The organism is Bartonella vinsonii subsp. arupensis OK-94-513 (genome assembly GCF_000278235.1).
Classification (GTDB): Bacteria; Pseudomonadota; Alphaproteobacteria; order Rhizobiales; family Rhizobiaceae; genus Bartonella; species Bartonella arupensis.
In genome coordinates this window covers 844302-901972 of sequence record NZ_JH725037.1, presented here as the reverse complement: position 1 = coordinate 901972, position 57671 = coordinate 844302, and the positions used below count along the sequence as shown (strand labels likewise).

The following is a 57671-nucleotide window of genomic DNA, read 5'->3' as shown; positions in this document are numbered from 1 at the left end:
ACAGACATGAGATGCAATAGAACAAAAACGCCCAATATCGCTATAAATAGCTTCACTGTTACGCTCAAAATAAGAAAAATCTCCAACTTTTACATCTCGCAAAACGACCCTCTCATTGATTTCCACATAGCGTCCCAATTTACAACCATGCAGCCGTGCTGTCGTGTGAATACGAGGCTCGCTCTTATGGAATCGAAGATCTTTTTCAATATCCATTTATCTTTCACCAATTGTATGTCCGTAAATAACATGAAAAACATTACCGACAAGCAAAACAAAATCAACCATGAAACAGAGATTGCAAAGTCAAACAGCCAATGTTACAATTTTTCGACCAATTTAAGAGAGTCAGACTATGAAAAATATAATACGCATTTTCGGGCTAACAATCATATTTCTTGCAGGCATTTTCATTTATGATGCGTTGAGAAATAAACCCTTGGGGGATGATTTTATACTCACTGATTCCAATGGAAAAACGATCACCGAAGTTGATATTCGAAGCCAGCCTTCAATTATCTTCTTTGGCTTCACCATGTGCCCTGAAAGCTGCCCTACTACACTGATCAATCTTGACCGATGGTTGACAGCTCTTGGACCAAAGGCTGATAAATTAGGAATATGGTTTGTTACAGTTGATCCTGAACGTGACACACCAGAAGTGCTTCATAATTACCTCAGTAATTTTAACAATAAAATCATTGGTATCAGTGGAGATCCTGAAAAAGTTCATAAAATGGTAGATTCCTTTAATATTGTTGCTGAAAAAGTACCTGGAACAGATGGAAATTACACTTATAACCATACAGCAGCAATTTTTTTACTAAAAAAAGGCGGAAAGCTCGCTGGTGTTATTCCTTATGACACGAAAGAGAGCGATACTGAAATAAAAGACAATATCGCTATTGAACAGCTGAAAAAACTCGTCTCAAACTAAATAAAAGCCGATTAAAAGAAAGAACAAAATGTCACAGCAAATTCGTCTGTATTATACTGCTTCTAAAAATGAAGCAGAGCAGTACTACGCACTTATGGAAAGAGCCTTTGAAGAAGAAGGATATCCTCTTGCTCTTACAGAGATAGATGAAAAAAATGCTGTGTATGAACTCTCTCTTTATGTGGATAAAGAAAGCTTAGAGAATGTTTCCAAACAATTTGCAAACATCCTTTCTATAGATGCTGGTAAAATTAACCGTGAAATTTTGCCTAATATTGACTGGGTTAAACAAAGCCTTGAAGGACTAACACCTGTGCGTGCTGGTCCTTTTTTTGTACACGGAAGCCATAACCGAAATGATATTCCAGCCAATGTTTTGCCGATTGAAATTGAAGCTAATCAAGCTTTTGGTACCGGACATCATGGAACAACAGCGGGTTGTTTGGAAATGATTGCCAAAGTGATGAAACATGAAAATCCAAAAAATGTTCTTGATCTTGGTACTGGTAGCGGTGTCCTTGCCATCGGCATCGCAATGCTCAAACCTGTTTGCGTACTTGCATCCGATATTGATCCCATTGCTATTCAAGTTGCACAACACAATATCGAACTCAATGGCGTAAAGGAATATATTACAGCTGTTACAGCAACGGGTTTTTCCCATAATAAAATTGCATCACGGGCACCCTTTGATCTTATCGTTGCCAATATCCTTGCTAATCCGCTCATTGAAATTGCGCAAGAAATGGTACAAGCACTCCAAAAAGGTGGATCATTGATACTTTCTGGAATTCTTGAAGAACAACACCCCCATGTGTTGGAAGTTTATATAAAGCAGGGTTTAAAACATATCGAAACATACCACCGTCAAGGATGGGTTACTATACATCTGAAATAAATGAAAAGGACGTTGTTATGTATCAATCTTTTGAAGCAACAACAAATCCAGCCCACGCTGCAGAACGCATTTCCTCTCTTCGCAAAGAACTCGATCGCTTTGGACTAGATGGCTTTCTTGTTCCGCGTAGCGATGAACATCAAGGAGAATATGTCCCCCCACATGCGCAGCGTCTTAGCTGGCTCACTGGCTTTACTGGATCATCGGGTACTGCGCTCATTTTAAAAAACAAAGCCATTATATTCACAGATGGGCGCTACAAACTTCAAGTTCGTCAACAAACTGACCCACACATTTTTGAATATGAAGACCTCATAACTTGTTCTCCCTCACAATGGCTTGAAAAAAACGGGCAAAGCCTTTCTATTGGCTTTGATCCATGGCTCCATACTATCTCCGCTATAGATACATTTAAAAAAACATTAGAAATGAAGGCAGGTGGGAAACTTGTAGCAGTTCAACAAAATCTCGTTGATCTTATCTGGCATGATCAACCACAATTACCCCAATCTGCCCTATCAATTCATCCTCTCGAATATGCAGGATGCGATACGAATGAAAAACTGACCTTAATTCACCAAAATATCAAGCAAGCCAATGCAGATGCTTTTATCTTCACAGATCCCTCCTCTATTGCATGGACATTCAATATACGTGGTAATGATGTATCCAATACACCTTTTGTCCTTTGCTTTGCTCTCATTCCCATAAAAGAAACACCTATTTTGTTTCTTAACAGCAAAAAATTGGGAATAGAACAGAAACAATATCTAGAGCGTTATGCAAAATTATATGAACCAGAACAACTTATTGCAAAGATCAAAGATTATGTTCAAAAAGGAACAGTTTTTGCTTTAGATCCACGGCTAACATGCGAAAAATTACGCACTGTTATTGAAGAACAAAGGGGTTCTTTCCTTACACTTACTGATCCTGCGGCTCTACCACGTGCTATTAAAAATAGCACAGAATTAAATGGTGCGCGTAAAGCACACCTGCGCGATGGTGTAGCCCTTACCCGTTTTTTTTCTTGGTTAGATAAACAAATACCAAGCACAATGAGTGAAATTTCTACTGCTCAAAAATTAGAAGAATTTCGCATAACAACAGCGAAAGAAATGGGAGAAAAACTTGAAGATCTTTCTTTCGATACAATCTCAGCAGCAGGTGCAAATGGTGCTATTGTCCATTATCGTGTAACAACCCAAACAAATAAAAAACTCAATGCTGGTGAACTTTATCTTATTGATTCAGGTGGTCAATACCGTGATGGCACAACAGATGTCACACGCACAATAGCAATTGGAAATATTGGAGAAGAAGAAAAGCGCTGTTTCACTCTTGTCCTCAAGGGCATGATTGCACTTTCAACTGCACATTTCCCAAAAGGAACACGCGGACAAGATCTTGATAGTCTCGCACGTATCGCCTTATGGAAAGCAGGTTTTGATTACGCCCATGGCACTGGTCATGGAGTTGGATCTTATCTTTCTGTCCATGAAGGACCACAAAATCTTTCACGCAATGGGTGCCAAGAATTAATCCCTGGAATGATTATTTCTAATGAACCTGGATATTATCGTGAAGGTGCTTTTGGTATTCGTATTGAAAATTTACTCATTGTAAAACCAGCACAAAAAATTAACGGTGGAGATATAGAAATGCTCTCGTTTGAAACACTTACAAATTGTCCCATTGATCGACGCTTAATTCTCCCAGAGCTTTTGACATTACAAGAACGGCAATGGCTTAATGATTATCATGCACATGTTTATCAAGTTAATGCGCCTTATTTAAACGAAGAAGATAAAAAATGGGCAAAAGAAGCAACAATGCCTCTTTAAGTGAAGAAGCACAAACATCTTCTCACTCTTCTTACAGAATACTGTACCTTTTCTTCGTAAAAGAAAAACCTGTATGTTGCCAGGAAATATAAAATTTTTATAAGGTACTTCAAGTTTTTTTGCTGGGACCACTAACCTCCGCGGAATAGGACGGGATAAACTTGCAAGGGGGAATGCCTTTTCCCCCTATCCCATCAACTACAGGCAGTTACATATCCCCTTTTCTTTATAGAAACTTTTATTACATGACCATCCTGAAGGACAATATTTTACAGTACTAAAGAGAACGAGTGAATTCTCATCATACTTGAAGCATCCCCTTCCTAAACATAATGTCCTTCAATCAACCGCAACCAACTCTCTTCATCTATAGCTTCAACCCCTAACTCTTGCGCTTTAGCTAACTTCGATCCTGCTCCAACTCCAACAACAAGAAGATCGGTTTTTTTAGAAAGTGAACCAGAGGTCTTTGCACCTAATCGTTCTGCTAATGCTTTTGCTTCATCGCGTGACATGCGTGCCAAAGTTCCTGTAAAAACAATAACCTTTCCGGCTATTGGAGAAGAATCTGTCATAATAGGTTCCTCATCCAGAAGCGTTACTTCTTCAAGCAAGACAGACAAAACCTCACGGTTATGCGCTTCTTGATAAAAATCAATAATTGCACTTCCTACCTGTGGCCCAATTCCTTCGATATTGGTAAGCTCCACCCAAGCCTCATTACCTTTTTTATTGTTCTCATCACATGGTATAGTAGCTGCCATCACCGCCGCTTCAAAAGCTGTATAATTTTGATAAGCACGCGCAAGACGCCGTGCATTAACCTCTCCAACATGGCGAATTCCTAGTGCAAACAAAAAACGACTTAAAGGAATTTCACGGCGTGCATTAATGGCATCATACAGTTTACGAACTGAAACAGCACCAAAACCTTCCATATTTTCTAAACGAGTCAAAGATTTTTCTTGCCGTCGCTGTAAAGTGAAAATATCAGCAGGCGTATGAATAAAAAACGTCTCGTCTTGAACATGGAAAAAGAATTCCACCTGCTTTTTCCCAAGTCCCTCAATATCAAAAGCATTACGCGAAACAAAATGACGAATACGCTCAATTGCTTGTGCTGGGCAAATAAGCCCACCTGTGCATCGACGCACAGCCTCACCCTCTTCACGAACAGCATGACTTCCACAAGCTGGACATAAGTGAGGAAAAATAAAAGCAGAAGCGTCTTTGGGACGCTTTTCAGCGATAATATCAACAATCTGAGGAATCACATCACCAGCGCGTTGCACAACCACTGTATCGCCTACACGGATATCACGGCCTTCACGAATGGGCTCTCCCTTATGGCCAATTCCCTTAATGTAATCCTCATTATGCAAACTTGCATTAGTCACCACCACCCCACCAACAGTAATAGGTGCAAGACGCGCAACAGGCGTTAATGCTCCAGTTCGACCAACTTGAATATCAATGCCTTCTAAAAGCGTCATAGCCTTTTCTGCTGGAAATTTATGCGCAATTGCCCAACGTGGTGAACGAGAAACAAACCCCAAACGCATCTGAAGCATTAAATCATTAACCTTATAAACAATCCCATCTATATCATAACTTAAGGAATGACGGCATTCCTCAATATCATGATAATATGAAATTATCTCTTCTACTGTCTTAAAAACTTTTGTTAATGGGTTGATGACAAAGCCATATTCTTTTAACTTTTTCATCATCTCCATTTGGCTTTTTGCAAACATTTCACTCACTTCACCACAAGCATAAGCAAAAAATTGCAGCTTTCTGCTAGCAGTTATCCGTGAATCGAGCTGGCGGAGCGAACCTGCTGCCGCATTCCTAGGATTAGCAAAAATTAACTTGCCTTTCTCCTGTTGGCTCCTATTAAGTGCTTGAAAATCCTCCTGCCCCATATAAACTTCACCGCGAACCTCAATAATATCAGGAAATTTACCCTGCAAAACCTGGGGAATATCAGAAATGGTCCGTGCATTTACTGTAACATTCTCACCCACAGTTCCATCACCTCGCGTTGCAGCACGCACAAGTTTTCCTTTTTCATAACGTAAAGACAAAGATAAACCATCAATCTTTGGCTCAGCAGTTATTTCTAACGCTTGTGTTGCTGGAAGCCGTAAAAAACGACGAACACGCTCAACAAATTCACTCACATCTTCAGAACTAAATGCATTATCAAGTGAAAGCATTGCCTGTGTATGAACAGATTTTTCAAACTTCTCCGAAACGGGTGCTCCAATTTTATATGAAGGAGAATCCGAACGAATAAGCTCCGGAAAAAGGGATTCAATTTCTGCATTACGGCGACGAAGAGCATCATATTCTGCATCAGAAATTTCAGGCTGGTCCTCACTATTATAAAGCACATCATGACGTGCAATCTCTTTTGCCAACCACTCTAATTCACTTGCTGCTTCAAGAGCAGTTAAGTTTTTAATTGCGTCCTTGTTCATAAAATCTATTCCAAATTATGGGCCATGGCCATAAGGTTCTCAACTCTTCTGCATAAATAGAACCTCAATGAACGCATGCGCGTCAATTATATCTATGTGAGAAGCTTTTGAGCAGCTGCACGCGCCTCTTGCGTAATCTGTTCTCCTGCTAACATGCGGGCAATTTCTTCTGCACGCTCATGCTCCTCCATTTTATGCACAGCCGTCATAAAACGCCCTTTATCATCACTTTCAGCCTTTGAAATAAGAAAGTGGCTATGTGCTTTGGAGGCTACCTGCGGTGCATGTGTAATAGCAAAAACCTGAATAGTTTTTGATAAACGCTGCAATCGTTGTCCAATAGCAGCGGCAACAGCTCCCCCAACCCCCGTATCAATTTCATCAAAGATCAATGTTGGAGCTGATCCACGATCAGACAGAACAACTTTTAACGCTAATAAAAAACGAGACAGTTCACCACCTGAAGCCACACTAAGCATTGGTCCCGCGCGTGTTCCAGGATTTGTCCGAACCCAATATTCAATACGATCTATCCCTTCTTCCCCCCGTTTTTCAATATCGCTTTGTATTTCAACAATAAATTCTGCTTTTTCCAATTTTAATGCCGGTAATTCAGCCATAACACTTTCAGACAAGTGCTTTGCTACTTCTCGACGCTTTATTGATAATGCTTGCGCTAATACATCATATTTTTTTTGTGCTTCCTGTGCCTCATGTTCGAAACGCGTTAATGTAGCTTGCGCATCCTCGAAATCAGCAAGCTCAGCGTCCATTTTATCACGCAACAAAACCAATTCATCTGCAGCAACATGATATTTACGAGCAAAACCACGAAGAGCAAAAAGACGCTCTTCTATCCGTTCCAATTCACCAGTATCAAAATCCAATGCCCGCACTGCCTCTTCAATACCCTCTTGTGCTGCTGCAAGTGCATGCAATGCCTCATCAATAGATTTCACGACAGGTGTAATGAGCTCTTGCGCTTCAGAGATTTTTCTCTCCAAACGCCTTACCAAATTAGAAAGAACAGGAATTGGTGATTTTGGTCCACTTAAGAGATCATCAGCCTCTTTAATATCCGTCGCTATTTTTTCTAATTTCAGCATATCCGCACGACGAAGAGACAGTTTCTCTTCTTCACCAACTTGAAAATCAAGCTTTTCAAGCTCTTCCACACATGCACGAAGATAATCAGCCTCACGCACAGCATCTTCTACTTTACTACGCTGATTTTGCAAGCGTTCTTCAAATTCACGCCATATCCGATAGCACTGCCGCAAATTTTCCGTTTCATCCTCAAGCCCCCCAAAGGCATCTAATAACTGGCGATGTGTTGCAACATCAACAAGTGCACGATCATCATGCTGTCCGTGAATTTCCACCAACTGCCGTCCAACATTACGCATCAATGCAACACTGGCAACCTGATCATTGATAAAAACACGGCTACGACCATCACTTGACTGCACACGTCGTAAAATGATATCGCCTTCATCATCAAAACCATTTTCACGGATGATCTGGCGCGCAGGATGCGAAACAGGCACATCAAAGACAGCTGTCACCTGCCCGCGGTCAGCACCATGACGCACAAGCGAAGCATCCCCACGCCCACCAAGAGCTAGCGACAAAGCATCAAGAAGAATAGACTTTCCAGCACCTGTTTCTCCAGTTAAAACCGATAAACCCGCTGTGAAATGAATATCAAGCGTTTCGATCAAAACAATATTATGAATCGAAAGCTGTACCAGCATATAAAATCAACGTGCCTTATTCTTATCACCACTTAAAGCATGTGAGATCCAAGAAGATTTATGCTCCTGTGGAGATATGCTATTCTTTTGCAATAAATTATAAGAAAACTTATACCACTCACTTTTAGGATAATTACGTCCTAAAATAGCTGCTGCTGTCTGTGCTTCCGCAGTTAAGCCAAGAGCAAGATTAACTTCTGTCAAGCGAAAAAGTGCTTCTTCAATTTGATTTGTATCGGAATACTCTTCAACCACCGTACGAAATCTTCTACTTGCAGCAAGATAGCGTCGGCCTTCTTCATAATAACGGCCAACCTGCATTTCTTTACCAGCCAACTGCTCTCGACCAAAACGTATCTTTGCTTTAGCATCCTCCACATACTCAGAATGCGGATAGCGCTCTATGAGAAGTTGCATAGCAGCAATAGCACGCTTTGTATCGCGTTGATCTCGTGTAACATCAGGAATCCGTCGGAAAGAAGAAAGACCAATAATATAATAAGCATAAGCAGAATCATCTGATCCTGGATAAAGAGTAATATAGCGCTGAGCCATACTAATTGAATCATCATACTTGCCAAGTCGATAATTTGTAAAAGCGCCCATCACTAGGGATTTACGCCCCCAGTCCGTATAAGCATACTGTTTTTCAATCGTAAGGAACTTTTTCGATGCATCCCCAAGTCGTCCACTATTAAGGCTAGCAAGTGCCTGATTATATAAAACATCTGGTGGATCCATTTTTAAAACATATGCAGAAGGATCAAGGGTATTTTTCTCTTTAAATAAACAACCTGCTAACACGCAAGTGCTCCCCAAAAGCATAACCCCCAACACCTTGCGTACAATATTAGATTTCCTATATGCCAAATTTTCAATACATCCATAAGATTTTATCATAGTTTTCCCGGCCTCCAGAGAATATCACCTTGTAGCAAAAGTTATTTATTAAAAATTTTTATACCATATCACTTTAAAATCCACTAACCAATTTAGTGGCTTAGGTCAATCATCCCCTTAAAAATCAAACCAGCCATAAGAAAATCTTTTCAATCTTTCTCTCACATCACCTATAAATAACTTTTTTCGTAACACGATTCGTCTGCCAAAACAGCTTTCACCAATTGTGCATTAATTCGATGCCCACCACAATAGGAGCGGAATAATCCAATAAAAGGTGCTCCAAGTAAAGCAGTATCACCAATCGCATCAAGCATTTTGTGTCGCACACATTCATTCTTCCAATAAGGACCATCTGGATTCATGATTTTATCATCAAGACCGATAACAAGAGAATTTTCTAAAGAAGCACCTCTCGCCTTTCCAGAAGCCCGTAATTTTTCCACGTCTTTAACAAAACCAAAAGTGCGCGCACGTGATAAATCATCTCGAAATCCCTTTGTGGTAAGATCAAAAATGAAGTGTTGCTTACCAATAGCAGAAGAAGGGAAAGAAATCATTATATCAAAACGACGCCCATTAAACGGCAAAAACTCTGCAAAACCACTATCAACTTCAACCCGCAGTGGCTTTTTTATAATGAAATAGGAACGCAACGCATTCTGCTGTACAATGCCAACTTCTTCAAAAACTTGACAATACTGCCATGCAGAACCATCCAAAATAGGTAGCTCATGACTTGAGACTTCAATAACGAGATTATCCAAATTATAAGCAACGATAGCAGACATCAAATGTTCAATTGTTTCAATTTTGTACTCTCCATGCCCAAGCACCGTTGATAATTGAGCCGCTCCCGTTTGCGATGCATGTGCTTGAAATATATGATCTGTTCCGTCTAATCCACAACGCTTGAAAACAATCCCACACCCTACATCCGCTGGATGAACCTTCAGCACAGATACCCCCCCACTGTGGACACCATAACCCTTAAATGTCACAGCTTGTTTAAGAGTGGATTGATATTTTTGCACCAGATTCACCACATCACTACATTGAATTGCTTTTACGCTTATTAAAAACAGTTATAAAACCATAAAAATGATATGCATAGCAAATAATAAACCCGCTTATTATAAGCGGGTTTATAAAAAACAAAATATTTCGCTCAATCCCTCAAAAAACGCAGTATATCTGACACCACAAAGCTTTTTCTCGCCATAGAAAAAGGAGTAAAATTCCTCCCTTTCCTCACTTTTTACCAATTAATTGGCCTGACGACGCAAAAACGCTGGTATTTCTAACTGGTCTTCTTCACTTATAAAATTACGCTGATCTTGCGGCACAGGAGGGTGTAAGGCACCAGAACGACGTGGAACATAAACAGACGCATCCTGAGACAATGCCTGAGAACTTTTATTATAAACACGCGCTTCTTGCTGCTGAGAAGATCTCACAGCAGGCTCTAGCCGAGCTTCTGGCTCTACTTCCTCACGATGTGTTAAACTCTGTTTCAAACGCTGCCAAAGATTACGAGGACCTTGGCTAGCTGCAGATGACCTCACACGTTGGTCATGAACAACAGGGGGAAAATCCTTTAACTCAGGCATACGCATAGGTGAACGTACTTGCATCTGTTGTACCTGCTTGTCTTTCTGTTTCACAACTTCTGTCATCTCATCAAGAACATGCGCCGTTGCCTCCATGCTTACTGGTGCAATCATAGATTGCGGAGAACCACGGCCAACTTGCATCCGTGGCGCATTTGACGTCTGCCCATGAACAGCACTTGCTCCATAAGGAGTAGCATTCGCATTTCGTGCAACAACAGCATCTGCAGGCTGTGCAAAAATTTGACTTTTAGGACGGAACTGTTCTCCAGCTGATTTGCCGTTTTCTATTTCAAGTGCTTCTATCACTTCTACCATTGACTCAGAACGTAAGGGAGGTGACTGAACATGCAAAGAAGTCTGCGGCATAGCAGGATCGCTCTTGCGCATGGAAGGTGCAGGTTTTTGAAATTGAGTATGAGAGGGTTGAACAATCTCACTGACCTCACGATCAATACCCGTCGCCACCACAGATACACGAATAACACCCTCTAATGACTCATCATCAATAGCCCCAAAGATAACATTCGCATCCGCATCTACTTCTTCACGAATACGATTAGCAGCTTCATCTACTTCAAAGAGAGTCATATCACGACCACCAGTAATGGAAATGAGTAAACCACGCGCACCACGCATAGAAGTATCATCCAACAATGGATTTGCAATAGCGGCTTCAGCAGCAGCCAAAGCACGCCCATCACCAGATGCCTCACCAGTTCCCATCATCGCACGCCCCATTTCATGCATAACAGAACGAACATCTGCAAAATCAAGATTAATGAGCCCTTCTTTAATCATCAAATCCGTAATGGAAGCAACACCAGAATAAAGCACTTGGTCAGCCATAGCAAAAGCATCAGCAAATGTTGTTTTTTCATCTGCAATACGAAAAAGATTCTGATTAGGAATAACAATCAATGTATCGACAGACTTTTGTAATTCTTCAATACCAGCCTCTGCCGTTTTCATACGGCGTGCACCTTCAAACTGAAATGGCTTTGTCACAACACCAACGGTCAAAATACCTTTTTCACGTGCCGCACGAGCCACAACAGGAGCCGCCCCAGTTCCGGTACCTCCCCCCATACCAGCAGTAATAAAGACCATATGGGAATCTGCTAGATGGTCGATAATTTCATCAATACATTCATCTGCAGCCGCTTGTCCCACTTCTGGCAAAGCACCAGCACCTAAACCTTCTGTAACTGCTGCACCAAGCTGGATAACACGTTCAGCCTTTGACATAGCCAAAGCCTGTGCATCTGTATTTGCCACAACAAAATCAACTCCCTGAAGACCAGCATTAATCATATTATTCACGGCATTCCCGCCACCACCGCCAACACCAAAAACGGTAATGCGTGGCTTCAATTCCGCGATATCTGGCCGATGCAGATTAATCGTCATTTTCTTTTCCTTCTCATAAGACACCGCAAGCTAAAGCGATGAAATTCAATTTTACCTCTATAGACTTAACTAAAAACTCTCACGCAACCACTGACCAACACGCTGAAAATACCCACGCGTGCCCATCGATAAATGATTCACTGCACCCTGCATTGTTTTTTCTTCAAACCCCACCAATTGCGGATAAATCAACAATCCAACAGCAGATGTAAACGCCGCCCCTTTTGCAAGAGAAGGAAGCCTCGAGATACCTAAAGGCCGCCCTATACGAACATTTCTTCCTAAGATACGCCGTGCCATCTCTGGCAATCCTGTTAACTGGCTTGCCCCCCCAGTCAAAATAACACGCTTACCAATAATGTGACAAAAACCAGAACGATTTAAACAATCACGTACCATCTCTAAGATTTCTTCAACACGTGCACGAATGATACGACCAAGAACAGCACGAGGATATTGCGTTTCACGATGGCCATTCCCAATCTCTGCTACATTAATCATATGCCGCTCATCAGCACTTGTCTGAAGTGCTGAACCGTAGACCACCTTTAAACGTTCTGCCTCTGTAAGTGACATAGAAAATCCACGCGCAATATCAAGCGTTACATGATGCCCACCAACTGCAAGTGCATCGGCATGAACAAATTTTCCTTCAAAAAACACCGAAAATGTTGTTGTCCCACCACCAAAATCAATACATGCCGCCCCTAAATGCGCCTCATCATTCATCAAAACAGCAAGACCACTTGCAAAGGGGGTTGCAACCATTGCTTCAACACTCAAATGTGCACGATTAATGCAAGTTTCTAAATTACGCAAAGACGCTGTTTCTGCTGTCAACACATGCACATCCACCCCAAACGACTCCCCTGCCATTCCAATAGGATCAGAAATTCCTTTATCTCCATCCAATACATAAGAGACTGGAATGGAATGCATGACATGACGTTCTGCATCAAAAGCTTTGCGAGAAACATCTGAAAATGCCATACGCACATCACGGCGTGTTATTTCACGGCCATTCAAACGCACCATGCCATTAATAAGAGTGCTTTGTAATCGGCTTGAGGAAAAGTTTACAATCACCGAATCCACCACTAAACCAGCCATTTTTTCTGCCGCGTCAACAGCCAAGCGTATTGATTGCTCTGCTTCAAGCATATCCATCACAACACCGGATTTGATGCCGCGTGAGCGCTGCACCCCAAAGCCTAAAATCTCGATAGAATGTGTACGACCATGTAAATAATGCGTATGTTTCAAAGGACGCAAACAAGCAATAAAACAAACAATCTTACTTGAGCCGACATCGAGAACCGTTAAAAAACGTGGTTTACGTCCCCCCATATGATGTGATCCAAGTAGCATCATAGGCTTCCTGCCTTTCGTGCTTTTAAAATGCGTTCTTCTTCTGCCACAACAGCCGCACGACGCTCTAACGCCTCATCCGACAAAGAAACTGTAATACGATCAGAAAGACGCAAATCAAGACTTAGAATATCGCGAGAAAAAAGATCTTGTGCTATCTCTGTCTTAAGAAGAGAAGAAAGCCTTTCAAGTGCACCCTTTTCAGGTAACATAATGCGCACGCCATTATCCAAGACCAGATCCCAACGCCGTTCACCTACACGCACAAAAGCACGAGCACGACTGTACAACTGCGGATATACCGAAAGCTCTTGAAGGAACATTTTGGCAGCATTTTGCGCACCCTGCCCAACTACAAGAGGCAAACCCTGAACAATCCCTCCTTTAAAGGGTAAAATAACACGACCTGTATCATCAATAATATCCATCACACCATCATGTTGCCAAATGGCATAGGGTTCACGCTCCACAACCGAAATACGCACTCTGTTGGGATAAATTTTTTGAATATTAGCTGATTGAACCCAAGCTTGCTGCTCTAAAAGAAAACGTGCTCTATCAACATCAAAAGTGAATATAGACGCAGCAGTATCAAGTCCTAAAATTTTTAAAACTTCCTGTTTTACTAAGCGCTTATTACCATTTATATCGACATCAGCAATCACAAAACCAGTATCAGCTACTACAGCCTTCACAATCATTCCCATATGACCACTTGATGAAAGTCCATAAAGCACTGTAAAAAAGAAAAACAATAAAACTGCAAAAGAACCAAAATGGCGAGGGACATGAATACCGGCTATAAACTCAAACATCAACCGGAGCACACGACGATAAAGACGTGGCAAAACTGACACGAACAGCACCTCCATCGAAACATCTGTTTTATTAACATTCAACGCATACACGACGCGTCCTCCACCATCCACTGAACAATATCGCCATAAGTACGACCACTCGCTTTTGCAATATCAGGGAAAAGAGACGTTGATGTCATACCGGGCTGGGTATTAATTTCAAGCCAAACCAATTCTCCCGTTTCCTCATTAAAACGAAAATCAGAACGGCTAACACCTCGACAACCGATCGCCTGATGCGCAGCTAATGACATTCTTTGCACCTTTTGGTAAATATTTGATGAAAGTGGTGCAGGACAAATGTGAAGAGAGCCACCAGTTTTATATTTCGAGTCATAATTATAGAATTGAAAGTGCTGATCAGGGAGAATTTCACAAACATCCAGCGCCTCATTTCCTAAAACAGCACAAGTAAGCTCACGACCAGGAATGTATTTTTCAACGATCACCTCATCCGTATAAACCCATTCAGTTCCCACAATATTATGAGGCGGGGCAGATTCATTTTCTTTGACAATCACAACACCAAAACTAGAGCCTTCACACACAGGCTTAATCACATAAGGAGGCTCCATGGGATGCGTTCGCCCAACAGCAAAGCGGTTCATAACACAAGAAGGCGCAACAGAAACTCCAACGCTTGCAACAATAATTTTTGCACGCCCCTTATCCATCGCCAATGCTGATGCCATCACTCCAGAATGGGTATAAGGAATTTTCAAATATTCAAGAATACCCTGAATACGACCATCTTCACCAAAGGGACCATGCAATGCATTGAAGGCAATATCGGGCTGCAACTGCTCAAGAACAGAAGCAATATGTCCATCGACATCCACGCGACTTACACGATATCCCTGAGCTTCAAGAATATCAGCACAAGCAGTACCTGAAGACAAACTTACAGACCGTTCAGAGGAGAATCCCCCCATTAATACAGCTATATGTTCATCTTTCATAACAACTCACCCTCCTCTGCCTACTATATATAGACTACATAAAAACCACTCACACCACATACAGAAAATACTAAGATTTATCCTTGCGAATCAATAACCTAGCATTTTTCATAATGAATCAGACTCAGGCGCAAGACGCAAGAGCTTCTCTGTTAATTTATTGATTCTTAATGGAATTTTTTTATTATCTCTTTGAAATGACTCAATTTTTTATTGTAGTTTTTTTACTGCACCCAATAACTCAATGGGACTGCTCAAAAGAGAGAACATGACGACCTTGTTCAAATTGACCAACACGCCATATTTCCCACTGCAATAGGTGAGACGAGTGAGCAAAAACACGAGCACGCACTTTTTCACCCAATGCTTCAAGATCATAGCCTGTTGCCTGTCCCGTATTAATCATAAAATTACAGTGCATTTCGCTCATTTGAGCACCACCAACCCGTAAACCACGGCATCCCGCTTCATCAATAACGCGCCACGCAGACGTACCTTCAGGATTTCGGAAAGTTGAACCACCTGTTTTTTCACGAACAGGCTGTACTGTTTCTCGATGAAGTACAACCTCATCCATAGCGGCACGAATATCGTCTTTATTTCCTCGCTGACCTTCCAATAAAGCGGCAGTAAAAATAAAGTCTTCAGGAACATTACAATGGCGATAGGAATACTGCATATCCTCCAAACTCAAGATATGACGCCGTCCTTTACGATCAAAGGCATAAACCTCAACAACACGTGCTGCTGTCTCAATACCATTAGCCCCTGCATTCATTTTGAGTGCTCCTCCAAGACCTCCAGGAATACCATGATAAAAATGAAAACCTGCAATCTCAGCTTCTAAAGCCGCTGCTGCTAAATGTTTATCTGCCGTAGCAGCGCCAACAAAAAAACGCGTTGGAGAAACTTGCTGCACTTGGCCAAAACCTTTAGCCGAAAGACGAATAACAACACCGGGAATTCCCCCATCACGCACCAAAAGATTAGAACCAATACCCACAATCGTTACAGGAACAGATTCAGGAAGATTTTGAAGGAAAAGAGCTAAATCTGCTTCATCAGCAGGCTGATAAAAAAGTTCTGCTCGTCCACCAGTGCGAAACCACGTCACTTTACGCATCTCGACATTAGGCGTAAGTTTGCCTTTTATTCCACCCAACATCGGTTGTAATCGCGCCAACAGCGCTTCTCCATCAATGAGCTGAAAATTTATCATTGTTATCAAGTACCGCCAATTGATGAGGCAACGCATAAGCCCACTGTGTGATATTGCCTGCACCAAGAAAAACAACATAATCCCCCGAGCGAGCAAATGTAGAAACAATCGAAATGGCATCCTCTAAACCATGAATCAAGCGCACATCGCGATGACCCGCCATTTGAATATGTTCAACCAATTCTCTAGCACCAAAACCAGCGATAGGCTCCTCACCGGCCGCATAAACAGGTGCAATCAACACTGTATCTGCATCATTAAAACAAGCAGCAAAATCATCAAATAAATGATACAATCGTGAATAACGATGTGGTTGCGCAATCGCAATCACACGCCCTTTTGTACTCTCACGCGCTGCACATAAAACAGCCTTTATTTCAACAGGATGGTGCCCATAATCATCAAATATTTCAATACCACGCCAACTTCCTGTTTGCGTAAAACGCCGTTTTACTCCACCAAATTCTGCTAAGCCTTTTTTTATAGTTTCATTTGAAATGCCAAGTTCATGAGCAATAGCAATCGCTGCTGTTGCATTAGAAACATTGTGCTGCCCAGACATTGGCAAAATCAAATTTTTCAACTCAGTCTTTCTACCTGTTTTGCGCGAACGAATAAGAACATCAAAATGCGTTTTTTGACCATCCATTGAAAGATTAAGAAAACGAACATCTGCCTGTGGATTTGCACCATATGTAATCACCCAACGATCATCAATACGACTAGCCAACGACTGAACCTCTGGATGGTCAAGACACAAAACAGCAAAACCATAAAAAGGAACATTCTCTACAAATTGCCAAAAAGCCTGACGCACCGCATCAAAATTCCCGTAATGATCCAAATGCTCCGCATCAATATTCGTAACAACAGCAATATCAGCAGGCAACTTTAAAAATGTACCATCACTTTCATCGGCCTCAACGACCATCCAATCCCCTTCTCCCATACGTGTATTCGTACCATAAGCATTGATAATACCGCCATTAATTACAACTGGATCCAAATGACCAGCGACAAGAAGTGCGGCTACCATTGATGTGGTAGTTGTTTTACCATGCGTACCACCAACAGCAATAGCCCGACGAAATCGCATGAGCTCGGCTAGCATTTCCGCACGTCTTACAAGTGGCAAATGTCTTTCTTTCGCCGCAATATATTCAAGATTTGTTTTTTTTACAGCAGTAGAAAAAACAACAACCTCTGCCTCTCCTAAATTTTCAGCACGATGACCTATATGAACGGGAATTCCTTTTCCCCGTAAACGTTCAACATTTGCACTCTCAACTTGATCTGATCCTTGAACTTTATAGCCAAAATTATGAAAAACCTCAGCAATTCCGCTCATGCCAATACCACCAATTCCGATAAAATGGATAACGCCTATATTAAGTGGCATTTTCATCAAAAAACTCCTTTTTTATATCTGACAATGATTGCCCCGCAATCAACGCTTCAGCCATATTAGCAAGGCGAGTGGTTGCATAAGGTTGTCCAACTTTTTTTGCAGCAAGCGCTTGTTTTTCCAATACATGCGGTGCACAACAGGCTTCTGTTAAGAGAGAGGCCAGTTGTTGCGCAGTTAAATCTTTTTCCGATACAATTTGAGCAGCTCCCACATGTGCAAGCAGTGCTGCATTTTCTGCCTGATCATGATCTAAAGCATGAGGATATGGGATAAGCAAAGCGGGCCGACCAATCACAGCTATTTCACAAACGGATGACGCACCAGCACGTGACAAAATAAAATGAGACTGTGCCATACGTTCAGCCATATCATCAAAAAAAGAGGCAATCTCTGCTTGCACACCCATCGCCTGATAGATTTTTATTAATTCTCCAACCTCACCCCGAACTTGTTGGACAATCCGTAAGCGTTTACGGTTTTTATCATCCAACAAAGCAATTGCTTCTGGAACAATTCGTGAAAAAAAAGAAGCCCCTTGGCTACCACCAAAAATTAAGAAATGAAATGGCTTTTCACCAGTTGAAGAATGATAAGGAATTTCTGCTGCTTTAAGAACAGCCTCACGCACAGGATTGCCCGTAAGAAGTATTTTATGCGCATAAGTATGATTTGGTGACAACAAACCACCCGCTATGGCGCGCACAAAAGCAGCCAACATGCGATTGGCACGTCCCATAACGGCATTTTGCTCATGAATAAATGTTACACGCCTCATTAAGACAGCCACAACAAGAGGAGGAAAGGTAGGATATCCTCCAAACCCACCAACAAGAACAGGCCGCAATTTATAAAACAATGCCAATGATTGCCCCATTCCTTTTAACAAAGCCCAACATGTTTTTATGAGTGCGAAAGGATGACGCCGCGTAAATGTTGCTGATGATAGTATATGCGTATGCTCCTCATCAAAACAGCGAACAAAACATCGAGCTCGTTCATCTGTTGCCAAATGGACATCATATCCACGTTGTCTTAATTCCACAGCAAGTGCTTCAGCAGGAAAAAGATGCCCACCTGTACCACCAGCCACCAAAACAATAACTTTTTTACGAGTCATAAGTGCCATCCAAAACAGAAGAAGAGGAAAAAGCTGATAGGCGTGCTTCTGGCCAACGGCGTGTTAAACTCAGCAAAATGCCCATTGAAAATGCAATCGCCAACATAGATGAACCACCATAAGAAATAAACGGCAATGTCATACCTTTTGGAGGGATTAAATGAAGATTAACTGCCATATTAATGGCCGATTGAAAACCAATCATCATCGCTATGCCAGTAATACCAAGACGTATAAATGAGTCACGCGTATTTAATGCTATATACAATGAACGCATAACAATAAAGCCAAAAAGCATCATGATGAAAAGACAAAGAATAATACCATATTCTTCAGCAGCAACGGAAAACACAAAATCTGTATGGCTATCAGGAATGATACGTTTCACGGTTCCTTCTCCTGGTCCTTTCCCAAACCAACCACCATTCAAAATAGCATCACGTCCTACATCCACTTGAAAAGTATCGCCTTCGCCTGTCAAAAAGCTGTTGATACGTTCGCGAACATGGTGAAGAAAAAGATATGCGAAAACAATTCCCACAATGCCTAAAACAATAAACAAGAAAATAATGGTGAGAGGCACACCAGCAACAAAAAACAAACCGCCCCATGTTGCGCTTATTAAAAGTGTTTGACCAATATCAGGCTGTAGAACAAGAAGCACACAGCAAAAAGCATAAAGTGCAGTAGCTAATGTGTAGCCGGGAATACCTCTCCCCCGTATCTGTTCCGAAAAAAGCCAAGCAGACATCACCACAAAAGCTGGCTTCATGAATTCTGAAGCTTGTACAGAAAAACCAAAGAGAGGAATCCACCGCCGCGCTCCCTTTAATTCTGGACCAACAAACAAGGTCGCAACCATAAGAACAAGCGTTACAATGAGCAAAAGAGCACATAAACGGCGAATATTACGAAGCGAAAAAAAAGAAATAGTAACCATCGTAAAAAACGCTGGAATACTAAAAATGATATGCCACCTAACGAAATAAAAACTATCAGTAATTCCGATTTTTTTTGCAATAGTGGGGCTTGCTGCAAAAGACAACATAATGCCAATCCCCATTAAAATCAAACAAGCCGCAAAGATAGAGCGATCAATCGTCCACCACCAATTAGCAATTGGGTCTCTATCTGCACGCGTAACCATTATATCCACCTTATTTTTTTCATAATTCGACTCAAAGTGATATGGTTCCTGTCTTTTTTAGCAAAACACTTTAAAAACTGAATTACACAAAAAAAGATTCCGGAGTCTTAACGTAAAAATATTTTTTTAATTTATGTGTCCTTTAACTGCATAACAAAAGAAACAAACGCTTCTCCACGCATTTCATAATTTTTAAATTGATCATAACTTGCACAAGCGGGTGAAAAGAGAACCGCAACCTCTTTCGCCTTGCAACACATGGCATCAGCAGCAGCTTCGCGCACCGCATTTTCCAAAGTTAAGCTCATCGAAAAAGGAAAAGCAGATCCAATAACGCTGGCAAATTCTTCTGCCGCCGTCCCAATCAAATAAGCTTTTCGAATTTTATGAAAAAAGCCTCTCAAAGAATGAATTCCACCTTCCTTTGCCTGTCCTCCAACAATCCAAAAAATATCATGAAAAGCAGAAAGTGCAGGAGCTGATGCATCTGCATTTGTAGCCTTGCTATCATTGATAAACAAAACCGCTCCCATTTTACGCACTTGTTGCATACGATGAGCCAATCCTTTATAATTTGCTAAATATTTTTCTATCTGTGGATCCGTTATTCCTAAAGTCTGCAATGCTGCTAACGCCATAAGAGCATTTTGTACGTTGTGACGACCGCGCAATGCAGTCATATGAGCAAGATCTGCAAGCATATGACGCTGTCCATGACGAACAGCAAAGAGTTTCGTCCCATCTGCATAAAAACCATTTTCAACAAAGTGTTCTTTGGAAATTGCTTCAACTTTATGATTTTCATGAAGCAATTGATGATACAAAGCTTTGCAAGCGACATCATCAACTGAAATCAAAGCATGAGAAGCCTTAGCAACTAAATGCCGTTTGGCTTGTATATAAAGATCAAAACTACCATGGCGATCAATATGATCCGGAGTCACATTCAATAAAAGTCCAACAGTTGGCTGTAAAGAGGGGGTGAGATCAATTTGAAATGATGAACATTCAATCACATAAATACGTTTTTTAACAAATGGTTTAAGCGTTAATATTGCAGTCCCAATATTTCCGCCCATCTGCACATCATAGCCCATTTGTTCTAACAAATGAGTAAGCAAAGCTGTCGTTGTTGATTTCCCATTCGTGCCGGTAATAGCAATGAACGGGACATTATGATCGCAAAAACCATAATGCTGTAAAAAATGATTACGTGCACGAACAAATAATTCAATGTCACCGATAATTTCTATATCTTTTTGACGTGCTTTCTCAACAACCCAATGAGGCTTAGGATAAGTTAAAGGAACTCCAGGAGCTAAAATCAATGCAACAAATTCTGACCAATCCGCATAACGAAGATCTCTCGTTGGAATATTTTGCCGAAAAGCAGCTTGTATACCTGAAGGATTATCATCCCACGCAACCACTTCTGCACCGCCCTTGATCAGAGCTTGCGCAGCAGCTAATCCTGATTGCCCTAAACCAAATAAAGCAACTTTTTGACCCTTATAACACGCAACTGAAATCAAAGTTTTACCGCAACTTAAGTGTTGAAAGACCGATGAGAGCGAGAACAATTGAAATAATCCAAAAGCGTATTACAATTTGACTTTCAGTCCACCCTTTTTTCTCAAAATGATGATGTATTGGCGCCATAAGAAATACACGCTTTTTGGTTAATTTGAAATAACCAACTTGAATAACAACTGAAAACCCTTCTAGGACAAAAAGCCCACCAATAAGAGCCAAAACAATTTCATGCTTGGTTGCGACAGCAACAATACCCAAAAGCCCACCAAGAGCCAACGAACCAGTATCCCCCATAAAAATAGCTGCAGGTGGCGCATTAAACCATAAAAAACCAAGCCCCGCACCAACAACAGCACCCAATAAAACAGCCAACTCACCCGTTCCTGACACATACCGAATTTGGAGATAATCCGCAAAATTGATATTACCAGAAAGGTAAGAAATCAGAGCAAAAGACAAAGCTGCAACCATCACAGGAACAATAGCAAGCCCATCAAGACCATCCGTTAAATTCACCGCATTACCAGTTGCGACTACGACAAAAGCAGAAAAAGGAATGAAAAACCAGCTCAAATTAATAAAATACTCTTTCACAAAGGGCAAAGCCAATCCAGAAGAGCCAACTTGTAAGAGAATAAAAGCAGCAATCGCTGCAACAAAAAACTCTAAGCTCAACCGTGCTTTCCCAGAAAATCCTTTGTGTGTTTGTTTTGTCACCTTAAGATAATCATCATAAAAACCAACTGCCCCAAAGGAAAGCATAACGAAGAGAGATACCCAAAAATAAAGATTTGATAAATTACACCACAAAAGTGCAGATACCACAGTGCCCGTTAAAATCATCAATCCGCCCATGGTAGGTGTTCCGGCCTTCTTAAAATGTGTTTGAGGGCCATCAGCGCGAATGGGCTGCCCTTTTCCCTGCCTCAATTTAAGAGAAGCAATAATGCTAGGACCAAATAAAAACACAATGAGCCCTGATGTAAGCATAGCGGCGACAGTGCGAAAAGTAATATAACGAAAAACATTGACACCTGGAAGCCAATCACTAAACAAAGAAAGAAACAGCATCATAGTACAAAAAAACCTCTTAAAATTAGAGAGAAACCATTTTATAGCGATCAAGCAGTGCAGTCACAATATCTGATGAATAAAGACTATGGGATGATTTAATCATAAGCAGATCTCCATTAGAAATTTCTGCTAAAATAAGTGGTAAAATCTTTTCAATATTTTCAGCATAATGAACTTTAACGTACGCGGACAGATCAGTGGCTAAAAACTTCATTGCCTCACCAAATAAAAAAACCAGATCAGCACCAGAACGATACACGGGCTTTACTAAATCACGATGGAGTTTTTCACTATAAGCTCCTAACTCCAACATATCTCCTAAAATAGCAATTCGCCTTCCCCCTTCCCCTACTGGTCCTGTAGCAAGCAAATCAAGAGCAGCACGCATAGAAGCGGGATTAGCATTATAGCTTTCATCAATTAAATGAAATTCGCCCCCACTTGGCAAAGATAATCGATAACGAACACCACGCCCCTTTTGAAGAGAAAAACGTCCCAAGGAAAGAAAAATATGCTCTAAATCAACGCCTATAGCATCACAAACGGCAAGAACACCTAAACTATTTTGGAGAATATGGCGTCCGGGAGCACCAATCTTAATCACCCTATCTTGTCCAGAAATATGGACACGCATAGAAGAATAATCTGTTAAAAGACGTATATCCCTCGCTTGATAATCAGCATTTTCAGTCTCACCAAAGCTTAAGATCTTTTTCACACCACATTGCTTTGCCTTTTGAACTAAATAAGAAAAAAAATCATGATCCGCATTTAAAACAGCAATGCCTTCCTCATCTAGCCCTTCAAAAATTTCAGCTTTTGCATCTGCAATTTCCTCAAGATTTTTGAAGAAACCCATATGCCCTGCAGAAATATGCGTAATAAGAACAACATGCGGATGAACCAACTTAACAAGAGGACGAATTTCATCTTTATGATTCATACCAATTTCAAAGATACCATAATCACTCTCCATAGGCATTCGTGCCAAAGTAAGCGGCACTCCCCAGTGATTATTCAAAGAAGCAAGATTCGCATGAACCTTTCCAACAGTTGCAAGCACTTGCTTGAGAGCTTCTTTTGTCGTTGTTTTTCCAACAGAACCTGTTATCGCTATAATCTTAGCTCTTGAACGCTTGCGTGCAGCTTGCGCAAGTTGTTCTAAGGCTTGTAAAACATCAGGGACAACAAGCAGTGGAGCGGATATTTTTTCCATATCAGACAAACGACTTTCTGCAACAACAAGAACGCCTGCACCTCGTGCATAAGCTTGCGCAGCAAAATCATGACCATCAAGATGATGCCCTTTAATACAGAAAAAAATATCACCTTTTGTAAGAGTACGACTATCAATAGAAACCCCAGAAAAACTTTCTGGTATGTTTCCAACCACAAAGCCATCAATTGCAGAAACAAGCGCTTGTTTATCCCATAAAGCTGTCATCTATTGCGCTCCTGCAAAGCTTCAATTGCTTTCACACGATCTGAAAAAGGTGTTGTTTTTTGCCCTATAATCTGACCATTCTCATGTCCTTTTCCAGCAATAATTAACGTATCCCCTGCTTTTAGAAGCCCAACCGCATAACGAATAGCTTCACCACGATCTGCTATTTCTATTGCTCTTGGGACTGCTTGTAAAATATCCTTGCGGATTTTTTCTGGTATTTCCGTGCGCGGATTATCATCAGTTACAATAACAATATCAGCCTTCTGTTCTGCAATTTTTCCCATCAAAGGTCTTTTTCCTTGATCACGATCACCCCCGCAACCAAAAACAAGGATTAAACGCCCTTGCGTAAAGGGGCGAACAGAAAGCAATACCTGCTCTAAAGCTTCTGGTTTATGCGCATAATCTATATAAACAGGCGCATTATTTTCTGTCTTTCCAACCAATTCTAATCGCCCAGGAGCTCCCTGCAAAATTTCCAGTGAACGAAAAACCTTCTCAGGAGAAGCACCTGTTACAATTGCTAATCCCGCTGCCATAAGCGCATTGGCTACCTGAAAATCTCCAGCTAAAGGCAAATCAAATGTATAAATATTATTTTCCATACGACATTCAACACGCTGCTTCGAACGCTGATGCTCAACACGATTAATAGTAATAAATTGCCCTTTCCGTCCAATTGTTAAAACACGACGGCCTGCTTTTGTAACTTGATCAATAACCTTTTGTGAATAAACATCATCTGCAAAAATCAGAGCCGGCGCATCTTGTGGCAAAACTGTATCAAACAACCGCATCTTAGCACGTAAATAATCCTCTACGCTTGTGTGATAATCCATATGATCACGCCCTAAATTGGTAAAGGCTGCCGCTGCTAAATGGACCCCATCCAATCGACTTTGATCAAGACCATGCGAAGATGCTTCAAGAGCTACATGTGTAATACCTTCATTGGAAACTTCATAAAGAAGGCGCTGCAAGACGACTGGATCAGGTGTTGTCAAAGAGCCAGAATCATTCCTGTGAGGAGAAATAACGCCTACTGTCCCTATGCTGGCGGCACAAAATCCAACATGAGTCCAAATTTGCCGAGTAAAAGAGACAACAGAGGTTTTTCCACTTGTTCCTGTCACAGCAACTACAGTTTCAGGTTGAGAACCATAAAAACGTGCAGCTGCCATCGCTAAACTATGACGAACATCACCAACACGTAAAATTGGAACAGATAAATTCTCAAAAACAACAGGGCAATCCGTAACGATTGCTCGTGCACCACGCTTTAGTGCATCATCTATATAGTGTTTGCCATCACCTTGGTTTCCTTGCACAGCTACAAAAACATATCCTGGCAAAACTTGCCGAGAATCTGCACTTATTCCTGTTATTTCCATTGAAGAAAGATTTTCATCTTCAATACATTCTGGAAAAACTGTTCCAAACAACATGATAACACACCTTTATATTAATTTGACTGTTGTTTCACAAATCTCGAACTGTTCTCTGTGCTCAAAAGAGGTTCGTATTCTTTTTCAAAATCTGGTTTTATTCCCAAAAAACTAGCTGAACGGCGAATAATATTAGCAAGCATCGGCCCTGCATTCATTGCTGCTGTTGCTGAGCGCTGTCCATCTTCAGGCTGAGGTTCATCGATAATTGTTAAAACAACATAAGCAGGATTTTCAATAGGAAAAGCAGCAAGAAAACTATTGAAATTTTTTGTTTTAGAATATTTCCCATTTTCAACTTTTTCAGCTGTCCCCGTCTTACCACCAACTCGATACCCCTCCACTTTTGCATTACGCCCAGAGCCAATATCGCTATTTAACTTATAAAGATAACGCATATTTTGACTTGTTTTGGGTTTTAAAACCTGTTTTGCATATTTTAAAGCTTCTACCCGTGTACGTTTCAAAAAGGTGGGTTCAATCAACCACCCATCATTCATTAAAGCAGCAGCTCCTACTGCCGTTTGCAAAGGTGTTGTTGCCATCCCATGTCCAAAAGCAATCGTCATAGAATGAATATCTTTCCAATGACGAGGCACAACAGGGTGAGCAACTTCAGGCAATTCTGTTTTCAATCGATCAAGTAAACCAAGTCGTCTCAAAAAATCACGATGTCCATCAATCCCTACAGCCAACGCCTCCTTAGCAGAACCAATGTTAGAGGAATAAATAAAAACTTCCCAAAGTGCTAAAGGACGATTTTTTCCATGAAAATCACGGATAAAATAATTCTGTCCTGCTTGAAGAGGCTGTGAAGCATCAATGACACTCTTTAAATGAAAAAGTCCTGAATCAAGCGCCATCGCAGTTGTAAAACTTTTAATGATAGAACCCATTTCAAAAGTTCCAGCGGTCATCCGATTGAGGCGATCACTTTTCAAAGCTTCAACAGGATTTCCAGGATCAAAATCTGGTAGTGATGCCAAAGCCAAAACCTCACCAGTGTGGATATTTAAAATAACAGCTCCCGCAGCAAGCGCTTTATAACGTTTCATTGCCTTCGTAAGTTCATCATGCACAATAGTCTGAATACGCACATCAATCGAAAGCTGAACTGGCTTTAATGCTTCTTCAGTTGCAAGACCAGCAGCACGCAAAGCACTCAAGCCAGCATCATCAATATATTTTTCCATCCCCGCTATACCCTGATTATCAACATTAACCATGCCGAGAATATGCGAAAACACCGATCCACTTGGATAAAAACGACGAATTTCAGTACGAAAACCAATCCCTGGAATACCAAGAGCCATAATTTGCGCCTTTTGCGTTGGTGTTAAGCCACGTTGAATCCAAGAAAAACTAGATTTTTTTTTGAGACGTTTATAAGTTTCCTGCCAATTAAGATCGGGTAAAACTGTTGAGAGCAATTCAATTGTTTCATCTACATCAAGAATGCGTCGTGGTTCCGCAAAAAGCGAATAAGTTTGAATATCCGTTGCCAATAAACGTTTATTACGATCAATAATATCGGGGCGCGCAGTTAACTGAAGAACATTTGGCCCTTTTGCTTCTTCAATCTGCCCACCTTCCAGCCCATAAGAAATAAGACAAGCCCCCATAACACCATATAAAATAAGGAAACAGAGCAAAGAAAAAAGCAAGCGCGCACGACTAGAATAAGAACGACGAACAGGAAAGTTATGTGCATCCAACGGAGTCTTTAAGCGTTTTTTCTTCTGGAAAAATGGAAAGTACGATTTCATTACCGCACGCCTTTTTGAACAACGCCGTTTACCTGAGAAGCACGATTATTTGCTAAAATATCCTTACTTTCCTCCAAGATATTTTGTTTAATGACTTCTTCAATTTGATCATGGTCACGTACCGGAATATCCTTCAACTCTACGATTTGTCGCGGCTGTATGGTCTCTAAACCAAGCTCTTTTTGATAACGTTTTGCAAGTTTTTGCATGCGTGAAGGTTCTATCATCACAGCCCATTCAGCATGAAGCAAATTCACCGTATTTTTTTCTGCAGCAATTTCATGTTCAAGACGACGAATTTCGCTCATCCGTTTTTGAACATCATATTTTACCTTATAAGTGAGACCTGCCATACAAATCATAATCATCACTAAAATCATATCAAATGTACGAAAAACTGTCATTTCTTGCTACCTTCAAAACGAGCAATCTCTGCCATGCCAAATAATTTCATATCTGTGCTGAGACACTCTGCCTTTGTGCGTACACCAATACGCAACCGTGCAGAACGTGAACGAGGATTTTGCTGCAACTCCTCTTCATTTGCAGTTATACCACCTTTAAATAAAGGAAAAAATGTTGCTGGAGCCGTCTCTATTTCAGGAAGATAACGCGATCTCACACGCTCCCCCGAACGAGCAGAAAAAAATCTTTTGACCATACGATCTTCAAGAGAATGAAAACTTACAACACCTAAACGCCCTCCTGCTTTTAAAACACGTTCAGCAGCAAATAAGCCACGCGCAAGTTCACCAATTTCATCATTAACATAAATGCGAAGAGCCTGAAAAACACGTGTTGCAGGGTGAATGCGATCTCCGCTTTTACGACCCACCAACGCTTCAATAGCGTGAGCAAGATCACCTGTACGTAAAAAAGGCTGAACGCAGCGACGCTTTTCAATCATCCGTGCAATTCGACCCGCATGGCGTTCTTCTCCTAATATTTTAAAGATTCGAGCTAAATCATTCACTTTTAAACGATTAACAACATCTCCGGCAGTAAAACCAGTCTGCGCCATTCGCATATCTAATGGACCATCTTTTTGAAAAGAAAAGCCCCTCTCAGCTTCATCAAGTTGCATTGAAGAGACACCTATATCCAAAATAACAGCATCTACCTTTTCTTCAATAACGCGATCCAACTGTGAAAATTCCATTTGCACCAAACGAAGTCGTGGAAAATATTCATCAACAAGCGATTGCCCTTCGCTAATAGCATGAGGATCACGATCAAGAGCAATAACCTCTGCTCCTGCATCTAACAGAGCACGTGTATAACCACCAGCACCAAAGGTGCCATCAATCACTCTTGCTCCAACCAATGGCATAAGCCCAGCTAAAACGGGCTGTAACAACACTGGAATATGGCGTTCAGCTTTATGAATCTGTTTTGTCAAAATAATCCGTCTTGATTTATGCTTTTTCAAATCAACAGCCATCAAAGGCAATTGATGTCAGAATAACCAAAACTTTAACTCTCATATCTATCACAATGAAAGCGAAAGTTAACTTGATGCACATCCTAATACATTATACTTAAAGAAATGTTATAGTTGTAAAAAATACCCTTCATTTGAGTGTACTTCGAAAATACACTCTCCATAGAAAAACCATAACAATATGAATAAAGAGAATTTTCATAAAATATCAGTCGGCCTATAAGCCGGGTTCTGTATGGTAAAGCTTACACTCTCCATGGCAACCATTCATCTGGGACGGATGTTACCATCCGCCTCGTGCAACCTACCCGAATGACTCGCCCGGAAACCGGCTGCAAGTTAAATCTTGCGCGTCATTTCTATTTGGTCTTGCTCCCGGTGGGGTTTACCTTGCCACATTCATTACTGAATGCGCGGTGGGCTCTTACCCCACCCTTTCACCCTTACCTATAAAAATAGGCGGTTTGCTTTCTGTGGCACTTTCCCTAGGGTCGCCCCCGCCGGGTGTTACCCGGCACCGTTTTTCCGTGGAGCCCGGACTTTCCTCACTTGCTACCTTTAAATATGAAACAAGCGCGGCTGCCCAGCCGACTGACACATCCTTTATAAAACATTTTTTCTCAAGTGAAAATAGCACCTTCAAGATATTTTAAAACAAACTCATCCTCTTTAAGGCACTTTTTATTTTAATGAAGCCAAATAAGTTTTTACCTTTGAGCAATATTTTGCTGAAATGGAATTCATTTTTTTTGCCCCATGACCTGCATTATATTTAAGGATCGTACCACACGTATTCCCACCACTTAGTGTATATGCCCGCGCCAAATAACGCATACCATATTCAAGATTGGTTGCAGGATCATAAAGATCTTGAACAGAACCATTAAAACCCAATCCTCGCGCAGTAGATGGTTTAATTTGCATCAAGCCTATTTCGCCAGCTGCCCCCTTTATGCGAGCCTTATAATTACTCTCAATTCTTACAACAGCATGCGCTAAATTAACAGGAACATTATACTTATTTGCAAATTTCTGAATAAGAAATTCATAAGGACGAGCAGGAGTCTTAGAAGCAGGATTCACTGAGCTTTTATTTGAACCAGCGACATTTAAGCCCGTATGAGTCCAACTTGTGTCAAACACAAAAAATACAGCAAATGCTGTATTTAAAAGGATTTTCAAAAATTGCATTCTCTTTCTCTTCATTCAGACATTTTCAAATCCTAGCCGCAACAAAACCTTGCGGACGCATTCTACAGAAAAAGAAAGCTAAAGAGCGGCTTGAAAATGAAAATATTAAGACAATTTCAAGATGTTTTTTTTGTAACAGAAGAAAGTTACTCAACTTACTTATTATATTTTTCTATATCTCATAAAATATCGAAAAATAAAGAAACTATAATGAAAGCTTTAACATGCTAAAAAAGATAATATACTCTGAAAATTACTGATATAACTACAACACACTCAACTTTTAGCAACCAAAAACAGTATTTAAAATACCTCTACTATTTTTTTACATACGATTATTAAAATCTCTTGTGAGATCAATTCCATAACTGCAAAAGGCAACATAAACTAGAATGTCTTCACCAAGGTCTCTCGATACCAGAAAAGTACTACCAAGAATAAAAACCGCTATCAATACTTCCCATTGGCTGATAAATACTGGCTAAAAAAGCCCTCTGCTAAACAAGCTATCCACTAAAATCCACATTATGTACGGAAAGCTCAAAAATACGCATAAAAAATTAATTTTTGGCCTTATAACAAAACTTAATAATTATGTCTATCTATTTTTAGAAAATTCTATAAAGAGGCAAGATAGGAAATCTCAAAACTGCCTGAATAAAAATTCACATCACTCATTTTCATTCAAATATTTTGCCCCCAGCTATGATTTCATTAAGCTTGCGCATTTCTCGATCTTTAAGATTTATACAATTCATAAAGATCTTATCATAAAGATCTTAAAATCCGCAGAAAAAAAGAAAACTCAAGGAATTTACCATTTTCTATCCCTCTATAACATCAAAAAAGCATGCGGTATAATCCTCCTGCATTCTTCTCAAAACTCCATGAAGAGATAAAAACACCCTTAAGATCACAACAAAAGCATATTTTTTTAAAAAGAAAGAGTTAAAAATAAGCATCCGCAATGGAGGGATGCAAAATTGCTTTTGATAGAACCATGACAACAGTTTCACCCAACTTACGAGCCTGTTCATTGCTCTGACCATTTGCAGATGCAACAGAAATCACATCACGACGGACTTCCTCAATCAACTTCTTCTGTTGCTCAGGATCAAGCTTAGAGAGTTGTATGATAATATCTGGAAAAAATATTGCCAATCTCTCTAGAAGCATTTCCTCTGTAACATCAACCTCGTGAGAAGGAAAAGAGCGCTCCAATAACAACTGATAAACTGTAATATTTCGAGAAGCAAAAAGACTGGCTATAAAAATAAAAAATATAAATAAGCCGAAAAGGACACGACGCCAGCAAAACCCCATTATCTCTTACCTAAGCTTCTCAGCATGTAAAGCCCCTTTTCTTACAGAACCAAACAAACTTTTTATAGAGGCCAATGCTCTTATGAGAGTAAAACCGTAATACTACCAACCATCCCCCTCTACACTCTATGCCATACAACAATAGGCGCCTACACTTCACTTTTATAAGACTTCACCAAGCTCCACCTATAGAGCCTGACTGAGGAAATCCTCAGTCAGGCCAGACAATCTAAGGGATCCACGCGGGGGGGGGGAGGAGGTTCCCTGATCGTCTTCTTACATCAACTATTAAGATAGCTGATGCAATATCTTTGCTATGGAATAAAATATTTTAAACAACAAGAAATTCTTATCATCTTCTAGGCAAAAAAAGACAAAAAAATTATAAATCGTTTAAAAATGGAAAAATTTAGGCAAAAAATATTCAAAATGATCCAATTTGAAGCAATTTTATTCCAGGAATCATTAATACGAATCTACGGTTATCATCATTTTCATATTTTCCAGAAACTCCAGTTTGTATAAACTCCCCTTATAAAGAGCATAAAAACTGTAATAACTTGTTCCAAAACTCTCTCCGTAAAAATCTCAATAATAAACCTTGTAGCCCTTTTAAGTTTATATAAAAATTAAAACTTAAGTCTTTTCGAACGTAGTTTATTCGGAATCATTCATCATGAAGGATTAAAAGAATGACAGATTATTTTATTACCAGTAACAAATTCCAACACATATTAAATGACTGCCCTCACAGCCTCAGCTCTACAAAAATACCTTTAGCTATCCCCTTACAAACCCATAGATCAAAGTATCATTAATCCCATGCAAAAAACACAATGTGCATAAAAAGCGATAACTTTTCAGAGACTTAACAAAACCCCACTCTCGCGCCTTTAATTAAGAAAAGTCAAAGAATACAACACGTTAAAATATGATTATGCAAACTGTACTTTTTTATCTTTGAGATCATCTACCAATAAACGTTGATCACGCGCAAGCCAAAGCTTAACCATTGGCCCCTCCTTCTTTTCATTTTGCATAGGAGCAAGACAAACTGTTTGTTCCAGAATAAGCCCCGCATTTTTAAGCCATTGTTCTATTTGTGAATCTAAAAGTTTAAGATGTCTATGGGCGTGGTCAGAATATGAAAACTCAACTTCATGGTAAACAAAATCTACAATCAGCAAACGTCCCTGAGGACGCAAAACATGCGCAACCTTATGAAGAGCCATCTTAGGATTCTCAAGACAATGTAAAACCCAATGAAGAATGACCAAATCAAAAGTTGTATCTCCAACAGATAAATGCAAAATATCATCATCCAACGCAACTTCAACTGCACGTGTATAAAGACCTGAAAACAATTTTAAGAGAGAACTTGGATTGGTACCGATACCCATCATTGTTTCAAATGGTTTATCGCCAATGATTTTAAGTAAGGCATTTTCTACAATGTGATTTGCAATATAGGATAATCGGAATGCTTCCCACTGCGCTGTTTTTTTAAAAAAATACTGTCTCCTAATTGTTCGGCGCTGTTTTTTAACATCTACCAAACGTGCTAAATCACGCGCTAACATTGCATCATGCTTTGGCAAAGCTGAAAGAACAGCCAACACAATGTCTTTACCAAAACAGCTGGAATAAAACTTAAAATAAGTCCGTTCTCTTTTTTGATAACGTGCAATCAATCCTGCTTCATATAATAAATGTAAATGCCGTGATACATGCGATTGCGATTGACCAAGGATAAAAATAAAATCAGAAATTGTTAGATCATCCTGACATAAGAGCGCAAGGATACGTAAACAACTTATCTCCGCCATCGTTTTCAACAATATAATCAGTGCATCCAAGCTTACTGGTTTTCTCATCACTATTCTCTCAGAAAAGCATTTATTTTCTACGAAAGAAAATGAAGAAGAAGGCATAGAGTTGCATCACTTCTGTTCATATTTTTTTCTGTTCTATAAAAAACGGACAATTTCTAAAAAACGAACAGCATCTCTCGCTACTATCCCCACACAAACAGCGAAGTTACTTGCATTATAACCTACCAGCTGCATATAAAAACTTACGTCCCTCTATTACAATCTGATGCGTAACAGATTTTCATCTACGCCACCAGCATATAAAACATAACGACGCATTGCGTGAAGGATATCATTAGGATTTCACACTGTGATTCTTATCTTGAAGTGACAAAAAACCTTACAATACGATAGATGCTCTCTTTTTTGAAAAACAAAAACTCTAGACAGCATCACCATTTTTTCAATGAATTTTAAAAAAGATAAGAAATTCTAGCGTGTAAGCGGCTTATAATTCACACGTTTTGGATTAAGAGCGTCCGCACCAAGCCGGCGAATCTTATCAGCTTCATATTCGGCAAAATTACCTTCAAACCATTCAACATGCCCATCCCCTTCAAAAGCCAAAATATGTGTTGCCAATCGATCAAGAAACATACGATCGTGCGATATGATAACTGCACAGCCAGCAAAGTTTTCCAATGCATCTTCTAATGCGCCTAATGTTTCAGTATCAAGATCATTTGTTGGTTCATCAAGGAGAAGAACATTGCCGCCCTCCTTTAAAAGCTTAGCCAAATGGACACGATTACGCTGTCCACCTGATAAATTTGCAACCTTTTGCTGTTGATCTGTTCCCTTGAAATTAAAAGCACCACAATAAGCACGGCTATTCATCTCATATTTACCCAACTTAATAATGTCATTTCCGCCAGAAATTTCTTCCCAAACGGTTTTATCGCCTGCTAGTGAATCACGACTCTGATCAACGTAACTCATATGAACTGTTTCACCGATACGTATTTGACCCGAATCTGGCTGTTCCTGTCCCGTCAACATTTTAAACAGTGTAGACTTCCCCATACCATTGGCACCAATGACTCCGACAATACCACCAGCAGGAAGCTTGAAAGAGAGAGAATCAATCAACACACGCGTACCATATGCTTTAGAAAGATTATCAACTTCAATGACAACCTGCCCCAATCTTTCGCCAATAGGAATAATGATTTGTGCCTCTCCAGGACGGCGCTCACGTGCAGCTTGGACCAACTCATCATAAGCCTTAATCCGTGCTTTTGACTTTGCTTGCCGCCCTTTTGGACTAGAAGCTATCCATTCTTGCTCACGCGACAAGGCACGCTGACGTGCAGCCTCTTCCCGACCTTCCTGAGCCAAACGTTTGGCTTTCGCCCCCAAATAAGCCGAATAGTTCCCCTCATAAGGAATACCCTTCCCCCGATCTAATTCTAAAATCCAACCTGTCACATTGTCCAGAAAATAACGATCATGCGTAATCAAAAGCACCGCACCGGGATATTCACGCAAATGCCTTTCAAGCCATGCTGTCGTTTCAGCATCTAAATGGTTTGTTGGTTCATCCAAAAGCAATAAATCAGGTTTTGACAAAAGCAATTTACAAAGCGCAACACGCCGCTTCTCACCTCCTGAAAGCTTTATCACACTCTCATTGGCTGGTGGGCAACCAAGGGCAGCCATAGCCATTTCCACTTGACTTTCTAAATCCCAAAGATTCTGACTGTCAATAATATCCTGAAGACGTGCACTTTCATCAGCCGTTTCCTCACTATAATTCATCATCAATTCATTATAACGCTCGATAATTGCCTGTTTATCTGCAACACCTTCCATCACATTGCCACGCACATCTTTGCTGGTATCAAGAAGAGGCTCTTGCGGCAGATAACCACAACACGCCCCTTCAGAAAGCCACGCTTCTCCAGTATATTCCTTATCTAGCCCAGCCATAATCCGTAAAATAGTTGATTTACCTGCACCATTCGGTCCTAAAATACCGATTTTTGCATCTGGATAAAAAGATAAATGAATATTTTCTAAAATTTTTTTATTGCCGTAAGACTTGTTAAGCCCAGCCATGTGATAGATAAATTGACGTGCCATAAATTTCTCTTTATATTGTGCGATATTAAAAGATTAGAACTTTGAAAAAAACCTTTTGCTTTTCTTACACTGTGCGGTAAAGAGCAATTGCATTGTATCGAAAGCTTTTTGCTTTATATTGATATATTTTTTCTGATCTCACAAGCCCCACTATGGTTCTAAATGCAAAAAATCCCCCCTTCGAAGAGCAAAAAGCAAATCTTTTTAGCTGTACCTGAAACAGGCTATCGAACATCACCTCTCTTTTCCATACCAGATATAACCTTGTGTTTTTATCGTATTAAACCGACTTATCAATGCAGTATGGTATCTCCCAAAAAACCAATTCTCTATGCCCCTTCTTTTTTTGCGTTATGGGCGGTTCATTATGCGGTAAAAAAACCCTCTCTTTTTTCATCAATTTTGTGTCACGGCAAACAATGGTCTTCATCTCTTGCATTGCTCTGGCTCAAATTGTGTTTACAAAACGACCGATGCCTTATGGGATCTGACGTTCCAAGCTTGAGAATCATGAAGGCTTTGCACAGACATGTAGCAATGAGTGACTATAGTGCTCTCCCCATTGGTACATGGTTGCAATTCGTAAAAAACTATAAAAAAAATTGTCAAAATCTAACCCTCCCCCTTTTGTGGCTTGATAATTACCAAAATAATACCAATATCCGTGAAATTATCTCGAAACTTCAAGATGAAATATAGCTTCTTAAAAGTCTCATAAAAGGTAAGCCTCCTATAGGAATATGTTCATGGAAAAAAAAGCCTTAATCGTTATTGATGTTCAAAACGACTTCTTGCCAGGTGGAGCACTTGCAGTACCACAAAGCGATACGATTATACCTGCTATTAATAATCTCATAGACCAATTTGATCATGTTATATTAACCCAAGACTGGCACCCCAAAAACCATTGCAGCTTTGCTTCTTCCTATTCTGAAAAAGTACCCTATGACACCGTTGAACTTGACTATGGCCCGCAAATACTTTGGCCTGATCATTGCATACAAGGAACACAAGGAGCAGAATTTCATACATCTCTCAGAATTGAGAAGACACAACTTATCCTCAGAAAAGGCTATAATAAAAAAATTGATAGCTATTCTGCCTTTTTTGAAAATGATCAAACAACACCAACAGGCTTACAAGCTTACCTCAAAGAACATGGATTTACAAAGCTAGCTATGTGTGGCTTAGCAACCGATTTTTGTGTAGGATTTTCCGCACTTCACGCCATACAATGCGGCTTTAAAATAAGCGTTTCACTCAACGCCTGCGCTGGTATTGATCTCAACGGATCACTTAACACTATGCTTAAAACTATGAATGAATCCGGCATAGAACTTTTAATGACGTCCTAAAATATCTTCTCTTATTATTACAACGCATAAAAAAATTAATTTTACTTAGAGACACCGTGTTTATTCAGGTATTGACGCTTAAAACGAAGAGAAGAATAAAAAGCCATTCCAATAATACAACTCCCCACCAACCCTGTTAAAACTTCAGGAACTGATATAATCGTTTGCAGATACATAATCACTGCGAGAACCAAGATAGCATAAAAAGCTCCATGCTCCAGATAACGATAATGCAACAATATCCCTGATTCGACCAACATAATCGTCATAGAGCGAACATAAAATGCGCCTATACCAAGACCAATTGCGATAATAAAAAGATTGTGTGAAAAAGCAAAAGCACCAATAACACCATCGAAAGAGAAACTAGCATCTAGAATCTCTAAATAAAGAAAAGCACCTGCCCCTCCTTTAGCAACTGTCATTAAAGTTGTTTTTGGAGCATCTAAAAGTGAACTGATGGCTTCCACACCTATAAACGTCAAAAGTCCATAAAGGCTAGCGAGCAAAAAAGTCATTCTATCTTCTCTTGCAATCTGCTCTGAAAAAAACAATATCAAAGTTAAAACGATTGCAATATCAATGCCAGCAAGCCCTCCAAACTTTTGAGCCGGTTTTTCTATAAAAGCAAGCCAATGCACCTCTTTTTGGGAATCAAGAAAATATCTCAAGCCAACCATGATCAAGAAAGTTCCTCCAAAAGCCGCAATCCCCACATGAGCATCTGTTAAGATTGCTGCATATTGATGTGGTTCCCATACCGCTAATTTTACTGCTGCAATTGGATTAATTCCAACAGCAACAGCAACCACCAATAACGGAAAAACAATCCGCATCCCAAACACCGCCACCAAAATACCCCATATCAAAAAACGACGACGCCATAACGGATCCATTTTTTCAAGAACACGCGCATTGATAATAGAATTATCAAAAGAGAGAGAAATTTCCAAAATTCCTAAAACACAGCAAATAAAAAAATATTTTAGGAAACCAGCAGCACTTTCTGTTTCAAACCAACCAATCGCCCCTCCCATAAAGACGCCAACAATTGTGAAAAAAAAAGCCCACCTAAAATAGCCTAATAAGGCCATGACCATTCCTCAAAATTTATTTCTTTAATTCATCTGTAGTGAAAATCGAAAGAATCTACATGGTTGTTTTATATGGAAACTCTGGTAAAAAAACAAGAAAAGCACAGAAAATTTCATATTTTCTCTAAAATGAATACCAATTTTAAATAATATGTAATACGATAACTTAAAAATCGCATTTTATTCAATTAAAATTAAAAAAAATAAAGAAAAATAAAACTATAAATATTGACATTACATCATGAGTTATTAATACATAGTGTGCCTTTAATGATTAAAGTCTATACCATGATGATTTACTGAGGGAGATAAATTCGTGGCACGTCCTGAAACTGAATCAAAAACTATATTTGGAAAACGTTTACGTTATGTACGCCTCGCTTTAGGGGATCCGTCACGTGAGGCATTGGCTAAAAGTTTTAGCATGACAAAAAATTCCATCGCCTTTTATGAGCGTGGAGAAAGAGAACCCAATCTGAGTGTCTTACAAACATATCGCACATTGTACGGTGTCAATATTAATTGGCTTTTAACTGGACAAGGAAAAATGTTTGATAGCGAGTATACTAAAAGTGACTTTGATTGGAATTATTTTATAAAAAAAATGGAGGGGCTTGAAGAAATTCTTGCCAACAATGATCGTAGTAAAAAACTAAATCAAGGAAAAGTTGATAGCTCTTATGAAAAGTTGCAGCAATATTTGTCAAAACAAGGCTTATCTCATGGCCTAAATCCTAAAGCTGCATCCTCTCTGATGGATATGAAGGCAAAAATGGCAAACTCTTATACCCTCAGCTTATTCATTGATTTACTCATTCGAAGTGTATCGCAAAAAGAGATGATAGCTAATCAATAAACATCCTTACCATAAGAGACAAAACGGAAAGAAGCTTTATCAGCACGGAAAGAAGCACTCTTGTTTTTTCCATGCTGATGGAATTTATTTTAAAACAGCTCAATACACCTACTTACCAAAATAAAAAATTCCAATATAAATCAGGAATACAACATAATTAAAATTAAAAAACCACTTTTATAGTATAAAATACCTATCTATAGCTTATTGACAATAAATATTTTCTTGTTATTATGTCGGCGGCCCTCATAGAAATTTTGTTTAAGACAAAAAAAATAAGGGAAATATATTGACTACTCGCTATAGAGACATACTTTAGTGCTCATAGTCATATTGGTTGAGTATTTATCCTGCAAATTACGGCTATTTTATGAGGTGGAAGGCATGTTTTTTGAGGTATTTCAAGGTGTTCACAATCAATGGTACTGGCGTTTAATCTCAGGAGACGAACAAAAAATCGCTTTTTCGAGTAAGGGTTATCCAACAAAACAAGACATTCTAGTAAATATTGAGCAGATAAAAGAAATTACGCATAAGGCTCTTGTTAGAGAGTTACAATCCTAACGTTCTTACCATTAAGATAAAAATTTACACTTTCTATATTTGAAATCTCATACTGCACTTTAGTGATGGGTAGAGGAGGGTTTATTTTTCTCGATGGGAAGAAGTTTTTATGTGATCTAACATACAAAACGACTGTAAAATAGAAAAGCTTTTCGCAAGTAGTATCTATTTTCAAACCAACACCCAAACTGCTTATTGAATCTATCAACCAGCAACACTCTCAAATCTTGTGTTTTTTCGTAAACGACTGCAGGATCATGTATGTGTATTCACCCCTAACATATCTATGAATTGGCACATCACCATAAATTTTTGATTGCAACAATGACCACTTTCCTAAAAATTTGAATGCTTTCATAAAGCATAGCTTGGAATAAATTAAGCATTATCACAAAATATAACCTCACCACCAACCTATAAATCTTTTATGACTAAGGTTTACCTCTTTCACTATTCTCAACCTCTTTAATCACTTTTTTGCATCATCTTCAGATTTAATCTCTTTTTGATGTTTCTTCATGGCTTCCTCATATTGCTTAACTTGTTCTTTCAGTTTTTCAATTGCTTGATTGCGTCTTTTAATCACCATACTTTGCTCTCTAATCGCTCTATCTCGTTCTTCAGTGATCTTCATAGAATCTCTGAAGAACTCATGCTTGATTTTTTTTGCTTCTTCTTTAAGAGCTTTAACCTGATCACGATAATAAAAAGCAAACCGAAACATAAATCCACTGCAAACCAAAACGACAATCACCACTCCTAATAAAATTTCATTTACACTCATTTTGATCTCCTTTTAGTACCATTAAATTGATCATACCAACCAATTTTTTGCTTCGCTCTCCCTCAAAAAAAAGCGCCAACAATTGCACGTACTAGATGAACAAATCACGTTCAGTACCCTTATTTTCTCCACCAAACACACTAACAAACAACGCAAAACAAGCCCTATGAAGCTGCCAATCCTACCCTCTTATATCAATTGGCACTGTATTTATTTACAATAAACGCTAAGAATATAATTAATCTCAAACAATTTTTTAACGGCGCAATAAGCTCCACAAGCGCCTTCTCCTTATTATTCTTGCCATCTTCTTTGCGCTAAGGAGAATGCTGATGCACCCATTTAAAATTCTTTGCCATTGCAAAAAATCTTTATAGTCATAAACATTGGCATTATCGTAAACTTTTGCTTTCTATGAAACTTTGTATAACCTTAAAATAAAGCGTCGAAATAATTTTAACATCTTTGAGAATCCCATCGTTATAAACTTGAGCATTACTATAAAAAAAATCCCTCCATCAGCATGCGCATTGCTATTAACCTTGGAATTACAGTAAATCTTCATCTTGTCATAAACATCATACAGCCTACTGCGAATCTCCAAATTTCCATACAGTTGCGTATTGCCATACACACAAACAAAGCTGGTAACAGGCAACATACAACCCATCTGTGCACTATCATAAAGAAAGCTGTCATTACAAACACAGGCACCATTATAAACATGATATTAGCAAAAACATATTCATCTTCAGTAAAGCATATAGCACCTATATTATACTTTACCCAACAATCACCTTCATGATTTAAAAGCTTTCATGTTCTGTAAAATCACCAAGATCATTTTTTTGATATTTTCAAAACCTCTTAAAGCACATATGCGATATACCATCTAACAATAAATTCATCTGTTAAAACAAAAGAAAAAACAGCATTTTGCGCCAAATGAATTTGTTGTATTTTCTCTACAGCCATGACCTTGTTCCTTAAGGCTGTGAGGATTCATTACATCCGCACACTACCTTAATGCAGAAATTTCTTACAAATGCCAATGTTGGAGTATATCTTGATTCACAATGGTGCTGCGTATACTATCAGTGACATTTCATGAACACACTAGATGTATTTCCATCCCTGGGTATACACATTCACTCTGTCACGATCGTGAAACCGAGCAACTATTTTTTATTGATTCAAATCTGAAAGTGTATGGGAACATTTTGTTATTAGTTAAAAACAACTCTATATCCTTCATAAGCGAAAAGCTACGCATGGGTATTTTTACGCTCCTTGTATCATGTATTCTAGATTCGCAGCGTAGTATTAACGCTATAGCGTAAATATGTAAAGGTCTAAAAATGACAAAGACTGAAAAAGATTGGTTCCAACGCTTAATTGAATTAATAAAAAGCGATGGGCGTACAATGATTGAAATAAGCAAAGCTGCAGGCTGTGGACAAAACTACGTACAACAAATGATTAACGGAGGGAAAAGACCCTCTGTAGATAAACTCATGGCTATTCTTAACACACTCGGAGATGCTAGTGCTATATATGTGATAACTGGTTTTAACATCTCCGATGAAGATTTAAAACTCATCGCTTTGATTTCGTCTGGAGATAAGAAGAAGATTGAAGCTTTAAATGTTCTGTTGACTGAGCAACATTTGTAGAGTTTTCCACTATTCTCAATATCTCTTGCTTTTGAGCTGTAGACAAAGCTTCCCATTTCACGATAATTTTAGATAAATCTACCTCAAATTTTTCGTCATTCTTCATAGTTATACTCCATGTAGTCAAACTATATAACGCAAAAGCGTTCAAATACATCCCATACCTTAGAAACCAATATTTGCAATAAACTGTATGGAAGCAGTTGCGTATAAATTGATTTTATAAAATCAGATGGAATTCTGTTGATTATGTACCATGGTGAAACAGAAAACATCGCACAGTCCAGACCTTTTTATGAAAAAACTGGCATCATCACTTTTATCAACAACGCTAATAATGTTACTCAAATCTTGTGATTCGAATCAACAGCTAATCGATGTGAAGATATCTCCAAAAATGCTGCTAACCTCTACGTGAGAGAATATAAAAAAGCGTATTTTGAAAGAAATATATCATAATTTTATTCTATACAGCACTACCTATATTTTTTAAACGATATCGCAAAGTAAAAATACAACAATGCGATATGTATAGTTCTTATGAACAGCAGCGCTGCCTACGACACTATGACATACCTTCAAAAGAGGTTGCCTCCTCTTTGAAAGCACCCTTGAGATAAGCATAGAGATTTATCATGAACAAAAATGGAAGTACTTTAAAAAATACAATGGGTCAAGCCCCAATGACGTCTACACATAAATTACACAAGCATTTATAAAAAGAAATAAATTTTTCTTTTTATAAAAATTAAAGCAACCACCAAAAGTTTTATGAATTTCGCTCTTTGATATCAACTCTATCACCGATAGAACAGAATTGACGAATATAATTTAGCAAAAAACATATAGAGAGAAAGGAAATGCATTTGAATGTAAAACTCCATAAGCTTTTAAAAGGATAATTTATCAGGCTCTTTTAGAAAATCATCACACTGTAGCTATAAAAACTTTCCCTCACAAAAATGAGATTCTTAGCTTGGAAAAAAACATCGATAAATGTTACCATCGTCGATCACATGGAATACATGAGCATCTCTAAAGTACATTTTTTGTCAGACTTTGAATCATGATGGTACAGTTCGAATCAACTGTAAAGGGCGTAATAGGTAATATCATTCACTTAAAACATTGAAAAATCACTTTAAAACAAGTATTCTCTTCCGACTTTATCTGATAAGCAAAAAAAGCCTTAGAATTTCTCTTATGAGGATAAAACATCCATCTACGAAAAAACAAAAATCAGCTCCTTAAAGAAAATTTTAATGCCCCAGTTTCATGAAGAATATCATGCAGCAGAAATTAAAAAAATGAGCTCATAGATTTAAGAAAGTAAACAGCAATAAAGGCTTAGAGAGAATGTAATACCGTTAATAAAAGCTTTTATTAACTAGACCAAAGAACGTAAGGCATTGTTCCACACCAAAATAGCCAATAGGAAAACCACTCACAACAGAACAACCCCCAAAAACATAAAATTTACGATAAAAAAAACAAAGAAGAAAAAACCTCAAAACTTCTTTATATTCTGTTTATTTAGTGGTGGGCCCGGAGGGACTCGAACCCCCAACCAAGCGGTTATGAGCCGCTGGCTCTAACCAATTGAGCTACAGGCCCCACAAAGACTGATTTTCTCTAAACTAAAATACCCTATGACACAAGGGCCTATTTAAAATTATAACCCATCTTTTTCTTTTTATCTATCGGTTTTTTTCTCTAGCGCCCTAATTTCTTTACAAAAACTTCCAAAAATGAGAAAGTCGTAAGTTGATAAATATTAAAGGAGCAGATATGAAAAAAACAACTTTCCAACCGCTAAATCATTATAGCGTCAGAATAGCTATGGTAGCACTCGCACTGATAACCAGTTCACTTCCCATACACGCTGAAGAAAGTAAAATGAAAAACGCAACGATTACAGTTACAGCAACTGGTGAAAGCCAAGCAGCACCAGATATGGCAATTATCAATCTAGCCGTTGTTACAGAGGATAAAACTGCCCAAAAAGCATTAGCTGACAATAATAAATCTATGAATGATATTGTAAACACTTTTAAAGACAATGGAATCCAAGCAAATGATTTGCAAACATCAGGCTTATCCATTTATCAATCTAGCCCTGATAAACCTCATGACAAAAAGAATCATGAAAAACTTTATCATGTTTCCAATTCTTTAACAGTGCGTATTCGTGACCTTTCTAATGCTGGTAAAATATTTGATCAAGCAATGGCACTGGGTGTTAACTCAGTAAATGGTATTACCTTTACCAATGCCGATACAAAACCATTGTATCAAGAAGCACGTAAAAAGGCTATCACTGAAGCCATTGAAAAAGCCGAAACTATAGCACAAGCAGCAAATTTAAAATTAGGAAAAATCATTGAAATCAATGAAAATAATGACAATTATTATCCAAAACCACGCCTGATGAGCAGTGCAGCACATGCAAGTTACGCCGATACGAATTTTTCAGGGGGCGAGTTAGGTTATAACGTTAGCGTTACAGTAGTATTTGCTATAGACTAAATCATATACGTCATAGACTATTGCGTGAAACAATCATATCACTCACCTTCACAGAGAAGTCCGGTGATATGATGGAGGTAAGTTTCTTCACTCAATAATTCATCGTCGTAAATTTCTATTTGTCCACGTGCAGAAAACTGCGTTTGATGTACTGTCTGCCAATTTCCTGACACTAGTGGATGCCACCATTGAAGATCTTTTCCTTCATTAATCAGGCGATACGCACAACTTTTTGGAAGCCAACGTGCTGTTTTAACCGTTGCAACATCTAAAGATATACAATCTGGAACGATTGATTTACGGTGAACATAGTTTCGGCATCGACAAGTCTCCCCGTCTAAAAGACGACAGGCGACACTGGTTGCATAGATATCTCCAGTATCATCATCTTCTACTTTGTGTAAACAACAACGTCCACAGCCATCGCAGAGACTCTCCCACTCAGAAATGGAAATTTCTTCTAATTTTTTTACTTTCCAAAAGGGGATTTCTTTACTCATATAAATTGATCATATCTTTTTGAAAGAAAAAAATCTATCAAAAGTAAAAGAAATAAAATTGAATCCTTACAATTTTATCAATTTTTCCTTAAAAAATTTATTGGCTACACGCAGGAATATACCAAAATACTGCTCATTCCTTTGAGAAATTACTCTATAATTCCACACCACGTATCTGTTGTTTTTATAGATTAAAGCACAAATATCAAAGCCCGAAGAAATATTGAACACTGAGAGTTTTTTATAGATTACTCAGCAACTAATTTTCACCTTTTAAAAAACATCAGAAGAACTACGCTATATGCGTTTTATCTTCATTCATCAAGAGAAGATACATTTTTGAAAATGCTCCTCCCTTCTTAAGAATCGAGAAAGCTACGCAATTTGCGTGAACGGCTAGGATGCTTTAATTTACGAAGAGCCTTTGCTTCAATCTGACGAATACGTTCTCTTGTCACTGAAAATTGTTGACCAACTTCTTCCAACGTATGATCAGTATTCATCCCTATACCAAAACGCATTCGCAAAACGCGTTCTTCACGAGGTGTTAATGAAGCAAGAACGCGCGTTGTTGTATCCCGCAGATTCGCCTGAATAGCTGCATCAATCGGCAATAATGCATTTCTATCCTCAATAAAATCACCCAAATGAGAATCATCTTCATCACCAACAGGTGTTTCAAGTGAAATAGGTTCTTTTGCAATTTTAAGAACTTTTCGCACTTTTTCTAACGGCATAGAAAGTTTGCTCGACAATTCTTCTGGTGTGGGCTCTCGTCCAATTTCATGGAGAATCTGACGCGAAGTGCGAACAATTTTATTAATTGTTTCAATCATATGAACAGGGATACGAATAGTACGCGCTTGATCAGCAATTGAACGGGTAATTGCCTGACGAATCCACCATGTTGCATACGTTGAAAACTTGTATCCACGCCGATATTCAAACTTATCGACCGCTTTCATCAAACCGATATTGCCTTCTTGGATAAGATCAAGAAACTGCAAACCACGATTAGTATACTTTTTCGCAATTGAAATCACAAGACGGAGATTAGCCTCTACCATTTCTTTTTTAGCAATGGTTGATTCGCGTTCACCTTTCTGCACTTGAGTAACAATGCGACGAAATTCGCCAATCGAAATAGCCGTTTCTTGCGCAAGATTTTGTATTTCGCTCCGCAGCCTTTGAATTTCTTTCGCTTCACGCCTTGAAAATTCTTTCCAACCAGATCCTGGCAAAGTCGCAATATAATTTATCCAATCAGCATCCAACTCACGCCCTTGATATTCTTTTAAAAAATCCTCATGACCAACGCCATAACTATTGGCAATCCGTTTCAGCTTACCCTCATTATGAATCAGTCTCTTATTGATGTCATAAAGCTGTTCAACCAAAGATTCGATACGATTTTGGTTCAAAGAAAGGGATTTTACTGCTTGAATCAACTCACCCTTTAATTGAATATATTTTTTCTTCTGAGAAGGTGAAAGAGCGCCCTCTTTACGCTCTGCCAAACTGCTTTCAACATGTTGATCTTGTAATTTCCGTAATTTTACATAGGTTTGCGCAATAAAATCCAATGTTTCCATGACTTGAGGACAAAGTTCATTTTTCATTGCAGCAAGCGACAAGTTAACCTCGTCATCATCTTCTTCATCATCCTCCTCAACACCCCTCTCTCCCGCAATCCCCTCCATATTACGCATAGCAGAAGAGGTCTTTTCCTCTCTTATCTTATCAACTTCACTTCGTTCAACAATAGGAGCCTGCTTTGCCTCTGGACCAGCATAAGTCATTTCGAGATCAATAATTTCACGAAGAAGAATACGCTGCTCTTTCAGTTCCTCACGCCAAATAATAAGGGCTTGAAAAGTCAAAGGACTCTCACAAAGACCGGCAATCATTGTCTCACGCCCTGCTTCAATACGCTTCGCAATAGCAATTTCACCTTCCCGTGAAAGCAGTTCAACAGCTCCCATCTCACGCAAATACATACGCACGGGATCATCCGTACGATCTGTTACTTCACGCTTATTGGTTGTCGTTGCAATTGCGTGACTAGAGGCCTCTACTAAATCTCCCCCCTCTACCGTGACTTCTTCCTCGTCGTGTTCAGAATCGACCTCATCTTCATCGTCCACAACATTAACACCCATTTCGGAAAACATCGCCAAGATATCTTCAATTTGTTCGGAAGTAACTTCTTCAGAAGGAAGAACTGCATTCAATTCATCCATCGTCACATAACCATTTTTTTTAGCGATTTTAACCATTTTCTTGATGGCATCATCAGAAAAATCAAGAAGAGGGCTATCCAAACTCGCTTGGTTTATTACTTCCACATTATCTTTCTGTTTAACCTTTGTTGCCATACCATAACTCCACTTGATCACTCCACAGCTTCCACGTGACCAGCTTTTTGCGTTCTCACCTAACGTATCAATAGTTTCTTATATATACTTCCTCTTAAAGGAGATTACTATTGGAAAGAATACATTTTGTATACGCGCTTCATTCACACAAAAATGCGGGAAAACTCTAGAAGTTTCCCCGACACCTCTCAGCCTTTCTGAGATAATCTCTGCAGCATATAGTAGCATATAGTAAGAACCAATTTCCCGCTTTTCCTAAAATTCTGTCGTCATTCTTTACAAAAATGTCGCTCTACATAAACTTCCTCATCTTAAGCCTTAGGTGACAGATTCGCATCAAAAAAGCGAATCATTTTATCAAATCTTGGTTATTCCCGTCTCTTTTTTCATCCAACCAACTTCCAAATCCTTCAATTAATGCTTCTGTCGCTTGCATCTGTTGCAGCTCATTTTGTATCTCACGAAGCAGATCAAAAACCTCACTCTTAGGATTTTCTACGAGTTGCTCTTCAATATCTTGTAACCTCTTATGTAGGTGGTGTTCTTGAAGATGCAAGTAGATGGCCTGTTTTAATATAGCACGAGCATCTTCTAGAGGAGCTCCAATAAAGACCGTACCCATACCAACATGTTGTACAAGATGTTTCATACGCTCTAAAAGAGCTTTTTGTCCTTTTTCTTCTAAGAGAGCAACCATTGTCTCTTTATCATGAAGCTGCTGATTTCCAAGAATTTCTAACATTGATTGATGAAAACACACTAATTGTGTATTTTTTAACTCCAACTCGGCAAGAACTTCAAAATTTTCATACCATAACTCAGGATAATAAGCTAAAATCAATAAAATAACGGCTTCACGCAGAGGAATAGATTGTGAGGAATTGCGCACTATATCGGAGTTTGCCAAAACAGAAAAAGATTGTTCTTTAAAGATTTTATTTTGGGAATACTGATGATGTCTCCCCGTGCCTTTCTTTTTCGAAAAAGAAGAACGAAAAAAATCAAAAAGCCGTTTCTTTATATCCTGTAAATAATAACGACGTATATCTTCATCCTTAATTGTAAAAATTTGCTGTTTCAGTTGTTTTTCTAGTGCCGCCCGTTCCTCTGGAGTTTCAAAGTTTTTTCCATAAGCAGCACGCCACCACAAAAGCTCAATCAATGGAATTGCTTTTTGCAAAAAAGAAGAAAAAAGTTGTGCACCACCAGCAGCAATAATTTCATCGGGATCTTTCCCTTGTGGCAACAAAACAAAGCGCACCGAAACGCCTGCCTTTAAAAGAGGAAGCACACGATCAGCAACACGAAAAGCAGCTTTTAAACCAGCATCATCTCCATCAAAACATAAAATGGGATCAGTTCCCATTTGCCATAAAAGCGCAATTTGTGCTTCCGTTAATGCTGTTCCCAAAGGCGCCACAACTCCTTCAAAACCAGCTTTAGTCAACGCAATCACATCCATATAACCTTCGACAACAAGGAGTGAATGATTTTTTTTATCACCAACCAAGCGACTATTTTTGCGAGCTGCTGCTGCATTGTAAAGCATATTTCCTTTATGAAATAACACTGTTTCAGGACTATTGAGATATTTTGCAGGCGTATCTTTCTCTAACGCACGCCCTCCAAAAGCCACCACACGTCCACGTAAATCTTCAATCGGAAATATAATACGATTTCTAAAACGATCATAGGAAACCGTCTCATCTTCACCCAATTTGAGAAGTCCACAATCTTCCATTTGTTTTATTGAAATACCACGCGTGCTTAAAGCTTCTTTCAAAGCTGTACGCCTCATTGGAGCAAAGCCAATTCGAAAACGCTCTACAAGCTCTGGCGTCACACCACGTGCTTCAAGATAATGACGCGCCTGCATACCACCTTTGTCGTGTAAGCTACGTTGAAAAAAATCCGTAGCCATTCTCATAACATCATAAAGATCAGCCTTTTCCATCTGACGTTTGTGACTTTGTGGATCAAAAAGAGGTAATTTTATCCCTGCAAGATCAGCCAAACGCTCGACACTTTCTGAAAAATGCAATCCATCAAGCTCACACAGAAAAGTAAAAATATCACCACTCACACCACAGCCAAAACAGTAATAACGACCTTTACGATCATCACAATGAAAACTTGGTGTTTTCTCCCCATGAAATGGGCAACAACACCAAAAATCTCCTCGCGAAGGCTTGCTTTTCTGGGGATCAAAGACCACCCTTTGGCCAATAACTGTTGAAATTGGTAATCTGGTGCGGAGATCATCAAGGAAATCAGGCGGAAAGCGCATTATCTCTCACAGAGTTTTAAAATTCTTTTTTGCATATTTAACGACTTTGAAGCATAATTCCAATACTTCCTCTTAAGCGGTTTAAAAAAAATTAAAAGTTCAACCGCATATTTTCAGAAACGGAGAGTGAAAAAGTGATCAAATTTCTTGTTCAATATCCTTTGCTAGAATCTATTGTTTGGCTTATTATTCTTATCATCATTGCACTTTTAGTCAATTTTTTAGCACGAAACCTTCTCTCTCATGGAGTAAAACGGCTTTCTTCTTTTCTTCCTAAAAATACAAGCGCTGATATTGAGTACACCATTGGGTACATAGCGAATATTGTCGCAGCCTTTATTCTCTCAATCGGAATTAATTTTATTCCGACACTCCCTGATACATTTAGCACCGTTATAGAGAATGTCTCCAATGCCTTCATTATTCTTTTTGCTGTTCTTGCAATTTCTTCTCTCCTTAATGTTATTAATATCCTCTATGAACAACAGCCAACAGCGCGGTTAAAACCAATAAAAGGTTATATTCAAATCGCTAAAATTGCGCTTTTTACTGTGGCTGCAATTCTCATGGTAGCAACATTAATTGACCGTTCACCTCTTATTCTTTTATCCAGTCTTGGTGCAATGGCCGCTGTCTTGATGTTGATTTTCCAAGATACACTCCTTTCTCTCATTGCAGGAATCCAAATTTCATCTACCGATATGGTCCGTGTCGGCGATTGGATTCAAATCCCCAGTCTGGATGTAGATGGCGATGTCACTGAAATTGCACTCCATACTGTCAAAGTTCAGAATTTTGATAAAACAATTACGACCGTGCCTATCCGTAAACTGGTGACAGACCCTTTTAAGAATTGGCGTGGAATGGAAGAAGCAGGAGGAAGACGCATTAAACGCTCCCTGTTTATTGATCAATCAAGCATCCGTTTCCATACAGAAGAAGAACAAAAATATCTTTCCCGCTTTAATTTGTTAGAAAATTATTTCACACAAAAAATACCAGAAATCCATGAATGGAACACGCAATTAGATAAAAATCACGACGTCTTAGCCAATACCCGCCGTTTAACCAACATTGGAACTTTCCGTGCTTATGTTTTTGCATATTTAAAAAACCATTTAAATATCGAACAAAACATGACCCTGATGGCACGACAATTACCTCCTACACCAAATGGCTTGCCCTTGGAAATCTATTGCTTTACCAATACAACTGCTTGGCTAGAATATGAACAAATTCAAGCTGATATTTTTGACCATCTTTATTCCATTCTTCCTAGTTTTGGTTTAAAAATTTTTCAAAATCCAAGTGGCTATGATTTTCGTCATGTCTTAGTAGCGAAAGAAAAATAAAATGATAAACTTCAGTTCATCAATTTTTTAAATCAACCCTATTTATAACAACAGAGAAAGAAAAAGTATCATGAATGGTTCACTGGTACTCCTTCATCTTGCAGGTGCTATTTCTTTACTTCTTTGGGCTACACGCATGGTACGTACAGGTGTTGAACGTGCCTATGGTGATAGACTTAAATACAAAATGCGCTACATTATTTCCAAACCATTGTTTGCTGTCAGTTTTGGACTTTTTACAGCAATGATTTTACAAAGCTCTACAGCAATAACACTCCTTGTTGGTTCTTTTGTAGAATCTGGTTTTGTCTCTGGATTAGCAGGGCTTATGGCTGTGCGTGGAGGAGAATTAGGATCGGCACTCGTTGTTAAAATTCTCTCCTATGACCTCACTATTGTTGTCCCACTATGTCTTTTAATTGGCACCTGTATTTTTATGACAACTGAAAAACGTGAGTGGCGTCAAATAGGACGTATTGTCATTGGTATTGGCCTTTTAATTTTGTCTTTACAAATGATAAGTGAAGCGACTGAACCTTTACGTGATAGCGCTATTTTACCTAGCATCATTCGCTATCTTTCAACTGATCCTGTTTCTACCTTTTTGTTGGCAGCCACGTTAACTTATCTCTTGCATTCATCCATTGCTGGAATCATTTTGCTGATCAATTTTGCCAATTATGATCTCATCCATGCTCAACTCTGTGTTATCATGGTTCTTGGCGTTAATTTTGGTTCTTCTCTTATAGCACCGCTTTTAACACGCAACGCCTCCCCTAATACCCGCCTCGTTCCCTTAGGGAATTTACTTATGCGGGGCGCTGGTTCAATCCTTGCTCTTATTTTATTTCTTTCCTTTCAACCACCAATCACATGGTTTGGGAATGATCCCTCTACTCAAGTTATCAACGCTCATATTATTTTTAATGTTTTTATTCTCCTCGCTGGAATACCACTCTCGAAATGGGTTTTAAAACTAACCACTAAAATTGTTCAGGTAAGCACAAAAAAAACACAAAGCGATAAAGCATTTAATTTATCTGATCAAACAGCTCTTGATGATAGCGTTCTTGAACGCCCAACTTTAGCACTTTCTAATGTTATGCGTGAGGTCATCCATATTTGTGATCTTGTGGATATTATGCTAGAAAAAATCATGGGACTTTATGAGAAACCTGATCCCGACATCATCCGTGAACTCAACCAGCTGAATACCATATTGGATAAAAAACATATCGCAATCAAACTTTATCTCGCACGATTAGCTGGACAAAAATTGTCTGATGAAGAAGCTCTTCAAACACAAGAACTTCTAGGTGCTTGTATAAAATTGGATCAAGCAGGAGATATTATCATTCATAATATGCTTATGCTGGTTAAAAAGAAGCAACAAAAAAATTTACAATTTAGCAATGAGGGATGGAATGACCTTCTTCGTTTCCACGCTATTGTTCTAGCAAATGCGCATATCGCATTTAATGTTCTTGTCTCACGTGATACACACACCGCGCATTTATTAGTGCAGAAAAAAGATCAGCTTCGAAATTTAGAAAAAGAGATGAGTTTGAAGCATTTTAAACGCCTTCGTGAAGGTGATCTCACAAATATAGAGTCATCGAGTCTTCATCTTGACACTGTACGCGATTTAAAACAGATTAATTCCCTTTTAACCTCAATGATCTACCCCATTTTAGAAGCACAAGGACTTCTTCAAAGTTCCCGCCTACGCAATCCTATAGAACAAAAAACAGCTAAATCTTCACTTTGAGAATGTTTGAACGATACTAATCACATCGATCATGAAATTTAAAATTCAAATGTCTTAGTCAAATCAAACACTCTTATCAAAAGTGCACCTTTTCATAACATCAAGAAAAAACGCGCCATGAGAAATGGAAATATCCACCGGATTACAATAATGGTAATGTTTTTACAGGTTCAATCTATACAAGATTTTGTGAAGAATTAAATAACATCATTTCAAGCGTCATTGATATCCTATTAGCAAGCTTTTTTAATATTCATTTTCTCATTATTTTAGTCATATAATTTTAATTTTTCCCAAAATTGTTATAAGAATTGGCAAAAATATACTTATAAATACGCTTTTATACTATAAAAGTACTTTTTTAATACATTTTTACATAAAATAGTTGCATGCTTTATCATTTTTTTGTATTATTGGAATAGTGATGTGTATTTGTGATTTTATGGATATAATACTGCACACATAAAATATTCGCATGAGTTGAAAAAAATAGCGAAGTAAAAGTATAATAAAATTTCCAACAGCAGTATCCTTTCTCTAGGCATCAGGGTGCCTTGACCTTTACGAAGCTTACCCTAGTTAGAACTAACAGTTTAGATTCAGGCAAAGGAGAATATAAATGGAAGACGCAAACATCGGCTGGATTGCAGCTATTATTATCGGTGGTCTTGCAGGTTGGGCTGCACAGTATCTTATGAAAAGCCAGACAGGGGTGTTTCTAAACATTATCCTAGGAATTATTGGAGCCGCATTAGCGAGCTTTATTTTTGGCCTTTTAGGCGTGAGCTTTGCTGGTTGGCTTGGCTATCTTATTTCAGGTTTTATAGGAGCCTGCATTCTCATATGGATAGGAAGAAAAATTCGCCCATAAATATTTTTTCATTTTTCTAAAAGCATCTTTTGGTGCTCAATAAAATAATTGTAGTATTTCTACCATAGTTTTAAATTATAGCTGTTGGTGGGGTGGTGCTTAGATGCTTAAACAGCAATCTTTTCGCATCACCATTTTTTTGAGCACCAGCTCGTCCGTTTGGAACCACTATTATTGTGTCGTTAAATGAAAAACGGCAAAGACTTGTATTTACCATCCCCTATCAATAGCTACAAGTATTTATAGGAGTAGAGATGATGCTGTTATTTTATTGCAGTACTATGCTCGTTTCATTTTTTACAATTCGCGTTCAAAATACTATTTAATATCTGATTGCTCAAATACTATGCCTATACTCAAAAATCTGGTAAGAACTAGATACTAATCTGCACTATTACTATACACGAATTTTAAGGTACTAAATGTTTTTTCCAATTTACCATTGCTATCAAAAATTCCGTAGTGTCCGTAGTGTATTGTGCGATAGCGCTTTATTTAAATCGTAATACGTTATTTATCTTCTGCGTATCCTCTTTTTGCCCTTCGCCCATTATAAATTTGTTCCTTTATATCTTTTCATTTAAAATCTTGCTGCCTTTGCATTTCTATATTACAATGGAGAAATCTGTTTTTATCACCTAGCATAGCGTATGGAATACGGTTTTAAATATGGAGTGAAATGATTTCTAAACCAAACGACTCCATCTTGCCCCCTCTCAAATGGCTATCTGATCAAGATCCATCAATACCAGAGAATATTCGTGATTGGCTTATGGAAGCAAACTCGATGACGCTCCGATTAAAAAACTATTGCACCTGCATACGTGTCGAACCACAACGTGAATGTTTCATTACACGGGATAAACTAAAAGAAGAAGCTAAACATCTCCCTGTTAGCTCACGTTACTGGTTACGCGAAGTTATACTGATGGGAGACAATCAACCTTGGCTTCTTGGACGCACTGTAATTCCCCAAGAAACTCTCTTAGAACATAATCAAGCACTCATGCATTTGGGCACTACACCATTGGGTCACTACTTATTTAACAGTGGAAAATTAACCCGCGATTACATTCATATTGGACAACAAGATGCACTGTGGGCACGCCGTTCCCGTTTGCGATTAACAAACAAACCATTGTTGCTAACCGAACTGTTTTTAACAGCTTCACCGCTTTACACAACAAATCTTACATAAATAAAAGAAGCAATATCTTAAAGAAGAATATAACGTAAAATAAATGACAGATATCTTATTGACTCATTAACACAAGAAACATTCCTTTTTTCTTTTAAAGTATTCCTTTTGTCGTAAGTTTTCCCGAAAACTGTTGCTTATTATCCCCTATGTCATGTAAAAACCACTGGTGAAAAAACACTTTCAGATACACTGTATCGCGCAGCATATATTCAACCAAAGTACAGCAAAACGCCCGCTATTTTGCACCTTCAAAGCAACATTTAAGTGTGTTGCGTCAATCAATCAAACAACACAAATTTATCTCATTCTATCCAAGGAGAAAAACCGCTTCTCAACAGTCTTTCTACATTTTACAACACGTGAAAAAACAATGAATACAGGATTTTAGAAAAAATCAAAAACAAGACTTTACCTCCTTATAGAATATACCTATACTCTCTACCTCAAGCACAACATTGTGAACAATATACATAAAAGCTGTTATGCTTTTGCGCGGTGTTGGTCATTATTATATCTTTCAGAAGCAATTGTGGATGCACACTATGACACAAACTATCCCATCTCGCGATCCTTGGAGTGTAAGAAAACCTACAGCCCTCTTAGTATTAGCTGATGGAACAGTTATTGAAGGTAAAGGAGTAGGTGCTACAGGTATTGCTGAAGGTGAAGTGTGTTTTAACACCGCCATAACAGGCTATGAGGAAATTCTTACAGACCCATCATATACGCAACAAATTGTTAATTTCACTTTTCCTCATATAGGAAATGTAGGGACAAATAGTGAAGATATTGAAGATCTCACTCCCCTCGACTGTCATGGTGCCGTCGGTGCTCTTTTCAAAGCAGACATTACACGTCCCTCCAACTATCGTGCACATGAAAACCTACATCAATGGCTCAAAACACGTAAAATTATCGCACTTTGCGGTATTGATACACGCGCACTCACCATTCTTATTCGAGAAAAAGGTGCACAAAATGCTGTCATCGCACATGATCCTCATGGGCGTTTTGATATCCCTTCTTTGCAGAAGCGTGCAAAAAAATGGCTAGGGCTCATCAATCTTGACCTTGCGAAAGAAGTCTCATCTAAAGCATTAGGGCAATGGAATGAAAAGCCATGGATATGGAATAAAGGATATCATACAAACAGTGTGCACAATCTTCATATCATTGCAATCGACTATGGCATTAAGCGTAATATTCTTCGCCTTATGGCGACACAAAATGCGCGTATTACTATCGTGCCTGCACATACGAGTGCAGAAGAAATTTTAGCAATGAACCCTGATGGTATATTTCTTTCTAACGGTCCAGGTGATCCAGCAGCAACAGCACAATACGCCGTTCCAACTATTAAAACATTGATTGATCATAATTTGCCACTTTTCGGTATATGCCTTGGTCATCAACTTTTAGCTCTCACTCTTGGTGCAAAAACCATAAAAATGCACCAAGGCCATCATGGCGCTAATCATCCTGTTAAAGACCTTAACACTGGAAAAGTTGAAATTGTATCAATGAACCATGGTTTTGCCGTAGATGCTACCTCTTTACCACAGCATGTCCAAGAAACACATATTTCTCTCTTTGATGGCACAAACTGTGGAATTCGAATTATTGGAAAACCGATTTTTTCTGTTCAATATCATCCCGAAGCTTCCCCTGGTCCACAAGATAGTCACTACCTCTTTCAACATTTCTGTGATCTTATTATGGATTATAAAAAAATAGCTTAATTAAAGTAGTTTTCTTTTAGATTTTCTCTCTTAAATCGCACGCTTTTACTTTGCTAAAGTCTATTATTTTTTAGAAAGCGTAATCTGCTCTTAGAACGCATGAGTTGTATTTTTATAGATATTGAGAAAATATACTTATCAATCAGAAATTCAAAAAATTATCGTACCCGTAAAGCAAAAATTATCGTCGTAATAACAAGCACACAAAAGCTCCCCATAAAAGGAGCACCAGAAAAATAAAACACCGTACCTTCATGTGTAAAATATTCGAAGAGAAGCATATAAAAAATAGGTCCGAATATTGAGCTCAATGAAACAACAGATGTCATCGCCCCCTGCAATTCTCCTTGTGCATTCGCCGGCACCTGTTCTGAAGCAATAGCGCGCATAGGTGCATGAACAAGATATTCAAGCATAGTACATGAAAAAACTGCATAAACCATCCAACCTTGTGTTGCAAATGTGTAGCCAAACATAGCAGCCAATGCAAACAGAAGACCCAACATTACAATATGCCAATTGCTCCAACGCTTAGAAAAATAAGGCAGAATAAGCGCTACGACAATAATCTGTCCTATGCCGAAAACACTATAAGACAATCCAATAGACAACGTGCTCCAATCGTAACGTTCTTTAGCAACAAACGCCCAAATGCTCGGCCATATAGATTCCGCAAGCCAATAAAGAAAAAAAACCAACAACATCCAGAGAACTTTTGGATATTGTCTGAGCTGTAAAAGAGCACCTAAAGGATTGGCTCGTTTAATATCAAAAGAGCGTCTATTCCACATAGGAAGCGTTTCTGGAAGCATAACCCATGCAAAAATAAAATTCATAAGTGAAAAACCAGCAGCAAAATAAAACGGAATACGCGGACCAAATTGACCTAAAAAACCTCCAATGAATGAACCTAAAATAAATCCCAACCCAGATGCAATTCCTAACAGACCAAAATTGCGGGTACGAGTCCTCTCATCAGATATATCAGCAAGATAAGCTGTACAAATTGCAAAACTAGCACTACTCATCCCTGACAAAAGGCGCCCAATAAACAACATAGAATAGCTCCACGCTATAGCACATATCAGGTTATAAAGAGCAAAACTGATAATAGAAATAAGCAAAATAGGACGGCGGCCATAACGATCAGAGAGATTGCCAATGACCGGAGCAAATAAAAATTGCATTGCTGAATAAGCTACAAATAATCCTCCCCCTTCCACAGAGGCTTCACTGATATTCTTTCCCGTCAACTGAGAAAAATATTCAGGCAAAATAGGACTAATGATTGCGATACCAATAATATCCAGTAATAAAGTAATAAAAACTAAAATAAGCCCGTGATGGATAAATTTTTGATCGAGATTTTGGTTGCTCATAGCATGTAAATTGCTTTCCATACAATCTTTCAAACCTACCTACTATTAAGAACTTATTACATAAGTTAACTTGTTTTCACAACAACGATAATTAAAGTAAAAATTTTCAAAAAAGCAGAAAATAACACAAACTCTTAGTTTAGAGCATACACACAACACTAAATATATTTCTGTCAAAAAACCATTATTTACAATGAAGTAAATATAAATTACACCATAACCATCTGTCTATAATCTTCTTCAAACAAAAATAGCATTATTAA

General features: G+C 38.8%; 45 protein-coding genes, 1 tRNA gene and 1 other RNA gene (1 of these 47 only partly in view). 14 read left to right on the top strand and 33 right to left on the bottom strand.

Going from position 1 to position 57671, the window contains the following annotated elements:
• Positions 1–216, bottom strand: the beginning of a protein-coding gene (locus ME1_RS03875; RefSeq protein ID WP_004863494.1) for a DapH/DapD/GlmU-related protein. The gene continues 414 nt to the left of window position 1, outside the view; only the first 216 of its 630 coding nucleotides appear in the window; it begins with the start codon at positions 214–216; its stop codon lies beyond the left edge, outside the window.
• Positions 217–355: 139 nt separating this feature from the next.
• Between ME1_RS03875 and ME1_RS03870 the strand changes: the two genes are divergently transcribed.
• Genes ME1_RS03870 through ME1_RS03860 form a run of 3 tightly spaced genes read left to right on the top strand, consistent with a single transcriptional unit; the run spans position 356 to position 3679 of the window.
• Positions 356–937 carry an SCO family protein gene (locus tag ME1_RS03870; protein ID WP_004863492.1) on the top strand — a complete coding sequence of 194 codons (582 nt, stop codon included), beginning with the start codon at positions 356–358 and terminating at the stop codon, positions 935–937.
• Positions 938–965: 28 nt separating this feature from the next.
• On the top strand, positions 966–1835 hold the full coding sequence (locus ME1_RS03865; RefSeq protein WP_004863489.1) for a 50S ribosomal protein L11 methyltransferase: 870 nt from the start codon (positions 966–968) through the stop codon (positions 1833–1835).
• A gap of 17 nt (positions 1836–1852) precedes the next feature.
• On the top strand, positions 1853–3679 hold the full coding sequence (locus ME1_RS03860; RefSeq protein WP_004863486.1) for an aminopeptidase P family protein: 1827 nt from the start codon (positions 1853–1855) through the stop codon (positions 3677–3679).
• Positions 3680–4002: 323 nt separating this feature from the next.
• Here the strand turns inward: ME1_RS03860 and ligA are convergent, their stop codons facing one another.
• The 24 genes from ligA to ettA form a co-directional block, all read right to left on the bottom strand.
• Entirely contained in the window at positions 4003–6162 is a 2160-nt protein-coding gene (gene ligA / locus ME1_RS03855; RefSeq protein WP_004863485.1) for an NAD-dependent DNA ligase LigA, read from the bottom strand.
• Positions 6163–6254: 92 nt separating this feature from the next.
• The gene (gene recN, locus ME1_RS03850; RefSeq protein WP_004863481.1) at positions 6255–7916 is read right to left on the bottom strand and encodes a DNA repair protein RecN; all 1662 of its coding nucleotides are present in this window, start codon (positions 7914–7916) and stop codon (positions 6255–6257) included.
• 6 nt (positions 7917–7922) lie between these two features.
• A complete protein-coding gene (locus ME1_RS03845; protein ID WP_004863479.1) occupies positions 7923–8816 on the bottom strand; it encodes an outer membrane protein assembly factor BamD in 894 nt (297 codons plus the stop codon).
• A gap of 170 nt (positions 8817–8986) precedes the next feature.
• Positions 8987–9862: a UDP-3-O-acyl-N-acetylglucosamine deacetylase gene (gene lpxC / locus ME1_RS03840; protein ID WP_004863476.1), complete on the bottom strand. Its 876-nt coding sequence runs from the start codon at positions 9860–9862 to the stop codon at positions 8987–8989.
• Positions 9863–10081: 219 nt separating this feature from the next.
• Positions 10082–11836 carry a cell division protein FtsZ gene (gene ftsZ, locus ME1_RS03835; RefSeq protein ID WP_004863473.1) on the bottom strand — a complete coding sequence of 585 codons (1755 nt, stop codon included), beginning with the start codon at positions 11834–11836 and terminating at the stop codon, positions 10082–10084.
• A 69-nt stretch (positions 11837–11905) separates the two neighbouring features.
• On the bottom strand, positions 11906–13207 hold the full coding sequence (gene ftsA, locus ME1_RS03830; protein ID WP_004863470.1) for a cell division protein FtsA: 1302 nt from the start codon (positions 13205–13207) through the stop codon (positions 11906–11908).
• Positions 13204–14112: a cell division protein FtsQ/DivIB gene (locus tag ME1_RS03825; protein ID WP_004863466.1), complete on the bottom strand. Its 909-nt coding sequence runs from the start codon at positions 14110–14112 to the stop codon at positions 13204–13206. The genes ftsA and ME1_RS03825 overlap by 4 nt, the downstream gene beginning before the upstream one ends.
• Positions 14100–15020 (bottom strand): D-alanine--D-alanine ligase, encoded by a 921-nt coding sequence (locus ME1_RS03820; RefSeq protein ID WP_004863465.1) that lies wholly within the window; start codon positions 15018–15020, stop codon positions 14100–14102. Before ME1_RS03820 ends, ME1_RS03825 begins: the two co-directional genes overlap by 13 nt.
• Before the next feature lie 241 nt (positions 15021–15261).
• Positions 15262–16239 carry a UDP-N-acetylmuramate dehydrogenase gene (gene murB / locus ME1_RS03815; protein WP_035011639.1) on the bottom strand — a complete coding sequence of 326 codons (978 nt, stop codon included), beginning with the start codon at positions 16237–16239 and terminating at the stop codon, positions 15262–15264.
• Positions 16217–17644: a UDP-N-acetylmuramate--L-alanine ligase gene (gene murC / locus ME1_RS03810; RefSeq protein WP_004863459.1), complete on the bottom strand. Its 1428-nt coding sequence runs from the start codon at positions 17642–17644 to the stop codon at positions 16217–16219. Before murC ends, murB begins: the two co-directional genes overlap by 23 nt.
• Positions 17628–18764, bottom strand: a complete 1137-nt coding sequence (gene murG / locus ME1_RS03805; protein WP_004863456.1) for an undecaprenyldiphospho-muramoylpentapeptide beta-N-acetylglucosaminyltransferase — start codon at positions 18762–18764, stop codon at positions 17628–17630. Before murG ends, murC begins: the two co-directional genes overlap by 17 nt.
• Positions 18754–19911, bottom strand: coding sequence for an FtsW/RodA/SpoVE family cell cycle protein (locus ME1_RS03800; RefSeq protein ID WP_004863454.1), 1158 nt, complete (start codon positions 19909–19911; stop codon positions 18754–18756). Before ME1_RS03800 ends, murG begins: the two co-directional genes overlap by 11 nt.
• Positions 19912–20042: 131 nt before the next feature.
• Entirely contained in the window at positions 20043–21443 is a 1401-nt protein-coding gene (gene murD, locus ME1_RS03795) for a UDP-N-acetylmuramoyl-L-alanine--D-glutamate ligase (RefSeq protein WP_035009236.1), read from the bottom strand.
• A 4-nt stretch (positions 21444–21447) separates the two neighbouring features.
• Positions 21448–22518 carry a phospho-N-acetylmuramoyl-pentapeptide-transferase gene (mraY, locus tag ME1_RS03790; protein ID WP_004863447.1) on the bottom strand — a complete coding sequence of 357 codons (1071 nt, stop codon included), beginning with the start codon at positions 22516–22518 and terminating at the stop codon, positions 21448–21450.
• A 22-nt stretch (positions 22519–22540) separates the two neighbouring features.
• Positions 22541–23962: a UDP-N-acetylmuramoylalanyl-D-glutamyl-2,6-diaminopimelate--D-alanyl-D-alanine ligase gene (locus tag ME1_RS03785; RefSeq protein WP_004863444.1), complete on the bottom strand. Its 1422-nt coding sequence runs from the start codon at positions 23960–23962 to the stop codon at positions 22541–22543.
• Complete coding sequence (locus ME1_RS03780; RefSeq protein WP_004863442.1) at positions 23959–25410, bottom strand: UDP-N-acetylmuramoyl-L-alanyl-D-glutamate--2,6-diaminopimelate ligase; 1452 nt, start codon at positions 25408–25410, stop codon at positions 23959–23961. Before ME1_RS03780 ends, ME1_RS03785 begins: the two co-directional genes overlap by 4 nt.
• Positions 25411–25427: 17 nt before the next feature.
• A complete protein-coding gene (locus ME1_RS03775) occupies positions 25428–27176 on the bottom strand; it encodes a peptidoglycan D,D-transpeptidase FtsI family protein (protein ID WP_004863439.1) in 1749 nt (582 codons plus the stop codon).
• Complete coding sequence (ftsL, locus tag ME1_RS03770; RefSeq protein WP_004863436.1) at positions 27176–27580, bottom strand: cell division protein FtsL; 405 nt, start codon at positions 27578–27580, stop codon at positions 27176–27178. The genes ME1_RS03775 and ftsL overlap by 1 nt, the downstream gene beginning before the upstream one ends.
• The gene (gene rsmH / locus ME1_RS03765) at positions 27577–28575 is read right to left on the bottom strand and encodes a 16S rRNA (cytosine(1402)-N(4))-methyltransferase RsmH (RefSeq protein WP_196792802.1); all 999 of its coding nucleotides are present in this window, start codon (positions 28573–28575) and stop codon (positions 27577–27579) included. Before rsmH ends, ftsL begins: the two co-directional genes overlap by 4 nt.
• 246 nt (positions 28576–28821) lie before the next feature.
• Positions 28822–29212: RNase P RNA component class A (gene rnpB, locus ME1_RS07710), an RNA gene on the bottom strand.
• A gap of 86 nt (positions 29213–29298) precedes the next feature.
• The gene (locus tag ME1_RS03755; RefSeq protein WP_004863429.1) at positions 29299–29808 is read right to left on the bottom strand and encodes a lytic transglycosylase domain-containing protein; all 510 of its coding nucleotides are present in this window, start codon (positions 29806–29808) and stop codon (positions 29299–29301) included.
• A gap of 948 nt (positions 29809–30756) precedes the next feature.
• Positions 30757–31131, bottom strand: a complete 375-nt coding sequence (locus ME1_RS03745) for a hypothetical protein (protein ID WP_004863425.1) — start codon at positions 31129–31131, stop codon at positions 30757–30759.
• A 935-nt stretch (positions 31132–32066) separates the two neighbouring features.
• Entirely contained in the window at positions 32067–33005 is a 939-nt protein-coding gene (locus ME1_RS03740; RefSeq protein ID WP_004863424.1) for an ArsR/SmtB family transcription factor, read from the bottom strand.
• A gap of 429 nt (positions 33006–33434) precedes the next feature.
• Positions 33435–35084 (bottom strand): energy-dependent translational throttle protein EttA, encoded by a 1650-nt coding sequence (ettA, locus tag ME1_RS03735; RefSeq protein WP_004863420.1) that lies wholly within the window; start codon positions 35082–35084, stop codon positions 33435–33437.
• Positions 35085–35246: 162 nt separating this feature from the next.
• Between ettA and ME1_RS03730 the strand changes: the two genes are divergently transcribed.
• Positions 35247–35783, top strand: coding sequence for a hypothetical protein (locus tag ME1_RS03730; RefSeq protein WP_004863418.1), 537 nt, complete (start codon positions 35247–35249; stop codon positions 35781–35783).
• Positions 35784–35830: 47 nt separating this feature from the next.
• Positions 35831–36439, top strand: coding sequence for a bifunctional nicotinamidase/pyrazinamidase (gene pncA / locus ME1_RS03725; RefSeq protein WP_004863416.1), 609 nt, complete (start codon positions 35831–35833; stop codon positions 36437–36439).
• A 41-nt stretch (positions 36440–36480) separates the two neighbouring features.
• On the opposite strand, the gene ME1_RS03720 is transcribed toward pncA, so the two are convergent.
• Positions 36481–37533, bottom strand: coding sequence for a DUF475 domain-containing protein (locus ME1_RS03720; protein ID WP_004863413.1), 1053 nt, complete (start codon positions 37531–37533; stop codon positions 36481–36483).
• Positions 37534–37849: 316 nt separating this feature from the next.
• Here ME1_RS03720 and ME1_RS03715 point away from each other — a divergent pair, with 316 nt between their 5' ends.
• Together ME1_RS03715 and ME1_RS03710 are read left to right on the top strand one after the other, a co-directional pair.
• Positions 37850–38389 carry a helix-turn-helix domain-containing protein gene (locus ME1_RS03715; RefSeq protein WP_004863412.1) on the top strand — a complete coding sequence of 180 codons (540 nt, stop codon included), beginning with the start codon at positions 37850–37852 and terminating at the stop codon, positions 38387–38389.
• Positions 38390–38773: 384 nt separating this feature from the next.
• Positions 38774–38953, top strand: coding sequence for a YegP family protein (locus ME1_RS03710; protein WP_004863407.1), 180 nt, complete (start codon positions 38774–38776; stop codon positions 38951–38953).
• Between the two features lie 469 nt (positions 38954–39422).
• Here ME1_RS03710 and ME1_RS03705 read toward each other — a convergent pair whose 3' ends face one another.
• Positions 39423–39737: a hypothetical protein gene (locus tag ME1_RS03705; RefSeq protein ID WP_004863404.1), complete on the bottom strand. Its 315-nt coding sequence runs from the start codon at positions 39735–39737 to the stop codon at positions 39423–39425.
• A gap of 1358 nt (positions 39738–41095) precedes the next feature.
• Between ME1_RS03705 and ME1_RS03700 the strand changes: the two genes are divergently transcribed.
• Positions 41096–41410 carry a helix-turn-helix domain-containing protein gene (locus ME1_RS03700; RefSeq protein ID WP_004863398.1) on the top strand — a complete coding sequence of 105 codons (315 nt, stop codon included), beginning with the start codon at positions 41096–41098 and terminating at the stop codon, positions 41408–41410.
• Here ME1_RS03700 and ME1_RS08240 read toward each other — a convergent pair.
• Positions 41334–41516: a hypothetical protein gene (locus ME1_RS08240; RefSeq protein WP_004863395.1), complete on the bottom strand. Its 183-nt coding sequence runs from the start codon at positions 41514–41516 to the stop codon at positions 41334–41336. The genes ME1_RS03700 and ME1_RS08240 overlap by 77 nt on opposite strands.
• A gap of 1431 nt (positions 41517–42947) precedes the next feature.
• Positions 42948–43024, bottom strand: a tRNA-Ile gene (locus ME1_RS03695).
• 174 nt (positions 43025–43198) lie between these two features.
• Between ME1_RS03695 and ME1_RS03690 the strand changes: the two genes are divergently transcribed.
• A complete protein-coding gene (locus ME1_RS03690; protein WP_004863393.1) occupies positions 43199–43936 on the top strand; it encodes an SIMPL domain-containing protein in 738 nt (245 codons plus the stop codon).
• A gap of 38 nt (positions 43937–43974) precedes the next feature.
• Here the strand turns inward: ME1_RS03690 and ME1_RS03685 are convergent, their stop codons facing one another.
• The 3 genes from ME1_RS03685 to dnaG all read right to left on the bottom strand — a co-directional run bounded on the left by ME1_RS03685 (position 43975) and on the right by dnaG (position 49098).
• Positions 43975–44436 carry a YcgN family cysteine cluster protein gene (locus ME1_RS03685; protein ID WP_004863391.1) on the bottom strand — a complete coding sequence of 154 codons (462 nt, stop codon included), beginning with the start codon at positions 44434–44436 and terminating at the stop codon, positions 43975–43977.
• A 359-nt stretch (positions 44437–44795) separates the two neighbouring features.
• On the bottom strand, positions 44796–46811 hold the full coding sequence (gene rpoD / locus ME1_RS03680; RefSeq protein ID WP_004863386.1) for an RNA polymerase sigma factor RpoD: 2016 nt from the start codon (positions 46809–46811) through the stop codon (positions 44796–44798).
• Positions 46812–47160: 349 nt separating this feature from the next.
• A complete protein-coding gene (gene dnaG, locus ME1_RS03675) occupies positions 47161–49098 on the bottom strand; it encodes a DNA primase (protein WP_004863382.1) in 1938 nt (645 codons plus the stop codon).
• A gap of 134 nt (positions 49099–49232) precedes the next feature.
• Here dnaG and ME1_RS03670 point away from each other — a divergent pair, with 134 nt between their 5' ends.
• The 5 genes from ME1_RS03670 to carA all read left to right on the top strand — a co-directional run bounded on the left by ME1_RS03670 (position 49233) and on the right by carA (position 56029).
• A complete protein-coding gene (locus tag ME1_RS03670; RefSeq protein ID WP_004863378.1) occupies positions 49233–50450 on the top strand; it encodes a mechanosensitive ion channel family protein in 1218 nt (405 codons plus the stop codon).
• A 70-nt stretch (positions 50451–50520) separates the two neighbouring features.
• The gene (locus ME1_RS03665; RefSeq protein ID WP_004863374.1) at positions 50521–52218 is read left to right on the top strand and encodes a Na/Pi cotransporter family protein; all 1698 of its coding nucleotides are present in this window, start codon (positions 50521–50523) and stop codon (positions 52216–52218) included.
• Positions 52219–52837: 619 nt separating this feature from the next.
• On the top strand, positions 52838–53089 hold the full coding sequence (locus tag ME1_RS03660) for a GlsB/YeaQ/YmgE family stress response membrane protein (RefSeq protein ID WP_004863373.1): 252 nt from the start codon (positions 52838–52840) through the stop codon (positions 53087–53089).
• Between the two features lie 679 nt (positions 53090–53768).
• Entirely contained in the window at positions 53769–54287 is a 519-nt protein-coding gene (ubiC, locus tag ME1_RS03655) for a chorismate lyase (protein ID WP_004863370.1), read from the top strand.
• 545 nt (positions 54288–54832) lie between these two features.
• On the top strand, positions 54833–56029 hold the full coding sequence (gene carA / locus ME1_RS03650) for a glutamine-hydrolyzing carbamoyl-phosphate synthase small subunit (protein ID WP_004863365.1): 1197 nt from the start codon (positions 54833–54835) through the stop codon (positions 56027–56029).
• Positions 56030–56187: 158 nt separating this feature from the next.
• On the opposite strand, the gene ME1_RS03645 is transcribed toward carA, so the two are convergent.
• Positions 56188–57429 carry an MFS transporter gene (locus ME1_RS03645; RefSeq protein WP_004863363.1) on the bottom strand — a complete coding sequence of 414 codons (1242 nt, stop codon included), beginning with the start codon at positions 57427–57429 and terminating at the stop codon, positions 56188–56190.
• Positions 57430–57671: the final 242 nt, after the last annotated feature.

Coding starts and splice junctions, on each gene's coding strand:
- ME1_RS03705 (WP_004863404.1), bottom strand. CDS start 39,737: ATGAGTGTAAATGAAATTTTATTAGGAGTGGTGATTGTCGTTTTGGTT.
- ftsL (WP_004863436.1), bottom strand. CDS start 27,580: ATGACAGTTTTTCGTACATTTGATATGATTTTAGTGATGATTATGATT.
- ME1_RS03870 (WP_004863492.1), top strand. CDS start 356: ATGAAAAATATAATACGCATTTTCGGGCTAACAATCATATTTCTTGCA.
- dnaG (WP_004863382.1), bottom strand. CDS start 49,098: ATGCGCTTTCCGCCTGATTTCCTTGATGATCTCCGCACCAGATTACCA.
- ME1_RS03740 (WP_004863424.1), bottom strand. CDS start 33,005: ATGAGAAAACCAGTAAGCTTGGATGCACTGATTATATTGTTGAAAACG.
- rpoD (WP_004863386.1), bottom strand. CDS start 46,811: ATGGCAACAAAGGTTAAACAGAAAGATAATGTGGAAGTAATAAACCAA.
- ME1_RS03720 (WP_004863413.1), bottom strand. CDS start 37,533: ATGGCCTTATTAGGCTATTTTAGGTGGGCTTTTTTTTTCACAATTGTT.
- ME1_RS03820 (WP_004863465.1), bottom strand. CDS start 15,020: ATGAAAGATGAACATATAGCTGTATTAATGGGGGGATTCTCCTCTGAA.
- ME1_RS03730 (WP_004863418.1), top strand. CDS start 35,247: ATGCAAAAAATCCCCCCTTCGAAGAGCAAAAAGCAAATCTTTTTAGCT.
- ftsA (WP_004863470.1), bottom strand. CDS start 13,207: ATGATGCTACTTGGATCACATCATATGGGGGGACGTAAACCACGTTTT.
- ME1_RS03700 (WP_004863398.1), top strand. CDS start 41,096: ATGACAAAGACTGAAAAAGATTGGTTCCAACGCTTAATTGAATTAATA.
- ME1_RS03685 (WP_004863391.1), bottom strand. CDS start 44,436: ATGAGTAAAGAAATCCCCTTTTGGAAAGTAAAAAAATTAGAAGAAATT.
- ME1_RS03690 (WP_004863393.1), top strand. CDS start 43,199: ATGAAAAAAACAACTTTCCAACCGCTAAATCATTATAGCGTCAGAATA.
- mraY (WP_004863447.1), bottom strand. CDS start 22,518: ATGATGCTGTTTCTTTCTTTGTTTAGTGATTGGCTTCCAGGTGTCAAT.
- ubiC (WP_004863370.1), top strand. CDS start 53,769: ATGATTTCTAAACCAAACGACTCCATCTTGCCCCCTCTCAAATGGCTA.
- murC (WP_004863459.1), bottom strand. CDS start 17,644: ATGAAAATGCCACTTAATATAGGCGTTATCCATTTTATCGGAATTGGT.
- murB (WP_035011639.1), bottom strand. CDS start 16,239: ATGATAAATTTTCAGCTCATTGATGGAGAAGCGCTGTTGGCGCGATTA.
- ME1_RS03800 (WP_004863454.1), bottom strand. CDS start 19,911: ATGGTTACGCGTGCAGATAGAGACCCAATTGCTAATTGGTGGTGGACG.
- recN (WP_004863481.1), bottom strand. CDS start 7,916: ATGCTGGTACAGCTTTCGATTCATAATATTGTTTTGATCGAAACGCTT.
- ME1_RS03845 (WP_004863479.1), bottom strand. CDS start 8,816: ATGATAAAATCTTATGGATGTATTGAAAATTTGGCATATAGGAAATCT.
- carA (WP_004863365.1), top strand. CDS start 54,833: ATGACACAAACTATCCCATCTCGCGATCCTTGGAGTGTAAGAAAACCT.
- ME1_RS03755 (WP_004863429.1), bottom strand. CDS start 29,808: ATGCAATTTTTGAAAATCCTTTTAAATACAGCATTTGCTGTATTTTTT.
- ligA (WP_004863485.1), bottom strand. CDS start 6,162: ATGAACAAGGACGCAATTAAAAACTTAACTGCTCTTGAAGCAGCAAGT.
- ME1_RS03645 (WP_004863363.1), bottom strand. CDS start 57,429: ATGGAAAGCAATTTACATGCTATGAGCAACCAAAATCTCGATCAAAAA.
- ME1_RS03710 (WP_004863407.1), top strand. CDS start 38,774: ATGTTTTTTGAGGTATTTCAAGGTGTTCACAATCAATGGTACTGGCGT.
- pncA (WP_004863416.1), top strand. CDS start 35,831: ATGGAAAAAAAAGCCTTAATCGTTATTGATGTTCAAAACGACTTCTTG.
- ME1_RS03745 (WP_004863425.1), bottom strand. CDS start 31,131: ATGGGGTTTTGCTGGCGTCGTGTCCTTTTCGGCTTATTTATATTTTTT.
- ME1_RS03665 (WP_004863374.1), top strand. CDS start 50,521: ATGAATGGTTCACTGGTACTCCTTCATCTTGCAGGTGCTATTTCTTTA.
- ME1_RS03860 (WP_004863486.1), top strand. CDS start 1,853: ATGTATCAATCTTTTGAAGCAACAACAAATCCAGCCCACGCTGCAGAA.
- ettA (WP_004863420.1), bottom strand. CDS start 35,084: ATGGCACGTCAATTTATCTATCACATGGCTGGGCTTAACAAGTCTTAC.
- ME1_RS08240 (WP_004863395.1), bottom strand. CDS start 41,516: ATGAAGAATGACGAAAAATTTGAGGTAGATTTATCTAAAATTATCGTG.
- ME1_RS03780 (WP_004863442.1), bottom strand. CDS start 25,410: ATGTTGTTTGGAACAGTTTTTCCAGAATGTATTGAAGATGAAAATCTT.
- ME1_RS03775 (WP_004863439.1), bottom strand. CDS start 27,176: ATGAAATCGTACTTTCCATTTTTCCAGAAGAAAAAACGCTTAAAGACT.
- ME1_RS03865 (WP_004863489.1), top strand. CDS start 966: ATGTCACAGCAAATTCGTCTGTATTATACTGCTTCTAAAAATGAAGCA.
- ME1_RS03785 (WP_004863444.1), bottom strand. CDS start 23,962: ATGACAGCTTTATGGGATAAACAAGCGCTTGTTTCTGCAATTGATGGC.
- ftsZ (WP_004863473.1), bottom strand. CDS start 11,836: ATGACGATTAATCTGCATCGGCCAGATATCGCGGAATTGAAGCCACGC.
- ME1_RS03660 (WP_004863373.1), top strand. CDS start 52,838: ATGGAAGACGCAAACATCGGCTGGATTGCAGCTATTATTATCGGTGGT.
- murG (WP_004863456.1), bottom strand. CDS start 18,764: ATGACTCGTAAAAAAGTTATTGTTTTGGTGGCTGGTGGTACAGGTGGG.